We start from the raw sequence: 56512 nt of genomic DNA on the forward strand, positions 1-56512 counted from the left end.
CTGAGCGGCACCAACTATGCCAGCGTTGCGATGGCGTTCGGGTGCCATGGTGAACGCGTCACCGACTTTGCAGAGATCGCGCCTGCCATCGCCCGCGCCTACGCCTCGGGTAAGCCGTCCTGCATCGAGATCATGATCGATGCGGACGTGGTCCATCCGGTGACCGTGGCTGCCCTCGGCACCGTCAGCGACGAAAAGCGCGAGATCATGATCCCGTACTACGAGAATATCCCGATCCGGACCCCGGCCTGAGCCATGGGAAATCACACGATCATCCGATGGAACGTCTCATGAAGGCGGCAATATTCGAACGAACGGGTGAGCGGCTTTCGATTCACGAGGTCGAACGGCCGACGCTCGGCGACAACGAACTGCTGCTCAAGGTGGCGTTCACCGGCATCTGCGGCTCCGACCTGCACGCAGCCGAAACGCCGGGCGCCCTCCCACCCGGCACCATCATGGGCCATGAGTTCACCGGTGAAGTCGTTCAGTCTACCTCACCGGGCTGGCAGATCGGCACCCGTGTCGCCACCAATCCGCACTGGGTATGCGAGATATGTGAAAGCGGCGGCAAATGCCATGCGGGGCGCGATCAGGCCTGCGCCAATAGTTGTTTCATGGGCTTCACGTCGGAGGTGCCCGGCGCCTATGCCGAGTATGTCCGCATCCGTGCCTCCCAGGCGATCCGCCTGCCCGACAATGTGAGCCTCCGTGACGGCGCCCTGATGGAGCCCCTCGCCGTCGCGCGACATGCTGTCGACATCTGCGGCGCGCTGACGGGCGACAGCGTCCTTGTCATCGGCGGCGGCCCGATCGGGCTCGGCGTGCTGCTGATGGCCATCCATGCCGGGGCCCGAAAGGTCGTGGTCAGCGAGCCCGATGTGAACCGCCGGGCTTGCGCGCTGCAACTGGGCGCCGCCGCAGTTATCGATCCAACGGCTGAGGATCTGTCATCGGCGATGGTGCGCCTCGGCATCGGCCCGCCCGATGTCGTGTTCGAGTGCGTCGGAGCGCCCGGCTTCCTGCAGCAGACCATCGACGTCATGGCCGTTCGCGCGCGTGCCGTCATCGTTGGCGTCTGTATGACGGAGGACCGCCTGATGCCACGTGCCGCCATTCGCAAGGAAGCGACGCTGAGGTTCGCGCTCGGATATGCCCACAAGGATTTCGAACATGTCAGCCAATATTTGTCTCGTAATCCAGAGAAGGCCGCCGCCATGGTGTCGAAAGTCGTTCCGCTCAGGGAACTTCCTGACGTGTTCGACCAGTTACGAAGCCAGAAATCGCTGATCAAGGTTCTGATCACACCTACCTGACGACCACCTTAAAAAATAAACATGAGGGAGACACGACTATGACGCACATGGACCGCCGTCAGTTTCTGGCGGGCAGCACCGCTGCCGCTATCGCAATGGGCACCGTGGGGGCTCGGGCCGCCGACAGCACGGGCATAACCACGACCGAGATCAAGATCGGATGCACTTCGCCGCAGAGCGGTCCGGTCTCGGCCTATGGAGTCCAGGCTCGATGCCAGGCCGCGTTCTTCAAGATGATCAACGACCGTGGTGGCATCGCAGGCCGCAAGATCAACTTCATCTACTATGACGACGGCTTCAATCCGTCCAAGACGGTCGAGCAGACCCGCAAGCTCGTGGAGAGCGACGAAGTTGCGATGCTCTTCAACAATCTAGGAACCGCACCGAATTCCGCGATCGTCAAGTACCTGAACTCAAAGAAGATCCCGCACATTTTCATTTCCGTGAATGGCGACAAATGGAGTGACTACAAGACCCATCCGTGGACCATGGGCTTCGCCCCCAGTGCCCGCACCGAAGGGGCCATCTTCGTCAAGCACATGCTCGCGGAGAAGCCCGATGCAAAGTTCGCCGTGCTCTATCAGAACGACGACTTCGGCAAAGATTTCGTGCTCGGCGCGCAGGACGCTCTCGGAGACCGCCGCAACACCCAACTCACGATGGTCTCCCATGAGACTTCCGATCCGACGATCGACTCGCAGATCCTAAAGCTCCGGGCCACGGCACCGGACGCACTAATTTCGGGAACGACCGCAAAGTTCACAGCGCAGGCGATCCGGAAGATCGCCGAGACCGGCTGGAAGACGCGGCACTACATCACAGGAGGCTCCTCCTCTTATGCTGGCACGATCGGTCCTGCCGGTCCCGAGAACGCGGTTGACGTGATCTCCTCTGCTTACCTCAAGGACGTCGCGGACCCGGCTTGGAAGGACGACCAGGGAATGAAGGATTTCCTCGCATTCATGCAGAAATACTTCAACGAGGGAAACAAGGACGATTTCTACAACCTGTACGCTTACACGTCGGCGTCCGCGCTGATAAAGGTGCTCGAGCAGTGCGGAGACAACTGGACCCGCGAGAACATCATGGCCCAGGCGACCAACCTCAAGGACGTCGTCGTGCCGACGCTGCTGCCAGGAATTCTGGTCAATACCAGTCCGACGAACTACCGGCCGTTGACGCAGGTTCAGTTGCAGAAATGGGACGGGAAGGCTTGGGTACGTTTCGGAAAGATCTTGGGAGCCTGAGCCCTACGTTTCGGCGCTATAGGTTGGGCCTTCTCAAGGTCGCTCCGATGAGATTCATTCATTCGATAGCGTTCCGTAAGCGCAGGAATCCGCTGTCTTGTGAGGGAGCCATATCTGTGAGAACTGACTTTGGTACGTTGCCTGTAGCAGGTTTCGCGATCGAGATCGACGGCCGGATCAAATCTGAATTCGCCACTTTCGATGGTGCTACAAGCGGCGCGCGCGAACTCAAGGTCCGCTTTCCCCATCTCCAAATTCGGATCTATGACGCGGCCAACAAGAACCGCCTTGACGTTCCAGCGCCCTGATCAGGCACCGCGCATCACCGAACAGCGACACATAGAAATTCATCGCCGCTTCGGCATTGCCCTCGAACATCAGGAAGGTCTTGATCGACTGCACCATCCCGGCACTCCCTCGCTCAACGACAGCATCTCAACACGGAAACGCCCGCTGTGAAGCGGGCGCTTTGACGCATTCAATCGAGAATGAGGCCTATGCCTCGTTGCCGCCTTCCTGACGGGACGCTTCAAACAGGAACCAGGTGCGACGCTCGGTATCGTCGATGTAGTTTTCCAGCAGGCTGGCGCTGGCGACGTCCTTGGCATCGTCGCAAACCTCGTGGGCCTTGCGCATCGCCGCCGCCATCTTCTTGTTGTCGTTCATCAGTTCGCGCAGCATCTCCACCGGCGGCACATAGGCCTCGTCGTTGTCCTTGATGGTCTGCAGTTTGGCGACCTCGCCGATCGAGCGCAGCGTGCGACCGCCGATCTTGCGTACGCGTTCCGCCAACGGGTCCGTGGTCGCAAAAATCTGGTCGGACTGCTCATCGAGCATCAAATGGTAATCGCGGAAATGGCGCCCGCTGAGATGCCAGTGGAAATTCTTGGTCTTCAGGTAAAGCGCGAAGGCGTCGGCTAGCAACCCGTTCAACGCCTTGGCAACCTTGTCCACGGCATCGGCTGAGAGGTCGGTCGGGGTATTCATCTCGGCGGCGATTTTCGGTGTCTTGGTGCTCACGTTACTTACCTTCCTGTGTCGAATGGCTTCATGGCTGGAGGATTGTCTTCAGGGCGGAGGATTTCAGGAAAAAAGGGAGTGGTCTTGGCTGAAAGCACGGCAAATTCTCGAAAACTGCGGTTCTTGAGGGAAAGGCGGTTTCCCCCCCGCCTGAAAACGCTCTAGACCACTCCAACGCATCAAAAATATACGGGTTCCCGATACGGGAACAACAATCGGGCCGAGCCGACGATGGAAGACTGGATCGACTATTACGATTCCACGCATACGATTTACGCGAGCAAACTGCATCGGGACGTGCATTTCGAGGTCATCGCCCGGGACATCATCGGCTACATCGCCTCTAAAGATGCTGTCGTGCTCGACTATGCCTGCGGCGAGGCGCTCTCAGCCGCCAGGGTGGCCGATGCCTGCAGCAAGCTGATCCTGGCGGAGCCTGCCCCCGGCGTTCGTGGCCGGCTGGTCGCCCGCTTCGCACCCAACACCAAAATCCGGGTCCGATCGCTGGAAGAGCTGCGCAACATGACGGCGCAGTCGATCGATCTGGTCGTCATGAACTCGGTGGCCCAGTACATGACGAGCCCCGAACTCGACGAAGCCTTTGCGGTGGTCAAGCGGCTGATGGCGCCCGGCGGCAAGCTGGTGGTCGGCGACATCCTGCAGCCCGATGTCGGCATGGCGACCGATGTCATCGCGCTGCTGAAGCTCGCCCGGGAGCACGGCTTTCTCTGGGATGCGCTCATCGGTCTGGTGCGCACGGCCCTGTCCGATTACCGCCAGTTGCGCACCAAAGTTGGCCTGCAGCGCTACAGCGAGACGGAAATGCTGGCCAAACTGACGGCGGCCGGTTTCCAGGCGTCACGGGCACCGGTCAATATCGGCCACAACTCGTCGCGTATGACCTTCGTCGCCCACCACGCCTTTTGACGGTTTCCAGGCACCGTCGTCCGGAATGTTAGGGTTAACAAAAGGTTCGCGAAACTTCAGGTAGATGACCGGCCCGTGATCGGTAACACTGTGTTCGGCCCGGTGGCGGAAATGTCTACGCGGGGGCGATGCATCGCTCTTTATCCTGGTTCAAGTCCAGGCTGGGCCTCCAACACGCCGGATGGCGCATGAATGGCAAATCACTGAGCAATTGCCGGTTGATGGCACCTTCAAAAGCCTTCCCCGCCCCGTTATAGTGGTCTAAAGACAGCCGCGCGCGAGGATCAGCCTTTGGCTGGTCTGGCGCCCGGGCCCGAGGGACGCGCATATGCGCGCCCTTTTTTTGTGCCGATTTGTCACCACCGCGAGTTTCAATGCCAAAACGCACCGACATATCCACCATCCTGATCATCGGCGCCGGTCCTATTGTGATCGGCCAGGCCTGCGAGTTCGATTATTCGGGCACGCAGGCTGTCAAGACGCTCAAGGAAGAGGGCTACCGGATCGTTCTGGTCAATTCCAATCCGGCCACGATCATGACGGATCCGGAGCTTGCGGACGCGACCTATATCGAGCCGATCACGCCCGAGATCGTCGCCAAGATCATCGAAAAAGAGCGTGGTGATCGCTCCAAGGGCTTCGCGCTGCTGCCGACCATGGGCGGCCAGACCGCGCTGAACTGCGCGCTGTCGCTGCGCAAGCAGGGCACGCTGGAGAAATTCGACGTCGAGATGATCGGCGCCACCGCCGAAGCCATCGACAAGGCCGAAGACCGCCAGCTGTTCCGCGAGGCAATGACGAAAATCGGGCTGGAGACGCCGAAGTCGCGTCTCGCCAACGCCTCGGACCTCAAGAAGCAGTATCGCGACAAGCACAACGCCGAGAAGGAAAAGCTCAGCGGCGACGCGCTTGCCGAGCACGAGCGTCAATGGATCCTGCAGGAAGGCGACCGTCGCAAGCGCTATCAGGAGCACGCCCTCGGCCAGGCATTGATGGCGCTCTCCGAAATCGGCCTGCCCGCGATCATCCGCCCGTCCTTCACCATGGGCGGCACCGGCGGCGGCATCGCCTATAACCGCGAAGAATTCCTCGACATCATCGAGCGCGGCCTCGACGCGTCTCCGACCAACGAAGTGCTGATCGAAGAATCAGTGCTCGGCTGGAAAGAGTTCGAGATGGAAGTCGTCCGCGACAAGAAGGACAACTGCATCATCATCTGCTCGATCGAGAACCTCGATCCGATGGGTGTGCATACCGGCGACTCGATCACCGTCGCACCAGCGCTGACGCTGACCGACAAGGAATACCAGATCATGCGCGACGCCTCGCTGGCGGTGCTGCGCGAGATCGGCGTCGAGACCGGCGGCTCCAACGTGCAGTTCGGCGTCAATCCTGCCGACGGCCGCATGGTCGTGATCGAAATGAATCCGCGCGTGTCGCGTTCGTCGGCGCTGGCCTCGAAAGCCACGGGGTTCCCGATCGCCAAGGTCGCGGCGAAGCTTGCCGTCGGTTACACGCTGGATGAAATCGCCAACGACATCACCGGCGGCGCGACCCCGGCGTCGTTCGAGCCGACCATCGACTATGTCGTCACCAAGATTCCGCGTTTCGCCTTCGAAAAATTCCCGGGCGCCTCGCGCACCCTGACCACCTCGATGAAGTCGGTCGGCGAAGTGATGGCCATCGGCCGCACGTTCCAGGAGTCGCTGCAGAAGGCGCTACGTGGCCTGGAAACCGGCCTGACAGGTCTGGATGAAATCGAGATCGAGGACCTCGGCCGCGGCGACGACAAGAATGCGATCCGCGCTGCGCTGGGCACGCCGACACCGGACCGCCTGTTGCAGGTGGGCCAGGCCATGCGTCTGGGCTGGACCGACGAGGAGATCTTCAACTCCTGCAAGATCGATCCGTGGTTCCTCGCCGAGATGCGCGACATCATCGAGATGGAAGCCAAGGTGAAGGCCAACGGCCTGCCGGGCAACGCCTTCGGCATGCGTACGCTGAAAGCCATGGGCTTCTCCGACGGGCGCCTCGCGGTACTCGCCGGCAAGACCGAAGCCGACGTGAAGGCGCTGCGCCGTTCGCTCAACGTGCGCCCGGTGTTCAAGCGCATCGACACGTGCGCCGCCGAATTCGCCTCGCCGACCGCCTATATGTATTCGACCTATGAGTCGTCCTTCGCCGGTGCCTTCGCCGACGAAAGCCAGCCGTCGGACAAGAACAAGGTGATCATCCTCGGAGGCGGTCCGAACCGCATCGGTCAGGGCATCGAGTTCGACTATTGCTGCTGCCACGCCTGTTTCGCGCTCGCCGATGCCGGCTACGAGACCATCATGGTCAACTGTAATCCGGAGACCGTGTCGACCGACTACGACACCGCGGATCGCCTGTATTTCGAACCCCTGACTGCCGAAGACGTGCTCGAGATCATCGACACCGAACGTCAGAACGGCACGCTGCATGGCGTGATCGTGCAGTTCGGCGGCCAGACCCCGCTGAAGCTCGCGCGCGCGCTGGAAGCCGCCGACGTGCCGATCCTCGGTACCTCGCCGGATGCCATCGATCTCGCCGAAGATCGCGATCGCTTCAAGCGCATCCTCGACAAGCTCAAGCTCAAGCAACCCAAGAACGGCATCGCCTATTCGGTCGAACAGGCGCGCCTCGTCGCGGCCGATCTCGGCCTGCCGCTGGTGGTCCGTCCGTCCTATGTGCTCGGCGGCCGCGCGATGCAGATCATCCGCGAGGAGAGTCAGCTCGGCGACTACCTGCTCGGCACGTTGCCGGAGCTGGTGCCCGGCGACGTCAAGGCGCGCTATCCGAACGACAAGACCGGCCAGATCAACACCGTGCTCGGCACCAATCCGCTGCTGTTCGATCGCTATCTGTCGGACGCAATCGAGGTTGACGTGGACTGTCTGTGCGATGGCAAGGACACGTTCGTCGTCGGCATCATGGAGCACATCGAAGAAGCAGGCATCCATTCCGGTGACAGCGCCTGCTCGCTGCCGCCGCATTCGCTCGATGCCGCGATGATCGAACGGCTGGAGAAGCAGACCTGCGACATGGCGCTCGGCCTCGACGTGGTCGGACTGATGAACGTGCAGTTCGCCATCAAGGACGGCGAGATCTACGTGCTCGAAGTCAATCCGCGCGCGTCGCGCACAGTGCCGTTCGTCGCCAAGGTGGTGGGTATGCCGGTGGCCAAGATCGCCGCGCGCATCATGGCCGGCGAGAAGCTCGCCGACTTCAATCTGAAAAAGCGCAAGCTCAACCACGTCGGCGTCAAGGAATCGGTCTTCCCGTTCGCGCGCTTCCCGGGTGTCGATACGGTGCTCGGTCCCGAGATGCGCTCAACCGGCGAAGTCATGGGCATCGACTCATCGTTTGAAATCGCCTTCGCCAAGAGCCAGCTCGGCGGCGGCACCCGCGTGCCGCGCAAGGGCACCGTGTTCGTGTCCGTGCGTGAGAGCGACAAGACCCGCATTCTCGACGCGGTCAAATTGCTCTCGTCGAACGGCTTCAAGGTACTCGCGACCTCGGGCACCCAACGCTTCCTGGTCGACAACGGCGTGCCCGCCGAAAAGATCAACAAGGTGCTGGAAGGCCGGCCGCACATCGTCGATGCGATCACCAATGGCGAAATCCACCTGGTGCTGAACACAACCGACGGACCGCAGGCGCTTGCCGACAGCCGCTCGCTGCGGCGGGCTGCCCTCTTGCATAAAGTGCCGTATTACACCACTCTTTCGGGTGCCGTGGCGGCGGCACAAGGCGTCCGGGCCTATCTGGGCGGGGACCTTGAGGTCCGCACATTGCAGAGTTACTTTTCCGAAACCTGATTTCGGGCGGACTGCAGGTCCGACGGGATCGGGAATAAGCAGGGCTCGACCGGAACTCGCCGGTCGCGTCTTTGTTTTGTTTCGGCACGCGAAGCCGGCATCTAAAAACTGGCTGCAAGCGCAGCCAAGCCGACATCTTGCAGAACAAATGGTTTCATGCGCGCGCTGCCGCGTGCCGCATGACGTTAAAGGACGAAGAGAATGGTTGAGAAGGTCCCGATGACAGCCGGTGGATTTGCCGCGCTGGAGGTCGAACTGAAAGAACGTCAGTCGGTCCATCGCCCGCGTATCATCGAGCAGATTGCGGAAGCACGCGCTCACGGCGACCTTTCGGAAAACGCCGAATATCACGCCGCCAAGGAAGAGCAGTCGCATAACGAGGGTCGCATCAGCGAGATCGAGGACAAGCTCGCGCGTGCCGATATCATCGATATCTCGAAGCTGTCCGGCGACACCATCAAGTTCGGCGCCACCGTGACCCTGATCGACGAAGACACCGAGAAGAAGACTGTCTGGCAGATCGTCGGCGAACCCGAAGCGGACGCCAAGAAGGGCCGCATCTCGATCACCTCGCCGCTCGCCCGGGCGCTGATCGGCAAAAGCAAGGGCACGTCGGTCGAAGTGGTCGCGCCGGGCGGCGCCAAGGCCTATGAAATCGCGAAGGTCGAGTGGCGCTGATCGACAACGCCTAGCGTAGATGGAAAGCCGCGCCTCAAGCGCGGCTTTTTTATTGCAGTGCTTCCTCTATTGCAGTGCGCTGACGCCGCCCCGTCGTTGCTCGATCAAACAATAGCGAAAGAATTCGAAATAATTGTCACGCGGCTGTGTTTGTATAGGGGGAACTTCCGAATGCACTTGGCTTGAAAAGTGCTTTCATCCGTGGTCGGACCAAAGCGTTAAATACGCATCGTAGCGTCTGACGATTCCTTCACTATTTCTAACTGGGGGACTACCAATGAACTTCGATACCATCACCGCCAAGTACCAACCTGTCGTGCTGAGCCTGCTGCGCTTCGTGACCGGCTTGCTGTTCCTGCAATACGGCCTGGCAAAACTGTTCAAGTGGCCGCCGGTGCCGATGTTCGAGAAGGTCGAGCTGTTCTCGCTCTATGGCGCTGCCGGATCGCTCGAACTGATCGGCGGCAGTCTGCTCGTGCTGGGACTTTTCACTCGGCCAGTGGCCTTCATCGTGGCTGGTGAAATGGCGCTCGCCTATTTCATGGGTCACGCGCCGCGTGGCTTTTTCCCGATCCTGAACAATGGCGGCCTCGCCATCATGTTCTGCTTCACCTTCCTGTATCTTGCCTTCGCCGGCGGAGGCCCGATCAGCCTCGACGCGATGCTGCGCAAGAAGAGCTGAGCTCGACATCACGACAATAAAAAGGGCGCTCACCGCAAGGTGGGCGCCCTTTTCTTGTGGCAGCGGCTCTTAGTCCGCGGTCTTCAACTCAAGCGGCACGGCGGCGGCGTATTTCGAATTCTGCAGAACCAGCGACGTGCGGACGTTGCGGACATGCGGCGCGGCCGTGAGATGGCCGACAAAATCCTGGAAGGTCGCCATGTCAGGCGCCACGCATTTCAGGATGAAGTCGATCTCGCCCGACAGCATCCAGCATTCCCGCACCAGAGGCTCCTTGCGAACGAAGTCCTCGAACGCCTTGAGGTCCGCATCGGCCTGGCTCGACAGGTGAACCGAGGCGAACACGGTCACGTCGAAACCGAGCAATCGGGGGTCCAGCAACCCGCGATAGCCCTGGATATAGCCGGCTTCTTCCAGGGTCCGGACCCGCCGCAGGCAGGGCGGCGGCGAAATGCCGACGCGTTTGGCGAGTTCCACATTGGTGATTCGGCCATCGGCCTGGATTTCACTGAGAATCTTGAGATCGATGTCGTCTAGGCTTTTCGGCACGCGGCGCGGATCCTGGCTGGTATTCAAAGAAACCCTTTGAACTCTCTTAGCGCAGGAGCCGCAACTTGCGCAATTTTATTGCGCGTGCATCGCAGAAATTAAGTGTCTCCGGGGGAAAAATTGCCGGGATGAATTGCAATTCTTGCATGGCTCGCCAGATATTCTAGACTAGCAGACAAGACTTTCGACGCCGCAGCGGCCTGTTCGCCGGCACATTTCGCCTCAGCAATGACCAATTTCCCTTCAGAAAGGGACTCGACCATGGCCGCCCCCACCCATGCCAAAGTCGTCATCATCGGCTCAGGCCCGGCTGGCTACACTGCCGCTATTTACGCCGCACGCGCGATGCTCGAGCCCGTCCTGATCCAGGGGATTCAGCCTGGCGGCCAGCTCACCATCACCACGGATGTGGAGAACTATCCGGGCTTTGCGGACGTCGTCCAGGGTCCCTGGCTGATGGAGCAGATGGAGAAGCAGGCTCATCATGTCGGCACCAGGATCGTCACCGATCTGGTCACTGATATGGACCTCAGCCAGCGCCCGTTCCGCCTGACCTGCGACAGCGGCGACGTCTATCTCGCCGAGACCGTGATCCTGGCCACCGGCGCGCAGGCGCGCTGGCTCGGCATCCCGTCGGAAGAGAAGTTCCAGGGGGGCGGCGTATCGGCCTGCGCCACCTGCGACGGATTCTTCTATCGCAACAAGCAAGTGATCGTGGTCGGCGGCGGCAATACGGCGGTCGAGGAAGCTTTGTTCCTGACCAATTTCGCTTCCCAGGTCACCATCGTGCATCGCCGCGGCCACTTCCGTGCCGAGCGCATCCTGCAGGAACGATTGTTCAAGCACCCGAAGATCAAGGTGGTCTGGGACTCGGCGCTCGACGAGATCTGCGGCACCGAAGGTCCGGCCAAGGTCACGCATGTTCGATTGAAGAACGTCAAGACCGGCGCCATCACCGAGGTTCCAGCCGATGGCGTCTTCATTGCCATCGGGCATGCGCCCGCCACCGAACTCATCAAGGGCCAGATCAAGCTGAAGCCCTCCGGCTATGTCGAAGTGGCCCCGAATTCCACCGCAACATCAATGCCCGGCGTGTTCGCCGCAGGCGACGTGGCGGACGAAACCTATCGGCAGGCGGTCACCGCCGCCGGTATGGGCTGCATGGCCGCCCTGGAAGCTGAACGCTATCTGGCGGCGCATGCTCATGACCGCGCAGCGGCCGAATAATGATGAAACGAACCCGCGACGGATTTACAGATATGGACTGGGACAAGCTGAAGGTGTTTCACGCGGCGGCGGAAGCGGGGAGCTTCACGCATGCAGGCGAGCAACTGGGCCTGTCGCAATCGGCAGTCTCCCGACAGGTCAGCGCGCTGGAGCAGGAACTGGCGGTCTCGCTGTTCCACCGCCACGCCCGCGGCCTGATCCTCACCGAACAGGGCGATCTGCTGTTCCGCACCGCCCATGACGTGTTTATGCAGCTGCAGGCGGCACGCGCGAAGCTGACCGACAGCCGCGAGCGACCGAGCGGCGACCTCAAGGTCACCACCACTCCGGGCGTCGGCATCAACTGGCTGATCCCGCGCCTTGGTGAATTCACCGCGCTCTATCCGGAAATCCGCATCTCGCTGATCGTTACCGACGAGGAACTCGACCTTTCGATGCGCGAGGCCGATGTGGCCATCCGCACCCGCAAGCCGACCCAGCCGGACCTGATCCAGCGCAAGCTGTTCGCCATGGGATTCCACGCTTATTGCTCGCCGGAATATATCAAGCATTTCGGCACCCCGCGCACCCTCGACGAACTCGACGGGCACCGCATCATCATGCTGAGCGACGCGCAGGTGTCCCCGCACCTGCAAAACCGCAGCTGGCTGATCGATGCAGGGCGCAACGGCTCGGGGCCGCGCGAGCCCTACTTCAAGGTCAACAATATCCTGGGCCTGATGCGCGCCTGCCAGCAGGGCTTGGGCATTGCAGCATTGCCGGACTATCTGGTCGAAGAGAACGATCGCCTGGTTCAGCTCTTCAGCGAGTCGGACTCGATTCAACTCGATACTTATTTTGTCTATCCGGAAGAGTTGAAGACGGTCGCTCGTGTGCAGGTGTTCCGCGACTTCATCGTCAGCAAGGCGCAGCGCTGGCCGTCCTAACCCGCAATATTTCAGGGCAGATATGCCCACGCTTCCGACATGTCAGACATGCCAAGTGATGCGTTGCTGCATGCCACCTGCAGGGATCATACTTCTCAGACGCTGAGATTTTGCGCTGCGCATTTGTCCCCCTCCTCCAGTGGTGCGAAGTCTCAGTAATCCCTCTTGGAAGGTGATTGTGTCGGCCTCTCGAGGCCAATACCTCAAAGCCGGACTCGTTTGAGTCCGGCTTTTTTTTTGATTTTGCAGGATGGATAGAGCGCAGGCGCATTTCGCGCCGGAGCAAAACCCATCACGACAGTGCGTGTGATTGATGGGTTTCGCGAAGACGCTCTACCCATCCGACACTTTCATCTAGTCCAGCTTTACCTTCGCCAGGCGCAGCGCATTCCCGATCACACTCACCGACGACAGGGCCATAGCTGCCGCGCCGACCATTGGCGACAGCAGGATGCCGAAAATCGGATACAGCACACCGGCAGCAACCGGCACCCCAGCCGCATTGTAGATAAAGGCGAATGTCAGGTTCTGACGGATATTGCTCATCACAGCCTTTGATAGTGTGCGCGCGCGTACCAGCCCCATCAGATCACCGGTCAGCAACGTCACGCCAGCGCTCTCGATCGCCACATCGGTGCCCGTTCCCATGGCAATACCGACATCTGCAGCGGCGAGCGCCGGCGCATCGTTGACGCCATCGCCGACCATGGCGACGCTGCGGCCTTCGTTGCGCAAACGCATGACCACGTCACTCTTGCGCTCGGGCAATACACCCGCCTCGACCTCGTCGATCCCCAGCGTCCTGGCGACGGCCTTGGCTGTCGTCGCATTGTCGCCGGTAAGCATCACGATGCGCAGACCGTCGGCGCGCAGCTTCTTCAACGCGTCCAGCGCCGATGGCTTCACGGGGTCGGCAATTGCCATCACCCCGGCGACCTTCCCGTCGACGGCAACGAAGATGGCAGTCGCACCATTCTGCCGCGCCAGCTCGGCGACACCGTCAGAGCGGGTCGTATCCACCTTCAATTCGCTCATCAACATCGCATTGCCCAGCGCAACACGCTTGCCATTGACGACGCCTGACGCGCCTTTGCCCGATGGCGACGCGAAGTCACTGGTATCGCTCAGCGTCACATTGCGTTGCTTTGCTTCGTTGACGATGGCCTGCGCAAGTGGGTGTTCGCTCGAACGCTCGATGCTCGCGGCAATCTGCAGAAGGTCGCCCTCGTTGAACCCGTCCGCGGGCATGATGCTGACCAGCTTCGGCTTTCCCTCCGTCAGCGTATCTGTCTTGTCGATCACGATAGTGTCGATGCTTTCCAGCCGCTCCAGCGCCTGCGCATCACGCACGAGGATGCCGGCATGGGCACCGCGGCCGACGCCGACCATGATCGACATGGGTGTTGCGAGACCGAGCGCACAGGGGCACGCGATGATCAGGACGGTGACCGCAGCAACAAGCGCAAACGAGAGCCGCGGCTCCGGCCCGAATGTCGCCCAGGCGATGAATGCCATCACCGCCGCGGCCAGCACAGCCGGCACGAACCAGCCGGCGACACGATCGGCGAGGCGCTGGATCGGCGCACGCGAGCGCTGTGCCTTGGCGACCATGTCGACGATCCGCGACAGCATCGTATCGCGGCCGATCTTGTCAGCCCGCAGCACGAGGCCGCCGCTCTGGTTGACGGTGCCGCCGATGACGCGCCCGCCCTCAGCCTTGCTCACCGGCATGGACTCGCCGGTCACCATGGATTCATCCACCGACGAACGCCCCTCGGTAACGACGCCGTCGACCGGAATCTTTTCGCCCGGGCGTACGCGCAACAGATCGCCGATAGCGATCGCATCGAGGGCGACGTCCTCATCACCGTCCTTGCCAACGCGCCGCGCGGTCTTCGGCGCAAGACCGAGCAGCGCCCGGATCGCACCCGACGTTTGATTGCGCGCGCGCAATTCGAGCACCTGCCCAAGCAGGACGAGAACAGTGATGACCGCTGCCGCTTCGAAATACACGGCGACGGCGCCGTGATGATCGCGGAACGCGGCGGGAAATACGCCGGGTGCAAAGGTCGCGACCACGCTGTAGATCCAGGCAACGCCGGTACCCATGGCGATCAGCGTGAACATGTTGAGATTGCGCGTCACCACCGAGCGCCATCCGCGCTCGAAGAACGGCGCTCCGGCCCACAGCACCACCGGCGTCGCCAGCACGAACGAAATCCAGTTCGACGTTGTTGGCGACACCAGCTGCATCAGGCCGAGATGCGCGCCCATTTCCAGCACAAATACCGGCAGGGTCAGCGCCAGTGCAATCCAGAAGCGCCGGGTCATATCGATCAGTTCGGGATCAGGCTTGTCGTCGAGCGAGACCTGCTCCGGCTCCAGCGCCATGCCGCAGATCGGACAACTGCCGGGTCCTTCCTGGCGAATCTCCGGGTGCATCGGGCAGGTGTAGATGGTGCCGGCCGGCGCCGGCGGCGCGGCCTCCTTCGGCTTCAGAAAACTCTCGGGATCCGCATCGAACCGCTCGCGGCAGCGCGCGCTGCAGAAGAAATACTCATGGCCCTGATAGATCAGGCGGTTCTTGGCGGTCGCGGGATCGACGGTCATGCCGCAGACGGGATCGAGCACTTTGGCCGACGCAGCCTCGGCGTGATGGTGGTCGTGGGAACAGCATGCGCCATGCTTGTGACCGCCATGGGCAGCGTGCCCCGCATGCGTGTGAGTTGTCTCTGCCATCGCGACCTCGCCTCTTGAAACATATACCCTATGGGGGTATATGGACTTCATGCGCGACGAGATCAAGACATCCTGTTTAAAACGCCTCAAACGGATCGAGGGTCAGGTTCGCGGCCTTGCCGGCATGGTCGAGGCCGACCGCTATTGCATTGATGTGGTTACGCAGATCGCCGCAGCCCGCGCAGCGCTGCGGCGCGTCGAGGAGGAGATCCTGCGCGATCACGTCGCGCATTGCGTGGAGCACGCGATCTCGTCAGGCGACAAGGCCGACCAACGCCGCAAGATCGCCGAGTTGATGGACGTGGTCAGCCGCGTCGATCGATGACGCCGACGCCACGCCCTTCTGCGATGTCGCAAGACAGTTGATCAATCGTTACGGTTTTTGCGCGGTGAGGGTGTCGGTCGAATTCGACCACACGCTTAAGTCACCAGGAACTCGCGGATATTCGAATAATTTACGACGGGCTAAACATGCGCGGCGGGCGCATGAGAACACCAAGCATCGGTATTTACGTGTCTTTACGTACTTGTATCTAACGTCCCGCGCAATTGCGGTAGTCCCCGCGCGCGGTACCTGTACATGCTTACAATCTATAACTGCATCGCCAATGCCCACGATTTCCGGCTCGTCGGACTCGCGGCCATGATCTGCACCATCGCGTCCCTCGCTGCAATCAACCTGCTCCGTCATGCGCGAAGCGCCACAGGCCAGATGCGCCTCGTCTGGCTCGCGGTATCGGCGATCTCCACGGGCTTCGGCATCTGGGCCACGCATTTCGTGGCGATGCTGGCGTTCTCGCCGGGGATGCCGAGCGGCTACAATATCGTACTCACGGTCGTCTCGCTGATCGCCGCGCTGCTGCTGACCGGCGCCGGCCTTGCCCTGTCGCTGATCCCGAACTTCCGCGCCGGCGCATGGATCGGCGGCGCCATCGTCGGGGGCGGCATCGCGGCAATGCATTACATCGGCATGGCCGCCTTCGAACTTCAGGCCCGCATTCACTGGGACATAACGCTCGTCATCGTCTCGATCGTATTGGGGGGCGTGCTCGGTGCGATCGCGCTTCCGGTAGGGCTGCATGGAACCACCCTGCGCCGAAAGATCGGCGGCGCGTTGCTGCTGACGCTCGCAATCTGCAGCCACCATTTCACCGCCATGAGCGCGGTTACGATCATCCCTGATCCGGCCATCTCCGTCTCGCCGCTGACCATTCCTGCCGGATGGCTCGCGCTTGGCGTCTCATTGATCAGCTTCGCCATCATTGGCCTGGCGCTGGCCGGTATCGTGCTGGATATCCGTGATCGCCGCCGCTCCGATCTCGAAGCCGACCGCATGCTTGGTCTCGCCAATGCTGCCGTCGAAGGTCTACTGGTCTGCGACGGCGAGACCATCGTCACGGTCAATACGTCCTTCGCCGCGTTGGCGGGATCGCCTGCTGACTTCCTGATCGGAAAACGGCTCGAGCACTGCTTCCCCGATGGAGCGATGCGAACTCGTATCATGAGCCAGCCGGACAAATCGGTGGAAGCGAGCCTGCGGCAGCGCAACGGCAAGACGATCCCGGTTGAGTTGATCCTGCGTGGAATCGACTTTGCGGGGACGCCACATCAGGTCATCGCCGTACGTGACCTTCGCGAACGCAAACAGGCCGAGCAGCACATCCGCTATCTCGCCCATTACGATTCCCTGACCGGACTACCCAATCGCGGCACGTTCCATGATCGCATCGATCAGGAGATTGCGACACTATCCAAGGGCCGCTCGCTCGCCGTGCTCGCGCTGGATCTCGATCAGTTCAAACAAGTCAATGACCTGTTCGGCCACGCCGCTGGCGACAAGGTCCTCAAGAGCGTAACGGCGCGCATCACCGCACTGCTTGGCGAAGGCGAGATGATGGCGCGTCTTGGCGGCGACGAGTTTGCCATTCTCTTGCCGAACCTGACCTCGCCCGCAACTGCGAGTCAATTCGCCGACAGAATACTGGAAGCATTCCGGTGCAAGGATGCCACCCTCGAACTCGGCAGCGTCACCACCAGCGTCGGCATTGCGCTCTATCCCAACGACTCCAGCGACCGTAATACATTGCTCGCCTGTGCCGACACCGCGCTCTACCGCGCCAAATCCGAAGGCCGCGCGGCCTGGCGTTTCTTCGAACCTGCAATGGGGGAAGCCGTGCGCGATCGCCGGCTGCTCGAACACGACCTGCGCAACGCTATCGACGCCAATCAGTTGAAAGTGGTCTATCAGCCTCAGGGCACCATGGAGTCGGGTCGCGTGATCGGCTTCGAGGCGTTGCTGCGCTGGAACCATCCTGTTCGCGGCAATATTCGGCCCGACATTTTCATTCCGATCGCGGAAGACACCGGCGCCATTCTCGAGATCGGCGAATGGGTGCTTCGCGCTGCCTGCCGTGAAGCCGCGACCTGGAAGCAGCCGTTGACCATTGCGGTCAATGTCTCAGCGGTTCAGATCTATCACGATAGTTTTGTCACGACCGTTCATGAGATCTTGCTGGAAACCGGCCTGCTGGCGAGCCGCTTGGAACTGGAGATCACCGAGACCGCGCTGGTCCGCGACTTCGATCGCGCACTGCTGACGCTACGCCGTATCAAGGCGCTTGGCGTTCACATCGCCATGGATGATTTCGGCACCGGCTATTCGTCGCTGTCGAACCTGCGGGCATTCCCGTTCGACAAGATCAAGATCGATGGATCGTTCATCAAGTCGGTCAATACGAACAGCCAGGCAGCGGCCATCGTGCGCGCCGTCCTCGGCCTCGGCCGCGGGCTTGGACTGCCGGTCCTCGCCGAAGGCGTGGAAACCGAAGCGGAGTTCGCATTCCTGCGCGACGAGAAATGCGACGAGGTGCAGGGCTATCTGCTCGGCCGTCCGGCCGACATAGACAACTTCCTTGAAGTCACCCAAGGGATGACCTCGCCCGCCGGAGATATCGCTATTTCAGCATAGGCGTGAACACCCCACCGTCGCAATCACACCAACAACAAAAAACGCGCGAATGTCTCGCGCGTTTTTTCTGGGATCAACAGAGCAGAACGGCTATCAGGCCGCCTGCTTGTGCATCGCGCCGGTCGCCGATCCGTTGCCGCGAATAGCCTTGATCGAACGTTCGATCGCCGCCCACAGCTTCCCGATCTCGCCAGCTGCGCGACCTTCTGCCTGATATTCACGGGCACCCTCGCCCTCGCCGAGTGCGAGCAGGAGATCTGCGCGGTTGGTGATCTGACCCGACCACACCGGAGCCTTGAACTTGGCGAGTGCTTCGCGGGCGATTGCCACGATACGGCTTTCGGAATCGTCACGGCGTGCGGGTGCACCGTTGATGACAACCGCATAGGGCTTGCGGGCGGAGCGGCAACTCTGAATCGTAGCCTGCACCGCGTCGACGTCGAACACGCCGGGGCGCGCAGGGATGATCACCATGGTTGCGTTCTTGATGGCATCGTCGACTACAGCCGATGTATTCGGCGGCGTGTCGATGAACACCCATTCGAAACCGTCACGCTTCGCTGCGGCAACCATTTCGGTCACGCTGCGATTTGCGCTCTTCAGCGGTGGTTCATTTGTGCCCCGCAGCTTGTGCCACAGCGTCAGCGAACCTTGCGGATCTGCGTCGATGAGCAAGCAAGGCTTGGTGGATTTATGAACCTGAGCAGCAAGATGTGCAGCCAAGGTACTCTTCCCTGAACCGCCTTTACGCGATGCGAAAACTATGACGTTCATATGTTGGCCTCCAGATTGACCCCAGGAGGCGAAAATGAATCAGTCTGCTGATTCGTTAAAGTCATATTTAGGCGCATTTCAAGGATATGTGCCTGATTTGTTTGGAATGTTGGTTTTTGAGTCACACAGTGCGGCGCAACAGGCCCAAAATGAGTGAGGTGTAGTACGCTTGCCGCCACTTTGTCGCACTCTGGTATCAAATTGGACGGTCAAATCTTGCTATCAGCGTCTTTCGAACGTGTTGAGTCCGGGCCGCTGATAACAATGCCTTTCGCACGCTGACGTTCGATCCATTTACGCTCAAGCCAGCCGAGAAATTGCGCCACCGGTTTTTCCAGCGGCGGGATATCCTGCGCAATGAGGATGAGTCCGAGCGGCAACATCCAGAGGCCAAGCACTGGAAGAATGCTGAAAATCCCGCCGATAATGAGCAAAATACCAAGCGGAAATCGAACCAGCTTCGATGAGGGCTTGCGCAACCAACCTACAAATCGAGCCGGTCCGGGCGGAAGTTTGGTTTCGAACCAGGCAAGGTGCCGATTGAGCTCGGCCTTGTAGTCGATATTGGTTTCACCGCTCAAAATAACTCTCCTCATCGTCCAGAGATGTTGCGTCATGCCGTGATATCCAACGTGTCAATTTGTCCCGGGTTCACTTTTTTGCCACGATTGGCGGCGGTGCTGCGCCCCGACAGGCAAGATTACGCCGCTACATGCGCCGCGACTTGCTTACTGAACATCAGCAGAAGCAAAAGCGATGATTGGTCAACTCGCGCTGGCCGGCCTCTTCGCCTTTCGCGATTTGGCAGCGGGTCTGCGCGCGCTGACCGGCGTCGCCCGGGCTGCCGGCTCACGGAAAAATTGCGCGCAGCCTGGGCTCAATTGCGCGCGCTTCTGGACCATGCAGGCCGTCACGCGATCGACATCGGGAATGGCTGCGCTGCAGAGTCGAAAGGCATCGCCGCTGCAAAGCTGCTGTTGATCCTGGGTATAGGCTTGTGACGGCGTCGCGAAGAACGACGCGCCCATCATGACTGACATGGCAAACCACCCGCTCAAAATTCCTGGACGTACCTTCATAGGCCCCCCTGGTTGCACATTATCCCGGGAGTGTCGGAGACGATTGCCCGCTTGGCAAGGCGGACGCGGCAGCGATCGGGCTTGCCTTCGCGCCTGCCCTGTAGTTTCTCCCTGACATCGCGACACCTTTGCCCCGTCGCAGCCTCGCGTGAGAGACGGTCCAGCATGAACAGTGAGACAAAAGCAATGCTCCGAACCTGCGCAGGCGGTTCACGATCGTGAACTGGACCCGTGTTGGCATTGTAGGCTTCGTGGGATTGTGCGTCTGGGCGGCATGGCCAAAGGGCAACGACGCAACTCCGCCACGACCGTTGCTGATCAGGGCAGCTTTGAAACAGGTCGATGATCCCGTCATCATCCTCGGTGACAGCATCGTCCAGCGCGCAACCTTCCCCCGTGCAGTCTGCGGTCGGCCGATCGTCAATGCCGGAATCGACGGATCGACCACATCCAGCGGTCTCGACGCCATGCTGACAAAAGCACTTGGCGGGAAGCAGGCCGCCATGGTCGTTATCTCCCTCGGACTCAACGATGCTGCGGTCCCTGTGAGCGCCGAGTTGTACAGCACCAACTATCTCGCTTTGCTCGCGGCGCTGAAATCCACGGCCCCACGAATGGCCATCGCGACCGTGACGCCCGTTGAAGCCGGCAAATCCGAAAGCACTCGCATCAACGATCAAACGATCGACAGCTACAACGCGTTGCTGCCAACCATCGCCGGCGATGCTGGCGCGAGCCTTGTCACCATCCCGTCCATGCCAGCGAAATACACAACCGACGGCGTTCACCTGAACGATGCCGGCTATGCGATCTGGACCAAGGCAGTTCTTAGCGGGGTCAGCGAGGTCCTCTGCAAAGGCAAATAGTAGCGAAGGCGATCAACGCAGGAGGCCGCCTCAGGCCTCGTTGACGCCAACGCCGCGCTTGTCGAGCAACAGTTGCCCTTTCGACGTGATCGCGAATTTCGGCCCCGCTGCCGGCTTGGCTTGATCGATTACCTCGACAAGGCCCTGGGCGATCAGCCCGTCAAGCACCGCGCGTTTATCGGCATCGAGATTGAGCCCGGAGGCGCGCGCGATGTCGCACATCACCGCAATACCTGCATTGCTGATGTCAGTGTCGATCATGATTGCCTCCTGTCGTTCGGAAGCCAACGGGGCCACGGCAATCGAGTTCCACGATCCGCCCGAAGCGCGCGGCATTTGCGACGTCGCGTTGCCAGAGGGCGGGCCGTATGTGCGGAAATCCTGCAGCCCCGAGCAGATCGTGGCCACGCCGAATGATCTGAGCGCCGCTCCGACGTCACCAGCCTGACCCGAGCGGCCAGACATTGCGCAACCCAAAGCAGCGGCTCCGCTATCATCAGCTAAATGATTGATTTGTATGGTACAGTTGGCTGGCCTCGAACCAGCGACCTCCTGCTCCACAAACAGGCGCTCTAACCAACTGAGCTACAACTGCATCCTTGACCGGCCCCAAAACAGGGGGTCCCGAACAGGCGGGAAACTAGGTGCAACGCATCACTTTGGCAAGGCCGCGATGCGCGATTTTTGGCGCAAACAAAAGCCCGGGCTTGCGGCCCGGGCTTCGGTCATTTGACGGTGCAATCGGCTCAGGCGGCCGGCTGGAACAGCTTCGAGGCGCCGGTCTTGATCGGTTCGGCGGTCTCGGAGGCGATCTTCTGGCCGAGTTCAGCGAGCTGCTTGGTCTGACCGGCAAAGGTCTCGAGCTGGCTGCGCGCAAAACCGGCCCACAATTCCATCACCTGGGACGGCGACTTCACGCCGATCAGCGACTGGGCGAAGTCGAAGCCCGCATTGGTGTTGGTCTTGGCAATGTCGAGCAGCTTGGCCGAATACTCGGCAGCGCCCTTGGAGGCCGTGCCGAACACGGCTTCGACCGTGCTGTTATGGGTCTCGGCAGCGTCCTTGAGCTTGGCGTAGCCCTCGCGCGCCTGCGAAACGCCCTTTTCGGCGAAAGCGCGGACCTGCTCCGGCACCTGGAACGGAATAACGGAAGATGAGAACGGATCGGTCGATTCGGCCATAACGTGCATCCTTCGTGGTGGGGTGAAACCAATAAACCCGCGGAGGCTGCGGAAGGCATCGGTGCCTTTCATCAACTGGCGGGAAACAGAGCGGCATCGCCATCAGCGATGCGCCATTGTGCTTACAGCAATATCATGTCGGAATTGTGCGACGCAACAGAATATTGCACCGCAGAATCGCATGAGACCCTGGCCCGCATGCGCCTCCCATGTCATGGAACTTGCGATCGCTCGATCACGGCCAGCAAAACGGAGAGCGCATGGGTTCGATCAGGTCTTGGGCTTCGCAGCTTCCATCGCAGCGCGGCTCATGATCTGGCCCATTTCGCTGGCCTGCTCCGCCAGCGACTTCATCTGTGACTGCACATATTCGCTGTGGAGCCGCATGACGTCGCCAAGATCCTTGGCGTGCAGCAACTGCTGGGCATAATCCAGCGACGCTGCGACATTCTTTTCGGCATAGGCGATCGCCTTGGTGCTGACATCCTTGGCGCCGGCGCGCACGGTCTCACCGCGATTTTCGATCGACGAAGCCGTGCTCTGTGCACTGGCAAGAAACTTCTCGAATGCCTGCTTGGCCTGGTCAAAGCTGGCTTCGGCCATTGCGCGCATTTCCTTCGGAATCTCGAATTGGTCGGTCATGTCCCGCTCCATTGTGCATTGACGGAGCCGTCCACAGCCCCGTCTCCCGTGTCACCACTGCAATCTAGCCGAGCTTGGCATCGCCGGTGTGACGCGGCGGTCCCGTCCTCGTCCAATCCCATCGTGGACCTTTGTTTTTGTTTTGCAACTGCCAACGCATGGCGCTGCCCTTCGGTTCGGTAGGATAGCGAACCCTCGGAGCGGGTTAACGTTATTGCTGCTTTAGCCTGCTGGAATGGCTGGCGGACGTGGACCTGCGTGCCGCCGCGGGCGATACTAACGAAATATTAACGATGTCATCGTTTGGCCCGTAATCTGTGACGCGGATACCGGACGGACGCCCAACGAGTCAGTCATGAAGTGCCGATGAACAATGCGGATTTTCAGTTGCGGGGCGTCGGCGATGCACGGCTGGCAGTGCACGCCACCAGCAACCAGCCGGTCTGGCTGTGGTCGCTCGACGGCACCCGCGTGCTGTGGGCCAATCCGGTCGGCGCGCGGCTGTTCGGTGCCCGTAATGCAGCGGACCTGTTTGCCAGGACTTTCGGGCCCGCCGATACCCATCGCCGCCAGATAGCCCTGCTGGGCTCGCGGCTGCCGGCCAATGGCACGATGCGACTGGAGCGCTTGCGCGGCTTCGGCGCGGCGCTGGGCAGCTTGATGACCTGCGCCTGCTCGCAGCTTGAATTTCCCGATGGCGGCAATGGCATTCTCGTGATCGCAGTGGAGCCGCTCGGTGGCCGCGGCATGCCGCTGGTGGAACGACTGCAAAACCTCGTCGAGGGGATCGACACGCCGATCGCCGCCTTTGCACGCGACGGCCTGTTCGTCGGCGCCAACGAAATGGCTCGGGCGCTGCTTGGTTTTCGCAATCTCTCCGATGCCGGCCTCGATCACGCACGCGACGGCGCGCTGAAGGACGGCCGCATCGAAACCCCGATCGGCTTCGGCCGCATGGTGCTGCAACGCGTGGGCAGCGGCGCCGACGTCGGGCTGGTCGCGCTGATCGCGCCGGGCGCTGTCCATCCGGCGCCTCGCGAAGAAGAACTCGAGGCTCCGGCAGAACCGGAAGCCAGCGGTGAACCACAGCGCGCTCCTGCAGAGCCAAGCGAGTTGTTCGTCGAATTCGATCAGGCCCCCGAGGCGGCGCACCTGAACGAACATACCATCGACATCGACGCTCCGATCGAATCTGGCAACACCGATGCCGATCGCGCCGCGCATTTCGAAGACGTGATCGCCGAAACCATCGCACATACCGACGCACCGACTGATGCGCAGTCGCCGGCCGTCGAAGCGGTTGCCGACCAGCCTGCGTCCGTTGCGCTGCCGGGAATCGAACCGCGCACGACACCACTCCGTTTCGTATGGCAAATCGATGCGGAGAAGCGTTTCACCCTGAACTCTGACGAGTTCATCCACCTGATCGGCCCGCACACAGCGGCAAGTCTGGGTCGCAAGTGGAACGATCTCACAGCCGAGTTCAATCTCGATCCCGATGGCCACGTCGTCAAGGCGATGGCCACGCAGCAGACATGGAGTGGTATCACGCTGCTCTGGCCGGTAGATGGCGGTGGCCGCCTGCCTGTCGAACTCTCTGGCCTGCCGCTGTTCGATCGCGAGCGCAATTTCACCGGCTACCGCGGTTTCGGTGTTTGCCGCGACCTCGATGGAATGACACGGCTCGCCGAGCAACGTCGGCATGATCACGTCAGCGCCCCACCGCCCCGACCATTATCCGCCGATGTCGCGCAGGCCGGCCCTGTCGGCGACAATCTCGATGAACCGATTGCCCTCACCACCAACCCGATACCAGAACAGACACCACCGCCAACCACACCGGACAGCACCGTGCAACCACCCGAGAACGTCGTGCCATTTCGACCAGGCGATCCCAGATCGCCGGCACTGACGCCTGTCGAGAACAGCGCCTTCAACGAGCTTGCGCGGCAATTGTCGGCGCGGCTCGAGTCGGAGACGGGATTGATCACGAACACAAACACGTCCGAACCGGAGAGCACAGAAGACGATGGGCATGATCATGCGGCGACGGCGCAGGATTCATTCTCGTCGGCCGGTGCAACTTCGCAGGCCGCGTGGCTGACAACACCACCGGCGCCGCCGCGCGGCGAGATGATGCGCGACAAGATCCTGCTCGACCTGATGCCGGTCGGCGTTCTGATCTATCGGCTCGATCGCCTGCTGTTTGCCAATCCCGCATTCCTCGCCCGCATGAACTATCCGACCCTGAACGCGCTGGAGGAAGCGGGTGGCCTCGACGCGCTGTATGTCGGAGCTGACGTCTCTTCTACGGCCAGCACCTCCGATGATGGCACCGCCGTGACAATCTCGGCCGGCGACAAATCCGGCGGCATGGCGCCCGCCGAAGCGCGCCTGTACACCATTTCATGGGACAACGAACCAGCGCACGCGCTGATTTTCTCTCCGCCTAGGGCGGAGCCTGCCGAAATAGCTGCACCTGTCGCGGATGTGCCATTGCCCGGCGGTCATATCGACGCCGAAGAACTCGCCACGATCCTCGATACGATGGCCGAAGGCGTCATCATGTTCGACGCCGAAGGCAACATCAATTCCTGCAATCGCAGCGCCGAGGCGCTGTTCGGCTATAGCGGCGAATTGCTGACGCAACGCAATGTGACGGACCTGTTCGCAGCAGAAAGCCGCCGGGTGGTGCTGGACTATCTCGAGAGCGTCAAGGAAGCCGGCGTGGCTAGCCTGATGGATCATGGTCGCGAGGCCCTGGGCCAGGTCCGCGCCGGCGGCCTCGTGCCGCTGTCGATGACCATGGGCCGCACACGCTCCGATGGGTCGAACTTTTTTGCCGTGTTCCGCGACCTCACACAGACGAAGAAGACCGAAACCGAACTGTTGAATGCACGCCGCCAGGCCGATCGTGCGGCAACCGCCAAGGCGGATGTGCTGGCGCGGATCAGCCATGAAGTCCGCACGCCGCTGAACGCCATCATCGGCTTCGCGGAAGTGATGGTCGACCAGCGTTTCGGCCCGCTCGGCAACGAGCGCTATATCGAATACATGAAAGACATTCGCGCCTCGGGCGAGCGCGTCATTGCCATCGTCAACGACCTGCTCGATCTGTCACGCATCGAGACCGGCAAGATCGACCTCGCTTTCACCACGCAGAACCTCAACGAGATGGTGGAACAATGCGTTGCGGTCATGCAACCGCAGGCCAATCGCGGCCGCATCATCATCCGCACCTCGCTGGCGCATCTGCTCCCGACGGTCGTTGCCGATGCCCGCGCGCTGCGGCAGATCACGCTGAACCTGATCGGCACTTCGATCCATCTCGCCAATGCCGGCGGCCAGGTGATCGTCTCCACCGCATTGTCGGATCTCGGTGAAATCGTACTACGCGTCCGCGACACCGGTCACGGCCTCAACGACAACGAGCTCGCCGCCGCGATGGAGCCGTTCCGGAGTACGACCCCGTCCGATCAATCATCGGAGAGTTCGGGTGTCAGCCTGTCGCTGACCAAGGCGCTCGTCGAAGCCAACAATGCGCGCTTCCAGATCAAGACCGCGCCGAGTTCAGGCACGCTGATCGAGGTAGCCTTTTCGAATGCCGCGGTGAAGGCCTGATTGGCCGTCACCGGTTTCAGCGGCTGAGCGCCATCGCCGCGTCGGAACGGCGTGGCTTGCGATAGCCGATCAGCAGCGGGCCGAATGAGACGGCAAAGCCGATAAAGTCCGCGCCCCACGTCAATGCCGCAACATGGAGCAGCAACGTGGTGCGTGAGGCATGCACTGCCTGGCGATGGCGACGGCGATGCGTAACCCGCCTACGCGGCTTCGGGCCGCCTGACGTCGTTCAAAACATTGCCGAGCGGAATCGAAACAGCCGCTCTCACGCCCTGTGCGTTGCTACGATTTCCGATATCGAGACGGAAACCGTTACGATCCGCCGCCGTCCGGGCAATCGCCAGTCCAAGCCCTGTGCCATCGATATCCATCGGCGCCGCACGGAAGAAGCGGTCGTAGAGATACGGCACGGCGGATTCCGGTATTCCACATCCGCTGTCGATCACTTCGATGACGAGATCCGTTCCCCGGCGCGCAGCCTTGATGCTGACCGTGCCGCCGGAGCGCGTATAACGCACCGCATTGTCGAGCAGGTTCGAGACGATCAGCCGGAGATCGGCGGCACGAACATTCAGATCATCACGCGTCCCCGGCACGATCTCGAGCGAGACGCCCTTGGCCTCGGCGATGGAAACAAAACCTGACACCACCAGTCGCACGAAGGCCTCCGCGTCGACGACTTCGGCTTCGCGTTCGATGTCGGCATCGGCGCGAACCATGGTCATCAACTGGTTGACCGAATAGGAGGCCCTTCTAATTCCGTCGAGCAGATCCTGCGCGATCTCACGTTCAGGCGCATCGAGTTCACGCGATCGCAGGTTATCAATCTGGATCTGGAGGGCGGCGAGCGGTGTCCGCAATTCATGTGCCGCGTCGGACACGAAACGGCGCTGCGTCTCCAGCGCCGTTTGGTGTCGTTCGATCAGGGAATTCATGGCTGTCACCAGCGGCGCGACTTCGACCGGCACGTCTTTCAGGCCAAGTGCATCCTTCGCATCGGCACTTCGCTGCCCGATATCCGCCGACAGCGTTCCAAGGCCGGACAATACGCGCTTCACCACCCACCAGATCATCAGCCATGCGATCGGAATGGCGGCGATCAGCGGCACCGCAGCGCCGGCGGCCGCATAGGCGGCAACTTCCTCGCGAGCACTCCAGCGCTGCGAGACCTGGATCGCATGCGTCGCATCGCGCGACCGGAACACGCGCCAGCGTTCCCCACCCGCGGTCACGTCGGCATAGCCGAGTTCCGACTGAAACGGGATATCGACCGAAGGGCCCGAACGATGAATGGGCTGTTTCGACTGATCCCAGATCTGGATCACCAGTTGATCTTCCAGCTCGGCATCGATCCGCGGCTCGATATCATGCCTGAACACCTGGCCTGCCGTGAGCGCGACCTCGTGAAGAGCGTTGTCCTGAAAGCTGTTCACCTCATACTTGACGAAATAATAGGACGTGACCGATGCGGCTGCGCCGACGACCATCAGCAGACCCGTGACATACGTCATCACGGTCTTCCGCAACGACGTCATGCCCCCTCCTTCGTGACCATCCAGCCCGCTCCGCGGACATTGCGGACAATATCCTTACCGTACTTCTTGCGCAGTCCGTGGATCAGCACGTCGACCGCATTGCTCTGGACTTCCTCGCCCCAGCCGTAAATCCGACTCTCGATCTGGCTGCGCGACAATATTTGCCCGGGCCGTTCCATCAAGGCATGAAGAACTGCAAATTCACGCACAGACAGCAGATGCTCGATGTCGCGGAATGTCGCCACCTGGGTCGATGGATCCAGCGTGATCTCCGCGGACGTCATAAGCGATATCACGCGACCATTCGCGCGACGCGTGACTGCGCGTATGCGCGCGAGCAGTACCGGAAGTTCAAACGGCTTGACGATGTAATCGTCTGCGCCGAGATCGAGACCCGCCACCATATCGGACACTCCATCCCGCGCGGTGATGATGAGCGCCGGCGTCGTCATACCGGACTGCCGCTGCGCCTTGAGCACGTCCAGGCCGGACATCCTGGGAAGACCGATATCGATCAGGGCGACCGCATATTCCGACCGGTCCATTGCTGCCAGACCATCGCGACCGTTGCGCGCCCAGTCGACGCTCATGCCGTTCTCGCTCAGGCCGCGCACCAGAGCCTTGCCGAACATGGCGTCGTCTTCGATCAGTAGAACGCGCATCATTCAATCTCGTGCTCGTGCCTACGGCAAATTTGGAAAGCCAGCTCTCGGCGTCTCAGACAGTATCGGAGGCATCCCGATATTCCCCTGCTCCAAGCATCGGTAATACCAGCGCTTGTCCAGCGACTATTAGTTTGGCGCAGGCTGGACGCCACACCTCGTTTAGAACGATTACAAATTAGCTCGACGCCTGTTGGTGCAAAGATCACACACCCCTGGGCATATCCCTCGAAGTTCGATGGATTCTAAACGCCATCTAATTCGCGCCTAATACTCCGGATTGCAGATGTGTCCAAGTGTTTCCGGAGAAGCACAAGGACCGCCGGCATCTGCATGAGCGGAGAATATTTCAGGGGCGTAGTAATGACTTCCAGGACTTCGATCGGGGGACGCAGCACGGCGGCGCGCAAGGCTTTTCTGATTTCGACGAGCGCGGCGGCGATGATCGCGACGGGATTTTGCATCGCAGAGCCGGCGATTGCGCAGAATGCGAATTCCGGCGCATCGACATTGCCGCCGGTGCAGGTCGACGCTCCCAGCGCGCCGCGCGTGCGCCGCGCCCAGCCGCAGCGCACCGCCTCCGGCCGCGTCGCCCGTACGCGCCCCGTTGCGCCGCAGCCGGTTCGCCAGCCGCCCGTGGTCAGCAATCAGGACGCCCGTACCGGACAGTCCGGCTATATCACCCAGAACATTTCGAGCGGCACCAAGACCAACACGCCGTTGATCAACGTGCCGCAATCGGTATCGGTGCTGACCAAGGATTTCATCAAGGATCAGGCCTTCACTTCGATCGGTGAAGCCGTCCGCTATGTGCCCGGCGTGATCTACCATCAGGGTGAGTCGCATCGCGACGACCTCGTTATCCGTGGCCAGCGCAGCAATGCCGATTTCTACACCAACGGCATCCGCGACGACGTGCAGTATTTCCGCGACTTCTACAATCTGCAGCGTCTTGAGGTACTGAAAGGGCCGAATGCGATGATCTTCGGCCGCGGCGGCGGTGGCGGCGTCGTTAACCGCGTGCTCAAGGAAGCCGACGGCACGACGATTCGCGAAGTGACGGTCGGAGGCAGCTCGTATCCGGGCGGCCGGACCTCGGTCGATATCGGCCAGGCCGTCACCCAGGACCTCGCAGTGCGCTTCAACGCCTTTTACGAGAACACCGATAGCTATCGCGACTTCGTCAATCTCGAACGTTACGGCTTCAATCCAACAGTCACCTTTGCGCCGAACGACACCACAAAGGTCAAGCTGAGCTACGAATATCTGCACGACAACCGCACGGTCGATCGCGGCATCCCCTCGCAGGTCCGTCCGGGCGGGGCACTGCCGCAATTCGCCTACAACACCGCCTCCTCGACCTATTTCGGTAATCCGAATGCAAGCTATGCGCTTTCCGACGTCAACATCGCCAATGCCGTGATCGAGCATGATTTCGAGAACGGACTGACCGTGAAAAACTCGTCGCAATTCGCGGACTACCGGAAGTTCTATCAGAACGTCTATCCGGGCGGCGCGGTGAACCTTCCCGGCACCTCGGTCAATCTCAGCGCCTATAACAACGAGACCGACCGCCAGAATCTATTCAACCAGACGGACTTCACCTATCGCGTGAGTACTGGCCCGATCCGCCACACCGTGATGTTCGGCGGCGAGGTCGGCAATCAGAGCGGGCTTGCCTTCCGGCAGAGCGGCTATTTCAACGGCGACACGGCGCAGACCAGCCTCCCCGTTGATCCGCTGAACCCGACGCGGGTTGACCCGGTCGCCTTCCGGAATACCGCGACAGACGCCAACAACACCTACAATCTGAATCTCGGCGCTCTTTATGTTCAGGACCAGATCGAGATTACCCGCTATCTGCAACTGATCGGCGGCCTGCGCTTCGACCACTTCGACCTGTCGTCGCGGGATCGCCGCACCGGCGTAGTCCAGACCCGTACCGACGACCTCGTATCACCGCGCGCCGGTGTGATCGTGAAGCCGGTCGATAACGTCTCGGTCTATTACAGCTATGCGGTGTCCTACTTGCCGAGCTCGGGCGACCAGTTCAGCACGCTCTCACCAGGCCTCGTAATCGCCGAGCCTGAGAAATTCGTGAACAACGAAGTCGGATTGAAGTGGGATATCCATCCACGCCTGCAATTCGCCACCGCCGTCTACGATCTGAACCGGACCAACCAGCGTCTGGCGGACCCGAACAATGCCGGCTTTTTCATTACCAGCGGCGCGACCAAGACCCGCGGTTTCGAAGCCTCATTGGCCGGCTACATCACCGATGCGTGGCAGGTGACGGGCGGCTACGCCTATACGGACGCCCAGATCACCGGCGCGAACTCGACAACGGTGCTTCCTGGCAACCGCGTCGGCCTGGTGCCGCTCAATACGTTCTCGCTCTGGAACAAGTACCAGTTCACGCCACAGTGGGCCGCCGCGGTTGGCGTCATCCACTATACCAATTTCTATGCGTCGTCAGACAACACCGTGCTGCTCCCCGAATGGACCCGGGTCGACATAGCCGTATTCTTCAAATTGAACGAGATGTGGCGCGCGCAGCTCAACATCGAGAATCTGCTCGACCACCGCTACTTCGCGACTGCGGACGGCAATAATAACATCACGCCTGGCTCGCCGCGAGTATTCCGGTTGTCGGCAACTGCCAGCTTCTAGAACCGTGCATGACCGCGGACCGCAGGTAAGTCGTTGCCTGCCTGCGGTCCGTCCCATCAATCTGGAATAGGTCTAATATGTGGGCCGCGCGACGTTACGTCGCTGACGTCCGAAAGACCTCTGCGTTATTCCAGTTGCCATCGCATATCGCCCCTTGCCGGAGCCATTTCATGATCAAGCATCACGCCCTTGCTACCGCCGTCGTTTTCGCTGCCCTCGGTGCATCCGCGCTGCAGGCTGCCGAAGAGGTCAATGTCTATACCTATCGCGAAACCAAGCTGGTGCAGCCGATCTTCGAGGCCTTCACCAAGGACACCGGCGTGAAGGTCAATGTGATCTCCGCCAGCTCCGGCCTTGAGCAGCGCATGAAGGCCGAGGGCGCCAACAGCCCGGCTGACGTGCTGCTCACTGTGGATATCGGCCGCATCGACGAAGCCGTGCAGGCTGGCGTGACGCAGCCGATGAAATCCGACGTGATCGAGAAGATCGTGCCGGCGCAATATCGCGATCCCGACGGCCACTGGGCGGGCATTTCGATGCGCGCCCGCGTGATCTATGCCTCGAAGGATCGGGTCAAGCAGGACGCCATCACCTACGAAGAACTCGCCGATCCGAAGTGGAAGGGCAAGATCTGCATCCGCTCCGGCCAGCACATCTACAATAACGGCCTGTTCGCCGCCTACGTCGCCAAGCACGGCGAGGCCAAGGCCGAAGAATGGCTGCGCGGCGTGAAGGCCAATCTCGCACAGAAGCCGTCCGGCGGCGACCGCGAGACCGCCCGCGACGTCGCGGCCGGAAAATGCGACCTCGGCATCGGCAACACCTATTACTGGGCACTGATGATGAATGCCGATCCCGACAAGAAGCCATGGGCCGAAGCCACCAAGGTGATCCTGCCGACCTTCGAAGGCGGCGGCACCCATGTAAACCTGTCCGGCGTTTTGCTGGCCAAACATGCGCCGAACAAGGCCAATGCCATGAAGCTGATCGAATGGCTGGTTGGGGAACATGCCCAGCAGGTCTATGCCGACGCAAACTACGAATATCCGGTACGCGCCGGCATCACTGTGAATCCGACCATCGCGGGCTATGGCAAGCTCAATGCCGATCCGATGCCCATCGCCAGGATTGCCGCGAACCGCAAGGCCGCATCGACGCTGGTGGACAAGGTCGGGTTCGATAATTGAAAGTGATTAGCGCGGAGCGCGGACGGGGGAGGAATAGCCGCAAACTCCGAATCCAGCCGCCCCCCTCATCCGTCGCGGACTACGTCCGCGCCACCTTCTCCCACCTAGCGAAGCTCTGCTTCGCGCCGGGGAGAAGGGAGGAAGAAGTGTGACCCTCTCCCGCACCGAACTCGCCGCGACCATCATCGCCGCTGCCACCGCACTTCTCGTGGCAGTGCCCGTGATCAGCATCGCGCTACTCGCGCTGCAGCCGGAGCCAGAGCTTTGGCAGCATTTGATCGCCTATGTTTTGCCACAGGCGCTGCGCGACACGGCAGCCCTCCTGCTCGGCGTCGGTATCGTCACGCTGGCAGTCGGTGCCGGCACCGCATGGCTGATCTCGGCGCACGATTTCCCCGGTCGCGCGCTCATGCTCTGGCTCTTGCCGCTGCCACTCGCGATTCCGACCTATCTCGCCGCTTACGTCTATGTGGACCTGTTCGAGCCACTGGGCCTCGTCCATCGCACGCTGGCAACGACAATGTCGTTGCCAGACGCGATCAGGTGGCTCCCGGGCCTGCGTTCGCTGCATGGCGCCATCTTCGTGATCGGCATCGTGCTGTACCCTTACGTCTATCTCTCTGCCCGCGCGATGTTCCAGCATCGCAGCGCCGATTTTGCTGAAGCCGCGAAGATACTCGGTGCGGATCGCTGGACGACGTTCCGCCGTGTCTCGCTACCGATGGCGCGGCCCGCCCTCGCCGTCGGTCTCGCGCTGGTATCGCTGGAAACGCTGAACGATATCGGCGCCAGCGAATATCTGGGCATTCGTACGCTCACCGTCTCGGTTTTCACGACCTGGCTCAATCGCGGCAGTCTTGCCGGTGCTGCGCAGCTGTCATTGTTCATGCTCGCCATCGTCGCGGTGCTGATCGCCATCGAGCGTTTCGGGCGCCGCGAAGGTAACGTCGAATTTTCATCGGAGAATCCGAGACTGGCACCGCGCACACCGCTGACTGGCTTGCGAGGCTGGCTGGCCTTCACCGCCTGCTTGATCCCCGCCCTACTGGGCTTCACCGTGCCTTTGCTCTATCTGCTGCGCGAAAGCCTGCGCCGCGGCCTGCTGTCGATCGAAACGACGGTTTGGCGCGATGCCGGCCACACCATTGCACTGGCCGCAATTGCCACGGGAGCCGCGTTGCTTCTCGGGCTTGTGGTGATCGTCGCCCAGCGCTGGCGTGTTTCGCGGCTGACCAACCTGTCGATCGCTGTCGCCCAGACCGGCTATGCGCTGCCCGGAACGGTGCTGGCGCTGGGTCTGCTGACGCCGGTACTGTTCATCGATAATGGATTCAGCATGCTCGCCGGATGGCTCGGTCTGGCATCACCCGGGCTGGTCATGGTCGGCTCCGGTGCCGCCGTGGTGATCGCCTATGTGATCCGGTTCCTGGCGGTGCCGACCGGTTTCATCAAGGCCGGCTTCGAGCACATCCCCGTCGATTACGACGACAGCGCCCGCGCCGCCGGCGCGCCGGCAATCACCACGCTGCGCGTGATCCAACTGCCGCTACTGCGCCCTGCACTGCTTGGCGCTGCCATCGTGATCTTTGTCGATTGCCTGAAGGAGCTGCCGGCGACGCTGCTGCTGCGGCCCTTGAACGTCGAGACGCTCGCGACATCGATCTACCAATATGCCAGTCGCGGCAGTTTCGAAGAGGGCGCACTCGCCGCACTGCTGATCGTCGCTGCGAGCATTGGTCCGGTGGTCTGGCTGACGCGCTTTGCAGATGTGCCGCAGGGGCCGGTGTAACGCGCTTACGCGGTCGGGATCTGAACGCTTTTGCGTGACTCCGCAAAGATCGCCCAGGCCGCCACGAACATCGCCGCAATCACGGGACCGACAACGAAACCGTTCAGACCGAGGGCATCGATGCCGCCAAGTGTGGCGATCAGCACCAGGTAATCCGGCAGCTTCGTGTCCTTGCCCACCAGCATCGGGCGCAGGATGTTGTCGACCAGGCCGATGACAAGGAAGCCATAGGCGATCAGGATCACGCCCTGAACGATGGAGCCTGTGGCCAGCAGATAGAGTGCGACCGGCATCCAGACCAGTCCGGCGCCGACCGCCGGCAGCAGCGACAGGAACGCCATCAGCACCGCCCACAGGAGCGCGGCATTGATGCCAAGGATCCAGAAGATCAGACCACCCAGCGCGCCCTGCGCCAGCGCAACCAGAATGCCGCCCTTCACGGTGGCGCGGATCACCACCGTAAACTTCTGCATCAGATCGTCACGCAGGTCCGGCCGCAGCGGAATGGCGTCCTTCACACGCTGCGCCAGCGCCTCACCGTCCTTGAACAGGAAGAACAGCAGATAGAGCATGATGCCGAGATTGATGATGAAGTCGAAAGTGCTCTGACCGATATTCAGCGCCTGCGTGGCGATATACTGGCTACCTTGCATCAGCCCGTTGGAGATCTTCTCCTGCAGGCCTCCGAGATTGGCGATCCCGAAGCGATCGAGCAGACTCCTGGCCCATTGCGGCGCGGCATCGAGAATTTGCTGAAGGAAGCGCGCGAGATTGAATTCGCCGGATTTCATCTTGCCGACGACGACGGCCGCTTCCTGTGCCAGCGATGCACCAACCAGTGTCAGCGGCAGGATCACGATCAGCACGATCAGGCCGACGGTGAGCAGGGCTGCCGAATTCGGATGCGTCGGCATCCGGCGCTCCAGACGCCGGTGCATCGGCGCGAACATGATCGCGATCACGACGCCCCACAGGATCGCGCTGTAGAACGAGCTCATGATCCAGCCGAAGGCCAGCGTGACCACGACGATCAGCAGCAGGAAGAAACGGTCTTCGAGACTCGCGCGCATGCGAATGTAGCTCCTATGCGCAAATGCCCGGCAGTCGCCGGGCATCCAAAGCTCCGAATTCGTAGGATGGGTAGAGCAAAGCGAAACCCATCCAACTGTCACCCGGTGCGCCGGGATGATGGGTTTCGCTTCGGCGCGATCGCGCCTGCGCTCTACCCATCCTGCGGCATCACGTATTGGTCAGCGCGACCCGGTATTCAGCTTCGGTATTGGCCTTCACCTCATCGAGCGTCACGCCGTCGGCAAGCTCGATCAGGGCCATGCCGTCATTGCCGTGCTTGTCGATGGTGAACACCGCCAGATCGGTCACGACCATGTCGACAACACGCTCGCCGGTCAGCGGCAGGTTGCAGCTCTTCAGCAGCTTGGCGCCGTCCTTGGCGGAATGCTCCATCACCACGACAACGCGCTTGACGCCGGCGACGAGGTCCATCGCACCGCCCATGCCCTTCACCATCTTGCCGGGGATCATCCAGTTGGCGAGGTCGCCATTCTGAGCGACCTGCATGGCGCCGAGGATCGACAAGTCGATATGGCCGCCGCGGACCATGCCGAAGGAGTCTGCCGACGAGAAATAGCTGGTGGTCGGCAGTTCGGTGACGGTCTGCTTGCCGGCATTGATGAGGTCCGGATCTTCCTCGCCCTCATAGGGGAACGGACCCATGCCGAGCATGCCGTTCTCGCTCTGCAGCTGAACGTCGACGCCTTCGGGAATGTAGTTCGACACCAGCGTCGGAATACCGATGCCGAGATTGACGTAATATCCGTCGCGCAATTCCTTAGCCGCGCGCGCTGCCATTTGATCACGGGTCCAAGCCATCGTTCTCTCCTGTTTTTGCTTTTGGCGGTTACGCGGGACGCTGACGCGAGGTCACTTTTTCGATCCGCTTCTTGCCGGTACCCACCTCGACAATGCGCTTCACGAAAATGCCGGGAGTGTGGATGTGATCCGGGTCGATCTCGCCGGCCGGCACCAGATGCTCGACTTCGGCAATGGTGATCTTCGCGGCGGTCGCCATCATCGGGTTAAAGTTGCGGGCGGTCTTGCGGTAGACGAGATTGCCTGCGGTATCGCCCTTCCAGGCGTGCACGATCGCGATGTCGGCGAACAGACCACGCTCCAGCATATAGGTCTCGCCGTTGAATTCCATCGTCGGCTTGCCTTCCGAGATCAGCGTGCCGACGCCCGTCTTGGTGTAAAAGCCCGGAATGCCGGCGCCGCCGGCGCGAATGCGCTCGGCCAGCGTGCCCTGCGGGGAGAATTCGAGTTCCAGCTCGCCCGCCAGATACTGCTGGGCGAACAGCTTGTTCTCGCCCACATAGGACGAAATCATCTTCTTGATCTGGCGGGTTTCGAGCAGGCGGGACAGGCCGATGCCGTCAACACCGGCGTTATTGGACACCACGGTGAGGTCCTTGACCCCGGAGTCGCGCAATGCGTCCGACAGGTCCTCGGCAATGCCGCAGAGGCCGAAGCCGCCGGACATGATCATCATGCCGTCCTTGAGAATGCCATCGAGTGCCGATTTGGCGTCGGGGTAGACCTTGTTCATGGGAATCGACCTGATGCAGGAATGCGCTGAGAACCCAGCGGGCGCGGGCGGCTATGTGGTGGATTATTAGGCGGAAACTCCGCGGTAGGTCAATCGCGGGGGACTGCGACCCCATCACCCCTGCTATGGCCTTGAAAGCGTCAAGAAAACCCTTCAAATTGAGGACCTTGGACGTGGGCGCACATGGATGCCGCCCCGCTATGTGTGACCACCAACCAACCCGGATAGTTCATTGACGAGTGCCCAAGGAATAAGACGCCTGGGGATGCCGATTGCGGCGCTCCTGGGTGTTGCGGTGATCGGGCTGTTCGCCATGTCGTGGTTGCTCAACCGCGATACGCTGCGCCATGCCGTGGAATCACAGATTCGCGCCGTGACGGGGCTCGACTTCGTCGTCAACGGCGCGGTGGATGTGTCGGTCTTTCCGGGCAGCTATGTCTCGTTTCACGACGTCGGCCTGAAGGGCGGCGGGTCGATCGATCCTGCTTTGACGGTCGATGTGCTGACGGCCAATCTGCGGCTGCTTCCGCTACTTCTGCAGCGCTTCGAAATCGCCGACATGATGATGCTACGGCCGCGCATCCGCGTGATCCGCGAAACCTCCGGCGACAGCAACTGGACCCCGTTCATCGAATCCATCGCCCGCACCATGAAGCCGGGCGCCGAACAACCGCTGTCCTTCTCCGAAATCCGCATCCAGGACGGCGTGCTGCACTATCAGGACTCGCACAATAGCGAGCGTCTCAGCGACATCGACCTGTCGCTGGCCTGGCCGTCCATCTCGCGCTCATTCGCGGCAACCGGCCAGTTCGACTGGCGCGGCGAGCGGATCGACGGCAGCCTCAGCGTGAGCGACTTCATTGCCGCACTGTCGGGCGAGCGCTCCGGCGTAAAGGCACGCATCGCCGGCGCGCCGATCAAGCTCGCCTTTGACGGCACTGTTGCTAACCGCGCCAGCCTCGTCATGGAGGGCACGCTGACCGCTGACAGCATGTCGCTCCGCAATGCACTGCGCTGGGTCGGCCAGGCGCCGCCCGGCTCGGGCGGTTTCGGCCGCTTTGCCCTCAAGGCGCGTGCCAGCCTCGTGGGCCCGTCGATTGCCCTCACCAACGTCAATGTCGAGCTCGACGGCAACAGCGCCGAAGGCGTCATGACGTACAGCAACACCGGCCGTCAGACGCTGCAGGCGACCTTGGCTGCCGGCGCGCTCGACTTCACGCCCTATGTATCCACCGTGCGACTACTCGCCTCCGGCGCGCGTGACTGGAACCGGCAGTTGTTCGATCTGAACGCGCTGTCCACTACCGATCTCGACATGCGCCTATCGGCCGCCAAGGTCACCGTCGGCTCGTCCGTGCTCGGCCGTACCGCGCTCGGCGCCAACCTGCGCGGCGGCACGCTGGCGCTCTCGGTGGGTGAAGCGCAGATATATGGTGGCATCGTCCGAGGGTCGTTCAACGTTGCGCATTCCGACGCCGTGGCTGACGTGAAAGCCCAGTTCCAGTTCAGCGATGTGGACCTGCAGGCCTGTGCCAGCGATCTGTTCGGCGTCAACAAGCTCACCGGCCGCGGCAATCTCAGCATGATGCTGGAGGCCTCGGGTTCATCGCCGTTCGGCCTCGCGCAATCGCTCGACGGAACCGCGACGCTGACCGGTCATGACGGCGCCATCAGCGGCTTCAACGTCGAACAGTTGCTGAAGCGGCTGGAGCGACGTCCCCTGTCCGGCGCCGGCAATTTCCGCTCGGGTTCGACGCCGTTCAACACGCTCAACATGTCCGTGAAATTCAATGACGGCATCGCCACCGCGCAGGATATCCGGATCGATGGGCCAGCGGCAAAACTGACGCTGACCGGCACCGCGTCGGTGCCGTCGCGCGAATATGACTTCAAGGGCACCGCCAGCCTCAACCCGGCGGCCAACGGCACCGGCGGCTTCGAACTGCCTTTCGTGATCCAGGGCCCATGGGACGATCCGCTGATCTTCCCGGATCCGGAAAGCCTGATCCGGCGTTCGCCCGGCGCAGCTCCCCTGCTTGACGCCGTCAAGGATCGCAAGACCCGCGATGCGGTACGCTCGGTGATCGAACGTTTTACGGGTGTGCCCAAACAGACGCCGGCAACAGAGCCGGAAAAACCCGCCAATACGCCTGCCGCAGCAGCACCTGCGGATGCAGCACCCAAGGCGAACTGACTTTTGCCTTATAACGGCGCGGCGCTTTCGCCACGGGCGCTCGACAATTTCGATGCCAGCGATGCCAGTACGATGACCACGGCGATGAAGCCGACGATCAGCGTGCAGATCGCGTTGATCTCCGGCTTCACGCCAAGACGCACTTCCGAATAGATCCGTATCGGCAGCGTCGCCGAACCAGGTCCTGTCGTAAAGCTCGCTATCACCAGATCATCGAGCGAAAGCGTGAAGGCCAGCATCCAGCCGGCAGCAATGGCCGGCCAGATCAGTGGCAGGGTCACGGCCAGGAAGGCGCGGAACGGGTCGCGGCCAAGATCCATCGCCGCTTCCTCGAGGCTGCGATCGATACCCGCGAGCCGCGACTGCACCACGACCGTGACAAAGCACATGGTGAGTGTGGTGTGCGCGATGGTGACCGTGACGAAGCCACGCCCCGCATCAAGCGCCACGAACAACAGCAACAGCGACAGGCCGGTGATCACCTCGGGCATCACCAGCGGCGCGTAGAGCATCCCGGACATCAGCGCGCGACCGCGAAATCCCGCGCCACGCGTCAACGCAATCGCCGCCAATGTACCGAGCAGCGTCGCCAGCGTTGCCGACACGACACCCACGCGAAGACTCATCCAGGCAGCATCGAGCATCGCACGGTCGTTGAAGAACTCGGTGTACCAGCGCGTGGACCAGCCACCCCACACCGTCACCAGCCGCGAGGCATTGAACGAATAGATGACGAGAATGACGATCGGCAGGTAGAGAAATGCAACACCAAGCACCAGGGATGTGACGTTGAAGCGCGACAGACGAAGCGGATGCACGGCCATCAGCGCGCCTCCAGCTGGCGGCGCTGCAACCGGTCATAAATCAGCAAGGGGATCAGCAGCAGCCCGAGCAACACAATCGCGGTAGCCGACGCCACCGGCCAATCCTTGTTCGTGAAGAATTCGAGCCACAGCGTCTGGCCTATCATCAACGAATTCGATCCGGCGAGCAGATCGGGAATGACGAATTCGCCCATGATCGGGATGAAGCACAGCAACGCGCCGGCACCGACGCCGCGAAAGGACAAGGGAACTGTTACCAGCCAGAATGCGTCAATGCGCGAGACGCCGAGATCGGCCGCGGCTTCGATCAGCGACGGGTCCTGTTTCGCCAGCGTGGCATAGAGCGGCAGGATCATGAAAGGCAGATAGGAATAGACGATGCCGAGATACATCGCACTGTCGGTGGACAGCCACACGACTGGCGTCGATACAATGTGCAACGCAAGAAGTATCTTATTGAGCAAGCCGTCATGCTGCAGGATGTTGATCCAGGCATAGATGCGGATCAGGAACGAGGTCCAGAACGGCACGATCACCAGCATCATCGCGATGCCCTGCCAGCGCCGGGGTAGACGCGCCATGCCATAGGCGATGGGATAACCGACCGCGAGCAAGATCAGGGTCGATACCACCGCGACGAGAACACTGCGCAGATAGGACGCAAGATAGAGATTGTCCGAAACGAGCAGCCGGAAATTATCCAGCGACAGCGCGGCAAACGAGGCCTTCAGGCCACTGATTCCCTCGGACAGTCCGAACACCGGCATATAAGGCGGCTGCGCAATCGCTGTCTGCGACAGGCTGATCTTCAGCACGAAGCCGAACGGCACCAGAAAGAACAGCACCATCCAGACGTAAGGCGGGATCGCAGCGAGGCGCGCCGGCGCCGTGAAGATGCGACGCGCGCTCATTGAAGCAGCACCACGCAATCATCGGGAGCAAACCATGCCGCGACGCGCTCCCCCATCGAATAGGAATCGACATCGAGCCGTGCGGTGTTGGCGAGAGCCACCCGCAATGTCGCACCGCGGTCGAGTTTCACTTTATAGAGCGAACGACCGCCGAGATAGCCGACATCGGTGATGACACCCTCGAGGCTGTTCATCGCACCGCTATTGACAAGGTCTGTCGCCGGTCCACGCCGTGACAGCCTGATCTTTTCCGGGCGGATGGCGACGCAGATGACTGCATCGCCGACAGGATGTCGCGGCTCGATCGCGAACAGCGTTCCGACATCGCGGCCGGCAATGGTCAGACGATGGCTGTCGCGGTGCGTGATGCCGCCTTCGATGATGTTGATGTCGCCGACGAACTCCGCGACCCAGCGCGATACCGGCGCCTCATAAAGTTGCCGCGGCGTCGCCACCTGCTGCAGGCGGCCGCCATTCATGACGCCGATGCGGTCGGCCATGGTCATCGCCTCCTCCTGATCGTGGGTGACGATCACGAAGGTGGTGCCAAGCTGGCGCTGCAGCGTCATCAACTCGACCTGGGTCTCGTCGCGCAGTTTCTTGTCGAGGGCGGCGAGCGGCTCATCAAGCAGCAACAACTGCGGATGTCGCGCCAGCGCCCGCGCGAGCGCCACGCGTTGTTTCTGACCGCCCGACAATTGATCCGGTCGGCGTTTCTCCAGTCCCTGGAGTTTGACCAGCGCCACCATCTCGGCCACCCGCGTATCGATGCCGAGACGCGTCAAGCCAGCGTTCTTGAGACCGAAACCGATATTGTCGCGCACGTTGAGGTGCGGAAACAGTGCGTAGTTCTGGAACATCATGTTGACGGGCCGCTGATGCGGCAATACCGCAGCGATGTCCTCGCCGTTCAGCTCGATCTTCCCGGTGTCCGGCGCTTCGAAACCGGCCAGCATGCGCAGTAACGTGGTCTTGCCACAGCCGCTCGGGCCGAGCAGCGCGAAGAATTCACCGGCCTTGATGTCCAGAGAAAGATTGTCCACTGCGCTATGCGCGCCGAATGCCTTGGTGACGCCGTCGATCCGCAGCAAGGGCGTGGGATAGGCGATAACCGGCGCATCATTGGCGACCGGGTCCGCGATTGTCGCAGTGAGATTCGTCATAACCGCAAGCTAACCGCGGAACGCCGCGGGCTCAACAGCATCAGCGCTTCTCAACGGTCTGTCGCTCAACCAGCTTTGCGAGCGACAGAGGTCGCGGCAATCCGCCCAACCAACCCAGCATACTGCGCAATGGGGGCAGGACGCCCGATAAAGTAGCCTTGTACGCCATCGCAGCCTTCGCTGGCGAGGAAGCAGAGTTGCTCGTGTGTTTCAACACCCTCCGCAACGATCGCGACGTCGAGGCCATGGCCAAGCCCGATGACCGCGCGCACGATGGCGGCGGACTGCGGATTGAGCCCCAGATTGATCACGAAAGCACGGTCGATCTTGATCTTGTCGAACGGGAATGCCTGCAGATAGGTCAGCGAGGAATAGCCGGAGCCGAAGTCGTCCATCGAGATGCGCACACCGAGCGCCTTCAACCGCCGTAGCAACGCGACGCCACGATCGAAATCCTCGATCAGCACGCCCTCGGTGATTTCGAGCTCAAGTCGCCCGGGCTGCAGGCCGGTTTCGAGCAGGATCGAATGCACGAGGCTGACGAGATCGCCGTGCATGAACTGCGCGGGCGACAGGTTGACCGCGATCTGGAGCGGTACCGGCCACGAGGCAGCCTCAAGGCAGGCCTGGCGCAGGATCCACTCGCCCATCTCGACGATGAGGCCACTTTCTTCGGCCAGCGGAATGAAGTCTCCGGGCGGCACGAAACCGCGCGTCGGATGAATCCACCGCGCCAGCGCCTCGAAGCCCGTAATGTCGGCATCGACGATGGTCTGGCCGGCGCGCGCCTGGGGCTGATAGTGCAGCGACAATTCGCCATTGCGGATCGCGGCCGAGAGATCCTGATGCAATACGCGACGGTCGCGCAGTTGCTGGTCCATTTGCGGTTCGAAGATGCTTATCGAACCACGCGACTGCGACTTGGCGCGGAACAGCGCCGCGCCGGAATTCGCCAGCAACGCGGCCGGGTCATGGCCGTCGCGCGGGAACAGCGAGATGCCCGTGGTAACGCCTGTACGCACCGACTTGCCGTCGATGGGGAATTCCTCCGCGAGGGCCGCGGCGATCCTCTCTGCGATCAACAGCCCGGCCGCCGGCTGCACGCCGTCGATGATCACGCCGAACTCGTCGCCGCCGAGCCGCGCCAAGACTCCGCCGCCGACGGCTGCATCGATACGACGCGACACCTCGACCAGCAGCTTGTCACCGATACCATGGCCGAAGACATCGTTGACCTCCTTCAGGCCATCAAGATCGATCGACAGCACCGCGAATTCCTCGGACGTCTCGCTGCAAGCATCGATCATCTGCGACAGGGCCTGCAAGAAGGCCGGGCGGTTCGGCAGATCGGTCAGGCCATCGTGATAGGCCATATGCGCCATCCGCGCCTCGGTCTGGCGGCGGTCGGTGACATCCTCATGGGTCTTGATCAGATATTGCGGCTCGCCTGCTTCGTCGAGCACGGTGACCCGCCGGGTCAGAAACAGCCGCAATCCGTCGCGCGTGCTGATCGGATGCTCTTCCGCAATCGGTGTCCGACTTCTGATCGCGGCCTGGTCGCGGCTGACGATCAGCTTCGCTTCTTCCGGGCGAAGCATTTCGGGAACGGTCAGACCGATAGCGTCTTCGCGCTTGCGCCCCAAAATAACCTCTGCGCCACGGTTGGCGAACAGATAGCGGCCGGTGTTGATTTCCTGCACCATCAGCGAAACGGGAATATTGTCGAGCACTGTTTCGAGGAACTTCTTGGTGCTTTCCAGTTCCTTGGACAGCGACTTCCGCTCGGTCACGTCCTCGAACAACGCAATCAGGAATGCCGGCTCGTTGCGTTCGTTGAGGGCAATCACGCGATTGCTATCCAGCGTGCGGATCTCCGTACCGCGCTCGACGTTGAATTCGCTGCGGCACTGGCTGTGTGTTTCCACCGCCAGGGCATCGGCTTCGGCGATTGCCTTGGCGGATCTTGCCGAAAATATCTGGTCTGCTCGCTTGCCGACGATCTGATCGCGCGAGAGACGAGAGAAGGTCTCGAAAGCGCGATTGGCGAAGATGTAGCGGCCATCATCAATGGTCTTGGCGGCAACGCAGATCGGAACGTGGTCGAGTACGGATTCGAGGAATTGCTTGGTGGTCGCAAGCTCGCGTTGCAGGAAACGCTGCTCGGTGCAATCCTCGTGGATACCGATCGCGCCGCCATTGGGAAGCCGGCTGAACTTGACGTGAATGGATTGGCCACCGGGCATCTCGGCGATGTATTCGCCAGAGGGAACGCTCTGCTCGTAAAAGCTCTGGGTGGCCAGATCGAGCTTACCGCGCTGACGGCGTAATTCACGCAGTCTCGGGCCGGTGATATCCTTGGTGATGTCGGCGCGCGTCAGGTCGTAGATTTCAAGATAGCGATCGTTGCAAAACACGACCCGCTTCTGGGCATCGAGCATCACGATGCCCTGGCCGAGATGATTGAGAGCGGACCCGACAAACGCATTGCGACGCTGCTGCTCGTGACGCACATTGCGCAGCGCCGAAGCGACCCACAGCACAATGGCAACAAGAAATGCCAGCACGACAAACCCGCCGATGAGGATCTGCCAGATCATTTGCGGGTCGAGTTCACTGATATAACTGACCGCCGGGGATTGCGCGTGGACTCCAGCAACGCCGCCGAGAAGGCACGCGACCGCGATGACGGACACTGCCGCCTTGCTGTCTGATCGCCCGATCTTGCCAGTCATTACACACCCGCGTATTCGCAGCGTGAGTGTTTGGTTACAGGTATGTGGATCAGGTAAATGCGTGGCGTCGCAACTGCAGAATGCGGCGAAAATTGGTGGTAATTGGCTGTGATGCTTAATGTTTTACTAATGCGCCACATCCGCAAGGTTGGACAGCGGATGACCAGCGCAGCAAACTATCGGACGCGACATGGACAAGGTTGAATGCGTGGTGGTTGGCGCCGGCGTCGTGGGCCTCGCGATCGCCCGGCGAATGGCGGAAGCGGGACGCGAGGTCATCGTGCTGGAGGCCGCGGACGCGATTGGTACCGTGACCTCGTCGCGCAACAGTGAGGTCATTCATGCCGGCATCTATTATCCGGCCGGCAGTTTGATGGCGCGGCTCTGCGTCGCCGGAAAACAGGCCCTCTATGATTATTGCCGGGATCGCGGCATTCCACATCGCAACTCCGGCAAACTGATCGTCGCTACGCGCCCCGAAGAGATAGCCAAACTGGCATCAATCAAGGCGCACGCCGAAGCCAATGGCGTCGCTGACCTCGAGGAAATATCCGGGGCCGAGGCGCGCGCGCTGGAGCCGGCACTGGCGTGCGAAGCCGCGTTGTTGTCGCCCTCCACCGGCATCGTCGACAGCCACAGCTATATGTTATCGCTGCGCGGGGAAGCAGAAGCGGCGGGTGCAGCCTTCGCGTTCCTGGCACCACTGGAACGCGGCCGGGTCACTGCCGGCGGTTTCGAACTGAATGTCGGCGGTGAGGCGCCGATGACGCTGGCCTGCGACATGCTGATCAATTCAGCCGGCCTGTCCGCAACAGCGATCGCACGCATGCTCGACGGCATGCCGCTTGACCTGATACCGCCCGCCTATCTGGCCAAGGGCTGCTACTTCAGCTGCAATGCGAAAGCACCCTTCTCGCGGCTGATCTATCCCGTGCCGGAACCGGGCGGCCTCGGTGTGCATCTCACGCTCGATCTGGCTGGCCAGGCGCGTTTCGGCCCTGACGTCGAGTGGGTGGATCACATCGACTACACGGTCGATCCGGCACGCGGAGAGCGGTTCTATCCGGCCATCAGGCGCTACTGGCCGAGTCTGCCGGACGGCGCATTGATGCCGAGCTATTCCGGAATGCGGCCGAAGATCGTGCCGCCCGCAGTCGCGGTGCAGGACTTCATGATCCAGGGTGCCCAGACCCACGGCGTACCGGGCCTGATCAACCTGTTCGGCATCGAGTCACCCGGGCTGACATCATCTCTGGCCATCGCGGACTACGTGGCCGAAATGGCGGGACACTGAGTGGGAAAGGTTGCAGGCGAAGCGATCCAGGCCAACCGAATAACTGGATGCTTCGTCGCAAACCTATCGCGGGATCAGGGCAAGACGTCACCGCACCTACGTGAAAGCAGTGACGTAAACGGCGATGTTGATGCTGTGATTTATCGTTCGCTGTTAATGCAGCCGTTAATCAGTGCAGCGTTTCGCTGGCGCCGTTTTTGAGACGCTGGATTTCGTCTCTGACCATCAGTTTTCGACGCTTGAGTTCGACGATGCGGAGATCGTCGGTAGACAGGTGCACGAGTGCGTCGTGCAATTCGCTTTCGAGAACCTTGTGTTTGCGTTCCAGTTCGACGAGATGCGCCTGTAGTGCCATTCGAAAACTCCTCGGTAGGATTGAACCTCAGGACTCGTTCGGTTGGACCGTGAATTCTACATGACAGTGGACATCTGTCGATGGGTCTTGAAAAGTGTATTTTGGATTTCGTGTATCGTTCGAAACGAATCGTGACCTGATCACGCCGCAAAACCCGGAACCGGACGGCTTGCGCGGTGCGCCTGCACCGGCGATAGTCATGTGAGAAATCCCTCGCAAATGATTTGCGAATCCAGTCAGCTAGAAACATGAATGACGACGAAGATCGCGAACTTCCGTTAGAACTCGCCAGATTACAGCAGGAACATCGCGACCTCGACGCCGCCATCGATGCTTTGCAGCATTCACCGGCACCGGATCTTTTGCGGCTGCAACGGTTGAAGAAGAGAAAGCTTCAGCTGAAAGACCGAATCTCTTTCATCGAAGATCAGATCACCCCGGATATTATTGCCTGAGACAACGCGTCGCACCGTGGCTGTGGGTTGAAGAACGGCCATGAACTGGCCAATCCTGAAGCTTCTGCTGCGCGACTGGCCGCCATTGTTCTCGCGCGGTATCGCCCGCACCGCCGTCGGACTGATACTGGCCGGCATCGCAGTGTGGCGCGATGGGCTGCGCCACCGTCGCACTGAAGACACTGACCATCGGTGAAGGCGCGCTGATCGTCTACACGATGCCGATCTGGGCGACATTGTTTGCATGACCGATCCTCGGCATACGGCCGACGCTGCGTGATGCTGCGGCCCTTCTGCTTGGTCTCGCAGGACTTGTGGTTTTGCTCGGCCAGTACGGCTTTGCGCTGTCGCCGGATAAAATCGCCGGCATCCTGCTCGCGCTCGGATCTGCCACCCTGTTTGCACTCGGGGAAGTCCTGAGCCGAACACCGCTGCCAATGCCACCGATGTCTTTGGTCGCCTGGCAGGTCGGGCTGGGATGTCTTCCGATGATCATCCTCGGCCTGATGTTCGAGCACCCGGACATCGGTGCGCTGACGACAGTTGGGTGGTGCTCGCTGATCTATATGACTCTGGGCCGATGGGCGTTTGCTACCTGACCTGGTTTGCAACGCTGCGCCGGCTGCCGCCCGCGACGGCGGCCATGGGTACCCTGGTCGTACCGGTCATGGGTGTGATCGGAGCCGCGGCACTGCTCGGCGAACCACTGGGGCTGCGCGAACTGATCGCCATGACGCTCACGCTGCGCGGCGTGACGCTTGCACTGCGCAAGCCAGCCGTGGCGGCCTGAGAGGAGCGGAACGGGGCGCGACCACAAAACGAGGCGCTGCCCGAACTTGACAAAAAGAACAAAATAAGAACAAGCTTGCGTCGAGATCAATCGACTCGTGAGGGCACCATGGCGGACATCACCTATTACGTCGCACTGCCCTTCCTGCAGGACGACTCCGGTTCGCCGGCCGCTGGTGCCGCCGAGGAATGTCAGAGCGCGTCCGGCGCCATCCGTCGCGCCGAACTATTGTCCCGTGCACCGGGCTCGATCGGCGCACTGGCCTTCAGCCGTACCGGCGATCCAATGATCGGCGAGTTCGGCGACGCCCAGGTGATCCGCGCCTTTGGGGAAGTGCCCAGCGACCTCAGCGCATTGTAAAGGCGCCAACTCCGACGATTTACCGGCTATATTTTCGCACGTCGCGCGGTCTTGCGCAGAGCAAAGCCACGGCGTTTAGGAATGTCGAGCAGGAACTCGGTTTCGGCCGAAGCGCGCAATTCGGCAATCTTCGCCAGTGCTTCAGCCAGTTTGCGCCTCCAGCTTCCGGATCGTCAGCACAGCCGCAGGCGCACGGCTTTTCGGAAGCGATACCAAGGCGTTGGGCTCGCGCAAGGCAGGCTTCATGGAGAGCTTGACCGACTTTGTGGCCGGCGCTCGGGTTTTCTTTTGCATGAGATTTGTTACAAGGCTAGCCAGTCTTCACCAAGACGAGATCATGTTTGCCACGCTCCTTGCCATGCAAGGAGACGACCTTGTATTTCCAGTCTATCTTTCTGGATTCGCGAAAGAAAACACGGAATGCCCGCGCCCGTCGCCATCATCATGGGAAGCCAGTCGGACTGGGAAACCATGCGCCACGCCGCCGAAACGCTGACCGCGCTCGGCGTCGCCCATGAGGCGCGCATCGTCTCGGCCCACCGGACCCCCGATCGGCTGGTCGCGTTCGCCAAGGGCGCCAAGGCCGCAGGCTTCCAGATCATCATCGCCGGTGCGGGCGGCGCCGCGCATCTGCCCGGTATGGCCGCAGCGCTGACCGAACTGCCGGTGTTCGGCGTCCCCGTGGAATCCAAGGCGCTTTCAGGTCTCGATTCGCTATATTCGATCGTACAGATGCCGGGCGGCATTCCCGTCGGCACGCTGGCCATCGGCAAGCCCGGCGCGATCAATGCCGCGCTGCTTGCGGCGTCCGTATTGGCTCTGCATGACCATACGCTGGCGACGAAACTCGCCGCCTGGCGGAAAGCGCAGACCGATGCAGTAGCTGAAAAGCCAGAAGGTGCGGCGTGAGTGCTGTGATGACGAAGGTCCTCAAGCCCGGCGATACGATCGGCATTCTCGGCGGCGGCCAGCTCGGTCGTATGTTGGCGATGTCTGCAGCACGCCTCGGCCTCCGCTGTCAGGTTTTCTCACCGGATCCGGATTCACCGGCCTTCGATGTGGTGCAGAACGCGACATGCGCTGAATATGCTGATGTCGAGGCGCTCGAACTGTTCGCCAATGATTGCGACGTCATCACCTACGAATTCGAGAACGTGCCGGCTGCTACCGCGATGATACTCGACGCGCGGCGCCCGGTTCTGCCCGCGCAGACAATCCTGGAGACCACCCAGGATCGTCTGGCCGAGAAGGATTTTGTGACGTCGCTGGGTATCGGCACGGCCGCTTACGCAGGCGTTGCAAATGCTGGCGAGCTTCATGCAGCGGTCAAGAAGATCGGTCTGCCCGCCGTCATCAAGACGCGGCGCTTCGGCTATGACGGCAAGGGCCAGGCGATCATCCGTGAGGGCGACGATCTCGATCAGGTCTGGAACGATCTCGGCACCAACTCCGCGATCCTCGAAGCCTTCGTGCCGTTCGAACGCGAGGTCTCGGTCATCGCTGCACGCGGCGCCGACGGCCATGTCGAATGTTTCGACGTCACCGAAAACGAGCATCGCGATCACATCCTGAAATTCTCCTATGCGCCCGCGCGCATCTCCGACGCGCTTGCCGCGAAGGCACGCGAGATCGCCGAGAAGATCGGCACCGCGCTGGGCTATATCGGCGTCTTCGCGGTAGAACTGTTCGTGGTGCCTGGTAAGGACGGAGCGACGCTTGTCGTGAACGAAATTGCACCGCGCGTACACAATTCCGGCCACTGGACGCTCGATGGCGCTTCGGTGTCGCAATTCGAACAACACATCCGCGCCATCGCCGGCTGGCCGCTCGCCAAACCGGTTCGCCATGGTCAGGTCACCATGATCAACCTGATCGGCGACGACATTCTCGACTATGGCAAGTGGCTCACCGTCCCCGGCGCCACCGTGCATCTCTATGGCAAGGGTGCGCCGAAGCCCGGCCGCAAGATGGGCCATGTGGTTGAGGTGAAGCCGGCGACATAACGAGCCGGCTTCACCGCCTCATTCGTCACGTGGTCGCCTTGCCTTGCACCACGCCAGTGGGCTCGTCACTCAGCCAGCGATAGATCGCGCCGCCGAGAACACCGCCAACCAGCGGCGCCACCCAGAACAGCCACAACTGCTGTAGTGCCCAGCCGCCGACAAACAATGCCGGCCCAGTGCTACGCGCCGGATTCACCGACGTGTTGGTGACCGGAATGCTGACAAGGTGGATCATCACCAGCGCAAGCCCGATCGCCAGCGGCGCGAAGCCCGCAGGCGCCTTGCCGTGTGTGGAACCCATGATGATGAACAGGAACATCATGGTCATCACCACTTCCATGATGAAGCCCGCCACCAAGCTGTATTTGCCGGGCGAATGATCGCCGTAGCCGTTCGAGGCAAAGCCCTTGGCAAGGTCGAAACCGGCGGCGCCGCTGGCAATGACATACAACACGGCCGCACCCGCAACCGCACCGACGACCTGTGCAATCACATAGGGGAGAATCTGGCCTGCCGGGAAACGTCCGCCCGCCGCAAGGCCCACGGTGACCGCAGGATTGAGATGACAGCCCGAAACGTGGCCGATGGCATAGGCCATGGTCACGACGCTGAGGCCGAAGGCCAGCGAGACGCCGACGAGACCGATACCGACCTGCGGAAACGCGGCCGCGATCACTGCACTACCGCAGCCTGCAAATGTGAGCCAAAAGGTGCCGATTAACTCGGCCGCGTATTTTTTCCCATTCATCATGCTCTCCCGGTCAGAATCGGCGTCCCGGCTGAGTCGCCACGGGGATTATGCGTCCGTGCTCCAATACCTGTCGAGACAGGGAACCTGCCCTATCCCCCACCAGAGAAACCTCGGAAACACACGTCGCTTTCCCCGCCCAAGAGGTTAAAATGACCACGCCGCAAGGTGGACATTCGCTATTTCATCTGGTACATCGGCGCCCTTGAGGTTAAGGGCATGGCCTTTGTCGGCCCTTCGCTTTACCGAAATTCAAATCCGATCAATTGAGAAGAGGATGCCGCGTGCAGGTTCTCGTTCGCGATAATAACGTCGACCAGGCTCTCAAGGCGCTGAAGAAGAAGATGCAGCGCGAGGGTATTTTCCGCGAGATGAAGCTCCGCGGCCACTACGAGAAGCCCTCTGAGAAGAAGGCTCGCGAGAAGGCTGAGGCTGTGCGTCGCGCACGCAAGCTGGCTCGCAAGAAGCTGCAGCGCGAAGGCTTGCTGCCGATGAAGCCCAAGCCGGTGTTCGGCGCGGGTCCTGGCGCCGATCGTGGCGGCCGTCCCGGCGCCGGCGCTGCTCCGCGCGCACCGCGCTAAGCTCGCTTCATCATTTGAGTTCGATAACGCGGGCGCAAGCCCGCGTTATTTTTTGCGCAGTCGCTTTTTGCGCGGGCTAACCCCTTGGGCGCGTGGATCTTGATCGGGTGCATTTTGCCCGATGTCGCGCTACCAATAGGTCATTGGTGGCTGCGTGAGATTTGCCCTGCATGGAATGTCCCGTCCGCAAGTCCTCGTCCCGTTTCGGCGCCCGCGGCCTTACCGCGATAGCGCTTGCCGTTGCGGGTCTGTGCAGCACAGGCTGCTCATTCAACCTGTCGTCCCTCACGCCGGGGTCCGACAGGGACGAACCGAAGACAGCCGCCGTGGTGCCTCCGTCGCCCGCGAATTCCGGCAAGACCAATCCACAGGATGCACAGATCCACGCTGCACGCGCGCAGGCGCTCGCACAGTCCGGCAAACCTGACGACGCGCTGCTGGCCTTCAATCAAGCACTCGACCTCGATCCGCACAGCGCGCAGACCTTCTACCAACGCGGGCTGCTCTATCAGTCCGAGAAGAAGTACGAATTCGCCATCGCAGATTTTACGTCAGCCAACGGCCTGACGCCGCAGCAGGCCGATCCCTTGCTCGGCCGCGCGCAATGCTATCTCGCACTCGGCAAGAACCAGGAAGCCGCAGCGGATCTCGACGAGGCTTCGCAGGTGGCACCGGGTAATGCGCAGGTCTGGCTGACCCGCGGCGCGACCTATGAGAAGCTTGGCGACAAGGCCAAGGCTGCGGACTCCTACAGCCGCGCTGTCGCCCTGCGCCCGAAGGACGATGCAGCGCGCAACGGCCTCACCCGCATGGGTGGACGCGCGGGCTAGCTAAGGCTGGAGGGGTCAGGCTGGCGGCAAGACGGCGTCGCCCTGCAAGCGTGAAGGCGACGCGCGGACAATCCACCGCTTCCCTTACCGCTCGAACGGGTGCGGGATGACCGAATTGAACACCGACTTCGCTGCAGACAGCACGTCTTCGGCCACGTTGGTGCGCTCAGGTCGCGGCGTCGCAGCGGCATTCGCCTGCAGATCCATCGGCTGCGCTGCGGGGATTTCACCGGGCGGACGTATGCGCCGCACCTCGGAAGGCTCGGACTGCGGCGAAGGCATCGGATCGAACTTCTCGACGCTTGGCGTCGCCACCATGATCGGCGGAGGCAGCTGCTGCATCGACGGAGGGGAAACAGTCCGTGCGGCTTCCTGCACGCGCGGCGCCTCCGGCGCACGCGGGGGCTCCGGCGTACGGGCAGCTTCCAGGGGGCGCGGCTCGCTGCGGTTCAGGCGCTCGATGGCGGCACGGGCGAGATCGTTGGCGTCGCGGCGTTCATCGGCGCTGGCATTGGCCGCCGGTGCAGTCCCCACGGTGGCAGGCACGGGCCCGGGTGTAGCCGGAGCTGGCGCGGCTTTGACCGCAGCTTTCTCGCGCAAGACCGGCTGATGACGGCGCGACTCAGGAACACTGACCGTTTCGGGCTTTTCGATGCTGGCCTTCTCGACCACCGGCTTGTCGCCGGCCTTGGCCGGGGCCGATTCAGGCAGATTGGCGAGGTCGGCAGAATTCTCGGCGGGCTTGGCCGTCGCTGCCTTGGTGTCAGGCTTCGGCTCCGCAGGCGTCGATGCAACAGCCGCAGCGGGCCGATCCGGGTTCGCCTTCGGGATGATGTAGTGATTGACGATATAGGCACCCACGATCGTTGCCAGAATTGATGGCAGGATATCGATGGTGAACTTCGAGAGATATTTCTGCAGCATGGACCGGCCTCTTCCCCGACCTGCTTCATGCTGGGAATTTGAGGCTGATTCAGGGATCAATCGCGACAGATCGAAGGCAAAGTTCCAATCCGTCGCATTGAATTGTTTCAGGCGGTCCTCAGCCGGCGACACAATGAACCGGCAATCGCTGGAGGCCGATAAGGTTAAGCTTTCTTGACCTCGACCTCGAGGAACACGATTTCCTTGTCGGTCTCGTTCAGCACGTCATGCTCGACGCCGGCCTTGCGGAAATAGGACTTGCCGGTGGTGATCGGTGCCTGCGAACGGGTGCCGTCCGGAGCAACGATGGTCATCACACTCGTGGTGATCGGCACGATCACATAATCCATTCCGTGGGTATGGCGGCCAGTCGCCGCGCCAGGCGCGAGCCGCCATTCGGTGACGCGAACTTCGGGTGTGTCCTGCTGAACGTCGGACTGGGCAGCGAGCATCGTCTTATTCTCCAAAGTGGTCACGGCACAAACACCATGAAGATGAATACCGCAAACACCACCAAATGAACCAGCCCAAACAGGATGTTGGTGCGCCCGGTGCCAAAGGTCAGCATGCTCAGCACGAAGGTCATCACCAGCAAAACCATCTTCTGCGTGCTGAGACCGAGTACCAGTTCCTTGTTCAACGCATAGGCCGCCACTGCAACCGCCGGTATCGTCAGTCCGATGGTGGCGAGCGATGAACCGAGTGCGAGGTTGATGCTCTTCTGCAGATCGTTGCCGCGTGCCGCCGAAATGGCGGCGACGCTTTCCGGCAGCAGGATCAGCAGCGCCACGAGGATGCCGGCAAAGGCTTCCGGCGCGCCGACCCGTTCGATGCCGGCATCTACCACGAGCGAGAATTTCTTCGACAGCAGCACCACCGCCACCAACGAGACCAGCAGCAAAATGGCGCTGAAGGCCAGAAGACTGTTGGAAACATGCCCGCCTGCATCGCCCTCGTCATTCCCGTCAGCGACGAAGTAATCCTGATGCCGGATGGTCTGTGTGTAGAGAAACACCGCATAGAGCATGATGGTGGCGACGCTGACAAAAGCGAGCTGCGCGTTCGAGTAGAAAGGCCCCGGGGTGGTCAAGGTATAATTCGGCAGGATCAGCGTGGTCGTCGCCATCACAATCAGCACACTGAGATAGATATTCGACCCCGTGACCTGGAAATCCTGCTCACGGTAACGCAAGCCCCCGACCAGGATACAGATGCCGACCAAGCCGTTGCAGACGATCATCACCACAGCGAAGACAGTATCGCGCGCCAGCGTGGGGACGGCCTTGTCGCCCAGCATGATGGTGGCGATCAGCGCCACCTCGATGATGGTGACGGCCAGTGTCAGCAACAGCGTGCCGAACGGTTCGCCGATCCGGTGCGCGATAACTTCAGCATGATGCACAGCTGCGAACACGGTGCCAAACAGGACAACCAGCAGCAGCACAGCGAATGCGATGCCGGCGAGCGACTGCGTGAAACCGATCCCTAGCGAGGGAATGGACGTCGCAAGAAAAAGCAAAACGGCCAGCGCGGGGAATATCCAGGACGACCTGGGTATGGGATGTGCCGACATTGAGCAAATATCCTCGTTGCGACCATATCGACGACAAGCGAAACGCAGCCATGCCACTTCCGCGATCGGTTATGCGGCTGCGTGATGCCGCCTCGCCAAGCGGCTGATGATGCGTATAATTGCGTATCACCCGAAGGTGAGATTGCAAGAAAGTGGGAGAGGAAGCGAGATGTTTTCACATGTCATGATCGGCACCAATGACTTGGATGCCGCGAAAAATTTCTATGACAAGCTGCTTGGCACGCTGAGCGTCCCGCCTGCCGTGGTCGACCGTCACCGGATTTTCTATCGCACCAAGACCGGCACCTTTTCGGTGTCCAAGCCGATCGACGGCAATTTCGCCACGCCGGCCAATGGCGGCACGATCGGCTTCAATGCCAAATCCACCGAAGAGGTCGATGCCTGGCATGCAATGGGCCTCGCCAATGGCGCCACCACCTGTGAGGATCCCCCGGGCGTGCGCGACATGGGCGGCGTGAAGCTCTATCTCGCTTATCTGCGCGACCCGGTCGGCAACAAACTCTGCGCGCTTCACCGCATAGCCTCGTGATGCGCAGGCGCTGAACGAACGGCCATAAAAAACGCCCGGCCTTTCAGCCGGGCGTTTTCATGAGGACCGTCAGTGCGAGTTACATTGCCTTGACAATATTTTCAGTCACCTTCTTCGCGTCACCCAGCAACATCATGGTATTGTCGCGATAAAACAGCGGGTTGTCGATGCCGGCATAGCCGGAAGCCAGCGAGCGCTTGATGAACATCACGGTGCCGGCCTTCCAGACCTGCAGCACCGGCATGCCGTAGATCGGCGAGGTCTTGTCGTCTTCGGCCGCCGGATTGGTGACGTCATTGGCGCCGATCACGAAGGCGATGTCGGCCTGTGCGAATTCCGAATTGATGTCCTCGAGTTCGAACACCTCGTCGTAAGGCACGTTCGCTTCGGCGAGCAGCACGTTCATATGTCCGGGCATGCGGCCAGCAACCGGGTGAATGGCGTATTTCACCTCGACGCCTTCCTTCTTCAGCGTATCGGCCATTTCGCGCAGCGCGTGCTGGGCCTGGGCCACCGCCATGCCGTAGCCGGGCACGATGATGACTTTCTGCGCGTTCTTCATGATGAAGGCCGCATCGTCAGCCGAGCCGAGCTTGGCCGGCTTCTGCTCACCCGAACCACCACCGGCCGCCGCGGTCTCGCCGCCGAAGCCGCCGAGGATGACCGAGATGAAGGAGCGGTTCATCGCGTGACACATGATGTAGGACAGGATCGCGCCCGACGAGCCGACCAGCGCGCCGGTGATGATCAGCGCCGAGTTGCCGAGCGTGAAGCCGATGCCTGCGGCGGCCCAGCCCGAATAGGAGTTCAGCATCGAGATCACGACCGGCATGTCGGCGCCGCCGATCGGGATGATCAGCAGCGCGCCGAGCACCAGCGCGAGAACGGTGATGAGCCAGAAGTCGACGGCACTGCCCGAACGCACCAGACCGAAGATGAAGAACACCAGCGCCAGGCCGAGTGCGATATTGATGATGTGACGCGCCGGCAGGATGATCGGCGCGCCGCTCATGCGGCCGGACAGTTTGGCGAATGCAATGACCGAACCGGTGAAAGTCAGCGCGCCGATGGCGACGCCGAGCGACATTTCCACGAGGCTCGCGCCGACGATCTTCTTGGTCGCCGGATCGAGAATGCCGAAGGCTTCCGGCGCGTAGAATGCGCCGGCGGCAACCAGCACCGCGGCCATGCCGACCAGCGAGTGAAAGGCGGCGACCAGTTCCGGCATCGAGGTCATCGGCACGCGCTTGGCGATGACCGCACCGATGCTGCCACCAATGGCAATGCCGAGGATCACCAGAATCCAGCCGAGCGCGTCGGCCGGCGGATGCGCGGCCAGTGTGGTGCCCACGGCGATGACCATGCCGGCCATGCCGAGGAAATTGCCCTGTCGGCTGGATGCCGGGCTGGACAGCCCCCGCAGCGACAGAATGAAGAGAATGCCCGCGACGAGATAGAGCAGTGCGGCGAGATTGGCG

The 56512-nt window shown here is 61.4% G+C and carries 54 protein-coding genes and 1 tRNA gene (2 of these 55 cut by a window edge); 29 read left to right on the plus strand and 26 right to left on the minus strand.

Features of this window, described 5'->3' with window-relative positions; genetic code table 11:
- The 3 genes in view from AC1RLZ_RS18310 to AC1RLZ_RS18320 are tightly spaced (at most 38 nt apart) and all read left to right on the plus strand, a layout consistent with a single transcriptional unit that may run on beyond the window.
- Nucleotides 1–252: the final stretch of a thiamine pyrophosphate-binding protein gene (locus tag AC1RLZ_RS18310; protein ID WP_493189781.1), read on the plus strand. It extends 1497 nt beyond the left edge of the window; 252 of the gene's 1749 nt are visible here — the last part of the coding sequence; the start codon falls outside the window, past its left edge; it ends in the stop codon at nucleotides 250–252.
- 26 nt (nucleotides 253–278) lie between these two features.
- The gene (locus tag AC1RLZ_RS18315; RefSeq protein WP_493189782.1) at nucleotides 279–1316 is read left to right on the plus strand and encodes a zinc-binding dehydrogenase; all 1038 of its coding nucleotides are present in this window, start codon (nucleotides 279–281) and stop codon (nucleotides 1314–1316) included.
- A gap of 38 nt (nucleotides 1317–1354) precedes the next feature.
- Complete coding sequence (locus AC1RLZ_RS18320) at nucleotides 1355–2563, plus strand: ABC transporter substrate-binding protein (RefSeq protein ID WP_493189783.1); 1209 nt, start codon at nucleotides 1355–1357, stop codon at nucleotides 2561–2563.
- A 228-nt stretch (nucleotides 2564–2791) separates the two neighbouring features.
- Here AC1RLZ_RS18320 and AC1RLZ_RS18325 read toward each other — a convergent pair whose 3' ends face one another.
- Together AC1RLZ_RS18325 and AC1RLZ_RS18330 are read right to left on the minus strand one after the other, a co-directional pair.
- Complete coding sequence (locus AC1RLZ_RS18325) at nucleotides 2792–2968, minus strand: VOC family protein (RefSeq protein WP_493189784.1); 177 nt, start codon at nucleotides 2966–2968, stop codon at nucleotides 2792–2794.
- A 90-nt stretch (nucleotides 2969–3058) separates the two neighbouring features.
- A complete protein-coding gene (locus tag AC1RLZ_RS18330; protein WP_371421109.1) occupies nucleotides 3059–3550 on the minus strand; it encodes a Dps family protein in 492 nt (163 codons plus the stop codon).
- A gap of 264 nt (nucleotides 3551–3814) precedes the next feature.
- On the opposite strand from AC1RLZ_RS18330, the gene AC1RLZ_RS18335 reads away from it, so the two are divergent.
- The 4 genes from AC1RLZ_RS18335 to AC1RLZ_RS18350 all read left to right on the plus strand — a co-directional run bounded on the left by AC1RLZ_RS18335 (nucleotide 3815) and on the right by AC1RLZ_RS18350 (nucleotide 9709).
- Entirely contained in the window at nucleotides 3815–4510 is a 696-nt protein-coding gene (locus tag AC1RLZ_RS18335; RefSeq protein ID WP_493189785.1) for a class I SAM-dependent methyltransferase, read from the plus strand.
- Between the two features lie 374 nt (nucleotides 4511–4884).
- Nucleotides 4885–8349 (plus strand): carbamoyl-phosphate synthase large subunit, encoded by a 3465-nt coding sequence (gene carB / locus AC1RLZ_RS18340; RefSeq protein WP_493189786.1) that lies wholly within the window; start codon nucleotides 4885–4887, stop codon nucleotides 8347–8349.
- A 201-nt stretch (nucleotides 8350–8550) separates the two neighbouring features.
- Nucleotides 8551–9027: a transcription elongation factor GreA gene (gene greA, locus AC1RLZ_RS18345; protein WP_371421050.1), complete on the plus strand. Its 477-nt coding sequence runs from the start codon at nucleotides 8551–8553 to the stop codon at nucleotides 9025–9027.
- Nucleotides 9028–9304: 277 nt separating this feature from the next.
- Complete coding sequence (locus tag AC1RLZ_RS18350) at nucleotides 9305–9709, plus strand: DoxX family protein (RefSeq protein WP_493189787.1); 405 nt, start codon at nucleotides 9305–9307, stop codon at nucleotides 9707–9709.
- A 69-nt stretch (nucleotides 9710–9778) separates the two neighbouring features.
- Here the strand turns inward: AC1RLZ_RS18350 and AC1RLZ_RS18355 are convergent, their stop codons facing one another.
- The gene (locus AC1RLZ_RS18355) at nucleotides 9779–10258 is read right to left on the minus strand and encodes an Lrp/AsnC family transcriptional regulator (RefSeq protein WP_315843818.1); all 480 of its coding nucleotides are present in this window, start codon (nucleotides 10256–10258) and stop codon (nucleotides 9779–9781) included.
- A gap of 261 nt (nucleotides 10259–10519) precedes the next feature.
- Between AC1RLZ_RS18355 and trxB the strand changes: the two genes are divergently transcribed.
- On the plus strand, nucleotides 10520–11485 hold the full coding sequence (gene trxB, locus AC1RLZ_RS18360; protein ID WP_493189788.1) for a thioredoxin-disulfide reductase: 966 nt from the start codon (nucleotides 10520–10522) through the stop codon (nucleotides 11483–11485).
- A 2-nt stretch (nucleotides 11486–11487) separates the two neighbouring features.
- Entirely contained in the window at nucleotides 11488–12411 is a 924-nt protein-coding gene (locus tag AC1RLZ_RS18365) for a LysR family transcriptional regulator (protein WP_371421110.1), read from the plus strand.
- A 354-nt stretch (nucleotides 12412–12765) separates the two neighbouring features.
- On the opposite strand, the gene AC1RLZ_RS18370 is transcribed toward AC1RLZ_RS18365, so the two are convergent.
- Nucleotides 12766–15150, minus strand: coding sequence for a heavy metal translocating P-type ATPase (locus tag AC1RLZ_RS18370; protein WP_493189789.1), 2385 nt, complete (start codon nucleotides 15148–15150; stop codon nucleotides 12766–12768).
- A gap of 49 nt (nucleotides 15151–15199) precedes the next feature.
- Between AC1RLZ_RS18370 and AC1RLZ_RS18375 the strand changes: the two genes are divergently transcribed.
- Together AC1RLZ_RS18375 and AC1RLZ_RS18380 are read left to right on the plus strand one after the other, a co-directional pair.
- Nucleotides 15200–15475, plus strand: a complete 276-nt coding sequence (locus tag AC1RLZ_RS18375; protein WP_371421111.1) for a metal-sensitive transcriptional regulator — start codon at nucleotides 15200–15202, stop codon at nucleotides 15473–15475.
- Between the two features lie 255 nt (nucleotides 15476–15730).
- On the plus strand, nucleotides 15731–18118 hold the full coding sequence (locus tag AC1RLZ_RS18380) for a bifunctional diguanylate cyclase/phosphodiesterase (protein WP_493189790.1): 2388 nt from the start codon (nucleotides 15731–15733) through the stop codon (nucleotides 18116–18118).
- 93 nt (nucleotides 18119–18211) lie between these two features.
- Here AC1RLZ_RS18380 and AC1RLZ_RS18385 read toward each other — a convergent pair whose 3' ends face one another.
- Nucleotides 18212–18892: an AAA family ATPase gene (locus AC1RLZ_RS18385; RefSeq protein WP_371421055.1), complete on the minus strand. Its 681-nt coding sequence runs from the start codon at nucleotides 18890–18892 to the stop codon at nucleotides 18212–18214.
- A gap of 34 nt (nucleotides 18893–18926) precedes the next feature.
- Here AC1RLZ_RS18385 and AC1RLZ_RS18390 point away from each other — a divergent pair, with 34 nt between their 5' ends.
- Nucleotides 18927–19049: a hypothetical protein gene (locus tag AC1RLZ_RS18390; RefSeq protein ID WP_371421056.1), complete on the plus strand. Its 123-nt coding sequence runs from the start codon at nucleotides 18927–18929 to the stop codon at nucleotides 19047–19049.
- A 52-nt stretch (nucleotides 19050–19101) separates the two neighbouring features.
- On the opposite strand, the gene AC1RLZ_RS18395 is transcribed toward AC1RLZ_RS18390, so the two are convergent.
- Nucleotides 19102–19509: a hypothetical protein gene (locus tag AC1RLZ_RS18395; RefSeq protein ID WP_493189791.1), complete on the minus strand. Its 408-nt coding sequence runs from the start codon at nucleotides 19507–19509 to the stop codon at nucleotides 19102–19104.
- Between the two features lie 680 nt (nucleotides 19510–20189).
- Between AC1RLZ_RS18395 and AC1RLZ_RS18400 the strand changes: the two genes are divergently transcribed.
- Nucleotides 20190–20837: an SGNH/GDSL hydrolase family protein gene (locus AC1RLZ_RS18400; RefSeq protein ID WP_493189792.1), complete on the plus strand. Its 648-nt coding sequence runs from the start codon at nucleotides 20190–20192 to the stop codon at nucleotides 20835–20837.
- Between the two features lie 30 nt (nucleotides 20838–20867).
- Here the strand turns inward: AC1RLZ_RS18400 and AC1RLZ_RS18405 are convergent, their stop codons facing one another.
- The 4 genes from AC1RLZ_RS18405 to AC1RLZ_RS18420 form a co-directional block, all read right to left on the minus strand.
- Complete coding sequence (locus AC1RLZ_RS18405) at nucleotides 20868–21098, minus strand: hypothetical protein (RefSeq protein ID WP_493189793.1); 231 nt, start codon at nucleotides 21096–21098, stop codon at nucleotides 20868–20870.
- A 257-nt stretch (nucleotides 21099–21355) separates the two neighbouring features.
- A tRNA-His gene (locus tag AC1RLZ_RS18410) sits at nucleotides 21356–21432 on the minus strand.
- Nucleotides 21433–21583: 151 nt separating this feature from the next.
- Nucleotides 21584–22018, minus strand: coding sequence for a phasin (locus AC1RLZ_RS18415; RefSeq protein ID WP_493189794.1), 435 nt, complete (start codon nucleotides 22016–22018; stop codon nucleotides 21584–21586).
- A gap of 270 nt (nucleotides 22019–22288) precedes the next feature.
- Nucleotides 22289–22660 (minus strand): phasin, encoded by a 372-nt coding sequence (locus AC1RLZ_RS18420; RefSeq protein ID WP_493189795.1) that lies wholly within the window; start codon nucleotides 22658–22660, stop codon nucleotides 22289–22291.
- A 366-nt stretch (nucleotides 22661–23026) separates the two neighbouring features.
- Between AC1RLZ_RS18420 and AC1RLZ_RS18425 the strand changes: the two genes are divergently transcribed.
- Complete coding sequence (locus tag AC1RLZ_RS18425) at nucleotides 23027–26281, plus strand: PAS domain-containing protein (protein ID WP_493189796.1); 3255 nt, start codon at nucleotides 23027–23029, stop codon at nucleotides 26279–26281.
- Between the two features lie 16 nt (nucleotides 26282–26297).
- On the opposite strand, the gene AC1RLZ_RS18430 is transcribed toward AC1RLZ_RS18425, so the two are convergent.
- Genes AC1RLZ_RS18430 through AC1RLZ_RS18440 form a run of 3 tightly spaced genes read right to left on the minus strand, consistent with a single transcriptional unit; the run spans nucleotide 26298 to nucleotide 28478 of the window.
- On the minus strand, nucleotides 26298–26447 hold the full coding sequence (locus AC1RLZ_RS18430; protein ID WP_493189797.1) for a hypothetical protein: 150 nt from the start codon (nucleotides 26445–26447) through the stop codon (nucleotides 26298–26300).
- A gap of 34 nt (nucleotides 26448–26481) precedes the next feature.
- Nucleotides 26482–27816 carry an ATP-binding protein gene (locus AC1RLZ_RS18435; protein WP_493189798.1) on the minus strand — a complete coding sequence of 445 codons (1335 nt, stop codon included), beginning with the start codon at nucleotides 27814–27816 and terminating at the stop codon, nucleotides 26482–26484.
- The gene (locus tag AC1RLZ_RS18440) at nucleotides 27813–28478 is read right to left on the minus strand and encodes a response regulator transcription factor (protein WP_493189860.1); all 666 of its coding nucleotides are present in this window, start codon (nucleotides 28476–28478) and stop codon (nucleotides 27813–27815) included. The genes AC1RLZ_RS18435 and AC1RLZ_RS18440 overlap by 4 nt, the downstream gene beginning before the upstream one ends.
- 363 nt (nucleotides 28479–28841) lie before the next feature.
- Here AC1RLZ_RS18440 and AC1RLZ_RS18445 point away from each other — a divergent pair, with 363 nt between their 5' ends.
- The 3 genes from AC1RLZ_RS18445 to AC1RLZ_RS18455 all read left to right on the plus strand — a co-directional run bounded on the left by AC1RLZ_RS18445 (nucleotide 28842) and on the right by AC1RLZ_RS18455 (nucleotide 34124).
- Nucleotides 28842–31148 carry a TonB-dependent receptor gene (locus AC1RLZ_RS18445; RefSeq protein WP_493189799.1) on the plus strand — a complete coding sequence of 769 codons (2307 nt, stop codon included), beginning with the start codon at nucleotides 28842–28844 and terminating at the stop codon, nucleotides 31146–31148.
- A 170-nt stretch (nucleotides 31149–31318) separates the two neighbouring features.
- The gene (locus AC1RLZ_RS18450; RefSeq protein WP_493189800.1) at nucleotides 31319–32335 is read left to right on the plus strand and encodes a Fe(3+) ABC transporter substrate-binding protein; all 1017 of its coding nucleotides are present in this window, start codon (nucleotides 31319–31321) and stop codon (nucleotides 32333–32335) included.
- Nucleotides 32336–32483: 148 nt separating this feature from the next.
- Nucleotides 32484–34124 carry an ABC transporter permease gene (locus AC1RLZ_RS18455; protein ID WP_493189801.1) on the plus strand — a complete coding sequence of 547 codons (1641 nt, stop codon included), beginning with the start codon at nucleotides 32484–32486 and terminating at the stop codon, nucleotides 34122–34124.
- A 5-nt stretch (nucleotides 34125–34129) separates the two neighbouring features.
- Here AC1RLZ_RS18455 and AC1RLZ_RS18460 read toward each other — a convergent pair whose 3' ends face one another.
- From AC1RLZ_RS18460 to AC1RLZ_RS18470, 3 genes are all read right to left on the minus strand, one after another.
- Nucleotides 34130–35194, minus strand: coding sequence for an AI-2E family transporter (locus AC1RLZ_RS18460; protein ID WP_493189802.1), 1065 nt, complete (start codon nucleotides 35192–35194; stop codon nucleotides 34130–34132).
- A 169-nt stretch (nucleotides 35195–35363) separates the two neighbouring features.
- Nucleotides 35364–36014: a 3-oxoacid CoA-transferase subunit B gene (locus AC1RLZ_RS18465; protein WP_493189803.1), complete on the minus strand. Its 651-nt coding sequence runs from the start codon at nucleotides 36012–36014 to the stop codon at nucleotides 35364–35366.
- A gap of 28 nt (nucleotides 36015–36042) precedes the next feature.
- Nucleotides 36043–36747, minus strand: a complete 705-nt coding sequence (locus AC1RLZ_RS18470) for a CoA transferase subunit A (RefSeq protein WP_068728766.1) — start codon at nucleotides 36745–36747, stop codon at nucleotides 36043–36045.
- 265 nt (nucleotides 36748–37012) lie between these two features.
- Between AC1RLZ_RS18470 and AC1RLZ_RS18475 the strand changes: the two genes are divergently transcribed.
- Nucleotides 37013–38941 carry an AsmA family protein gene (locus AC1RLZ_RS18475; RefSeq protein WP_493189804.1) on the plus strand — a complete coding sequence of 643 codons (1929 nt, stop codon included), beginning with the start codon at nucleotides 37013–37015 and terminating at the stop codon, nucleotides 38939–38941.
- Between the two features lie 8 nt (nucleotides 38942–38949).
- On the opposite strand, the gene AC1RLZ_RS18480 is transcribed toward AC1RLZ_RS18475, so the two are convergent.
- From AC1RLZ_RS18480 to AC1RLZ_RS18495, 4 genes are all read right to left on the minus strand, one after another.
- Nucleotides 38950–39765 carry an ABC transporter permease gene (locus AC1RLZ_RS18480; protein WP_493189805.1) on the minus strand — a complete coding sequence of 272 codons (816 nt, stop codon included), beginning with the start codon at nucleotides 39763–39765 and terminating at the stop codon, nucleotides 38950–38952.
- Entirely contained in the window at nucleotides 39765–40676 is a 912-nt protein-coding gene (locus AC1RLZ_RS18485; protein WP_493189806.1) for an ABC transporter permease, read from the minus strand. Before AC1RLZ_RS18485 ends, AC1RLZ_RS18480 begins: the two co-directional genes overlap by 1 nt.
- On the minus strand, nucleotides 40673–41839 hold the full coding sequence (locus AC1RLZ_RS18490; protein ID WP_493189807.1) for an ABC transporter ATP-binding protein: 1167 nt from the start codon (nucleotides 41837–41839) through the stop codon (nucleotides 40673–40675). The genes AC1RLZ_RS18485 and AC1RLZ_RS18490 overlap by 4 nt, the downstream gene beginning before the upstream one ends.
- Before the next feature lie 65 nt (nucleotides 41840–41904).
- A complete protein-coding gene (locus AC1RLZ_RS18495; protein WP_493189808.1) occupies nucleotides 41905–44571 on the minus strand; it encodes a sensor domain-containing protein in 2667 nt (888 codons plus the stop codon).
- A 190-nt stretch (nucleotides 44572–44761) separates the two neighbouring features.
- On the opposite strand from AC1RLZ_RS18495, the gene AC1RLZ_RS18500 reads away from it, so the two are divergent.
- On the plus strand, nucleotides 44762–45865 hold the full coding sequence (locus tag AC1RLZ_RS18500) for an NAD(P)/FAD-dependent oxidoreductase (RefSeq protein ID WP_493189809.1): 1104 nt from the start codon (nucleotides 44762–44764) through the stop codon (nucleotides 45863–45865).
- Between the two features lie 169 nt (nucleotides 45866–46034).
- Here AC1RLZ_RS18500 and AC1RLZ_RS18505 read toward each other — a convergent pair whose 3' ends face one another.
- The gene (locus AC1RLZ_RS18505; RefSeq protein WP_371421078.1) at nucleotides 46035–46220 is read right to left on the minus strand and encodes a YdcH family protein; all 186 of its coding nucleotides are present in this window, start codon (nucleotides 46218–46220) and stop codon (nucleotides 46035–46037) included.
- A 248-nt stretch (nucleotides 46221–46468) separates the two neighbouring features.
- On the opposite strand from AC1RLZ_RS18505, the gene AC1RLZ_RS18510 reads away from it, so the two are divergent.
- The 7 genes from AC1RLZ_RS18510 (at nucleotide 46469) to AC1RLZ_RS18540 (ending at nucleotide 49828) form a co-directional block, all read left to right on the plus strand.
- Complete coding sequence (locus tag AC1RLZ_RS18510; RefSeq protein ID WP_068728782.1) at nucleotides 46469–46675, plus strand: YdcH family protein; 207 nt, start codon at nucleotides 46469–46471, stop codon at nucleotides 46673–46675.
- A gap of 40 nt (nucleotides 46676–46715) precedes the next feature.
- Entirely contained in the window at nucleotides 46716–46871 is a 156-nt protein-coding gene (locus AC1RLZ_RS18515) for a hypothetical protein (protein WP_493189810.1), read from the plus strand.
- Nucleotides 46872–46995: 124 nt separating this feature from the next.
- Nucleotides 46996–47274, plus strand: coding sequence for a hypothetical protein (locus tag AC1RLZ_RS18520; RefSeq protein WP_493189811.1), 279 nt, complete (start codon nucleotides 46996–46998; stop codon nucleotides 47272–47274).
- Nucleotides 47256–47465 (plus strand): EamA family transporter, encoded by a 210-nt coding sequence (locus AC1RLZ_RS18525; RefSeq protein WP_493189812.1) that lies wholly within the window; start codon nucleotides 47256–47258, stop codon nucleotides 47463–47465. The genes AC1RLZ_RS18520 and AC1RLZ_RS18525 overlap by 19 nt, the downstream gene beginning before the upstream one ends.
- A gap of 108 nt (nucleotides 47466–47573) precedes the next feature.
- A complete protein-coding gene (locus tag AC1RLZ_RS18530; protein ID WP_439059854.1) occupies nucleotides 47574–47825 on the plus strand; it encodes a hypothetical protein in 252 nt (83 codons plus the stop codon).
- A gap of 420 nt (nucleotides 47826–48245) precedes the next feature.
- On the plus strand, nucleotides 48246–48734 hold the full coding sequence (gene purE, locus AC1RLZ_RS18535) for a 5-(carboxyamino)imidazole ribonucleotide mutase (protein ID WP_493189813.1): 489 nt from the start codon (nucleotides 48246–48248) through the stop codon (nucleotides 48732–48734).
- A gap of 8 nt (nucleotides 48735–48742) precedes the next feature.
- The gene (locus AC1RLZ_RS18540) at nucleotides 48743–49828 is read left to right on the plus strand and encodes a 5-(carboxyamino)imidazole ribonucleotide synthase (protein WP_493189814.1); all 1086 of its coding nucleotides are present in this window, start codon (nucleotides 48743–48745) and stop codon (nucleotides 49826–49828) included.
- Nucleotides 49829–49853: 25 nt separating this feature from the next.
- On the opposite strand, the gene aqpZ is transcribed toward AC1RLZ_RS18540, so the two are convergent.
- Entirely contained in the window at nucleotides 49854–50576 is a 723-nt protein-coding gene (gene aqpZ / locus AC1RLZ_RS18545) for an aquaporin Z (protein WP_371421083.1), read from the minus strand.
- A gap of 284 nt (nucleotides 50577–50860) precedes the next feature.
- Between aqpZ and rpsU the strand changes: the two genes are divergently transcribed.
- Nucleotides 50861–51157 (plus strand): 30S ribosomal protein S21, encoded by a 297-nt coding sequence (gene rpsU / locus AC1RLZ_RS18550; protein ID WP_371421084.1) that lies wholly within the window; start codon nucleotides 50861–50863, stop codon nucleotides 51155–51157.
- Between the two features lie 170 nt (nucleotides 51158–51327).
- Nucleotides 51328–51987, plus strand: a complete 660-nt coding sequence (locus AC1RLZ_RS18555; RefSeq protein WP_493189815.1) for a tetratricopeptide repeat protein — start codon at nucleotides 51328–51330, stop codon at nucleotides 51985–51987.
- Between the two features lie 84 nt (nucleotides 51988–52071).
- On the opposite strand, the gene AC1RLZ_RS18560 is transcribed toward AC1RLZ_RS18555, so the two are convergent.
- The 3 genes from AC1RLZ_RS18560 to AC1RLZ_RS18570 form a co-directional block, all read right to left on the minus strand.
- Nucleotides 52072–52911 (minus strand): hypothetical protein, encoded by an 840-nt coding sequence (locus AC1RLZ_RS18560; protein WP_493189816.1) that lies wholly within the window; start codon nucleotides 52909–52911, stop codon nucleotides 52072–52074.
- A gap of 164 nt (nucleotides 52912–53075) precedes the next feature.
- The gene (locus AC1RLZ_RS18565; RefSeq protein ID WP_092146189.1) at nucleotides 53076–53363 is read right to left on the minus strand and encodes a cupin domain-containing protein; all 288 of its coding nucleotides are present in this window, start codon (nucleotides 53361–53363) and stop codon (nucleotides 53076–53078) included.
- A gap of 20 nt (nucleotides 53364–53383) precedes the next feature.
- Nucleotides 53384–54484 (minus strand): calcium:cation antiporter, encoded by a 1101-nt coding sequence (locus tag AC1RLZ_RS18570; RefSeq protein WP_493189817.1) that lies wholly within the window; start codon nucleotides 54482–54484, stop codon nucleotides 53384–53386.
- 169 nt (nucleotides 54485–54653) lie between these two features.
- Here AC1RLZ_RS18570 and AC1RLZ_RS18575 point away from each other — a divergent pair, with 169 nt between their 5' ends.
- The gene (locus AC1RLZ_RS18575) at nucleotides 54654–55034 is read left to right on the plus strand and encodes a VOC family protein (RefSeq protein WP_493189818.1); all 381 of its coding nucleotides are present in this window, start codon (nucleotides 54654–54656) and stop codon (nucleotides 55032–55034) included.
- Nucleotides 55035–55113: 79 nt separating this feature from the next.
- On the opposite strand, the gene AC1RLZ_RS18580 is transcribed toward AC1RLZ_RS18575, so the two are convergent.
- On the minus strand, nucleotides 55114–56512 hold the 3' portion of the coding sequence (locus tag AC1RLZ_RS18580; protein WP_493189819.1) for an NAD(P)(+) transhydrogenase (Re/Si-specific) subunit beta. It continues 5 nt past the right edge of the window; 1399 of the gene's 1404 nt are visible here — the last part of the coding sequence; its start codon lies beyond the right edge, outside the window; its stop codon occupies nucleotides 55114–55116.

The sequence above is a fragment of the Tardiphaga sp. GW822-FHT04G09 genome, assembly GCF_058800725.1.

Coding starts and splice junctions, on each gene's coding strand:
- AC1RLZ_RS18315 (WP_493189782.1), top strand. CDS start 279: ATGGAACGTCTCATGAAGGCGGCAATATTCGAACGAACGGGTGAGCGG.
- AC1RLZ_RS18320 (WP_493189783.1), top strand. CDS start 1,355: ATGACGCACATGGACCGCCGTCAGTTTCTGGCGGGCAGCACCGCTGCC.
- AC1RLZ_RS18325 (WP_493189784.1), bottom strand. CDS start 2,968: ATGGTGCAGTCGATCAAGACCTTCCTGATGTTCGAGGGCAATGCCGAA.
- AC1RLZ_RS18330 (WP_371421109.1), bottom strand. CDS start 3,550: ATGAATACCCCGACCGACCTCTCAGCCGATGCCGTGGACAAGGTTGCC.
- AC1RLZ_RS18335 (WP_493189785.1), top strand. CDS start 3,815: ATGGAAGACTGGATCGACTATTACGATTCCACGCATACGATTTACGCG.
- carB (WP_493189786.1), top strand. CDS start 4,885: ATGCCAAAACGCACCGACATATCCACCATCCTGATCATCGGCGCCGGT.
- greA (WP_371421050.1), top strand. CDS start 8,551: ATGGTTGAGAAGGTCCCGATGACAGCCGGTGGATTTGCCGCGCTGGAG.
- AC1RLZ_RS18350 (WP_493189787.1), top strand. CDS start 9,305: ATGAACTTCGATACCATCACCGCCAAGTACCAACCTGTCGTGCTGAGC.
- trxB (WP_493189788.1), top strand. CDS start 10,520: ATGGCCGCCCCCACCCATGCCAAAGTCGTCATCATCGGCTCAGGCCCG.
- AC1RLZ_RS18365 (WP_371421110.1), top strand. CDS start 11,488: ATGAAACGAACCCGCGACGGATTTACAGATATGGACTGGGACAAGCTG.
- AC1RLZ_RS18370 (WP_493189789.1), bottom strand. CDS start 15,150: ATGGCAGAGACAACTCACACGCATGCGGGGCACGCTGCCCATGGCGGT.
- AC1RLZ_RS18375 (WP_371421111.1), top strand. CDS start 15,200: ATGCGCGACGAGATCAAGACATCCTGTTTAAAACGCCTCAAACGGATC.
- AC1RLZ_RS18380 (WP_493189790.1), top strand. CDS start 15,731: ATGCTTACAATCTATAACTGCATCGCCAATGCCCACGATTTCCGGCTC.
- AC1RLZ_RS18385 (WP_371421055.1), bottom strand. CDS start 18,892: ATGAACGTCATAGTTTTCGCATCGCGTAAAGGCGGTTCAGGGAAGAGT.
- AC1RLZ_RS18390 (WP_371421056.1), top strand. CDS start 18,927: ATGAATCAGTCTGCTGATTCGTTAAAGTCATATTTAGGCGCATTTCAA.
- AC1RLZ_RS18395 (WP_493189791.1), bottom strand. CDS start 19,509: ATGACGCAACATCTCTGGACGATGAGGAGAGTTATTTTGAGCGGTGAA.
- AC1RLZ_RS18405 (WP_493189793.1), bottom strand. CDS start 21,098: ATGATCGACACTGACATCAGCAATGCAGGTATTGCGGTGATGTGCGAC.
- AC1RLZ_RS18415 (WP_493189794.1), bottom strand. CDS start 22,018: ATGGCCGAATCGACCGATCCGTTCTCATCTTCCGTTATTCCGTTCCAG.
- AC1RLZ_RS18420 (WP_493189795.1), bottom strand. CDS start 22,660: ATGACCGACCAATTCGAGATTCCGAAGGAAATGCGCGCAATGGCCGAA.
- AC1RLZ_RS18425 (WP_493189796.1), top strand. CDS start 23,027: ATGAACAATGCGGATTTTCAGTTGCGGGGCGTCGGCGATGCACGGCTG.
- AC1RLZ_RS18435 (WP_493189798.1), bottom strand. CDS start 27,816: ATGACGTCGTTGCGGAAGACCGTGATGACGTATGTCACGGGTCTGCTG.
- AC1RLZ_RS18440 (WP_493189860.1), bottom strand. CDS start 28,478: ATGCGCGTTCTACTGATCGAAGACGACGCCATGTTCGGCAAGGCTCTG.
- AC1RLZ_RS18445 (WP_493189799.1), top strand. CDS start 28,842: ATGACTTCCAGGACTTCGATCGGGGGACGCAGCACGGCGGCGCGCAAG.
- AC1RLZ_RS18450 (WP_493189800.1), top strand. CDS start 31,319: ATGATCAAGCATCACGCCCTTGCTACCGCCGTCGTTTTCGCTGCCCTC.
- AC1RLZ_RS18460 (WP_493189802.1), bottom strand. CDS start 35,194: ATGCGCGCGAGTCTCGAAGACCGTTTCTTCCTGCTGCTGATCGTCGTG.
- AC1RLZ_RS18465 (WP_493189803.1), bottom strand. CDS start 36,014: ATGGCTTGGACCCGTGATCAAATGGCAGCGCGCGCGGCTAAGGAATTG.
- AC1RLZ_RS18470 (WP_068728766.1), bottom strand. CDS start 36,747: ATGAACAAGGTCTACCCCGACGCCAAATCGGCACTCGATGGCATTCTC.
- AC1RLZ_RS18475 (WP_493189804.1), top strand. CDS start 37,013: ATGCCGATTGCGGCGCTCCTGGGTGTTGCGGTGATCGGGCTGTTCGCC.
- AC1RLZ_RS18480 (WP_493189805.1), bottom strand. CDS start 39,765: ATGGCCGTGCATCCGCTTCGTCTGTCGCGCTTCAACGTCACATCCCTG.
- AC1RLZ_RS18485 (WP_493189806.1), bottom strand. CDS start 40,676: ATGAGCGCGCGTCGCATCTTCACGGCGCCGGCGCGCCTCGCTGCGATC.
- AC1RLZ_RS18490 (WP_493189807.1), bottom strand. CDS start 41,839: ATGACGAATCTCACTGCGACAATCGCGGACCCGGTCGCCAATGATGCG.
- AC1RLZ_RS18495 (WP_493189808.1), bottom strand. CDS start 44,571: ATGACTGGCAAGATCGGGCGATCAGACAGCAAGGCGGCAGTGTCCGTC.
- AC1RLZ_RS18500 (WP_493189809.1), top strand. CDS start 44,762: ATGGACAAGGTTGAATGCGTGGTGGTTGGCGCCGGCGTCGTGGGCCTC.
- AC1RLZ_RS18505 (WP_371421078.1), bottom strand. CDS start 46,220: ATGGCACTACAGGCGCATCTCGTCGAACTGGAACGCAAACACAAGGTT.
- AC1RLZ_RS18510 (WP_068728782.1), top strand. CDS start 46,469: ATGAATGACGACGAAGATCGCGAACTTCCGTTAGAACTCGCCAGATTA.
- AC1RLZ_RS18515 (WP_493189810.1), top strand. CDS start 46,716: ATGAACTGGCCAATCCTGAAGCTTCTGCTGCGCGACTGGCCGCCATTG.
- AC1RLZ_RS18525 (WP_493189812.1), top strand. CDS start 47,256: ATGGGCGTTTGCTACCTGACCTGGTTTGCAACGCTGCGCCGGCTGCCG.
- AC1RLZ_RS18530 (WP_439059854.1), top strand. CDS start 47,574: ATGGCGGACATCACCTATTACGTCGCACTGCCCTTCCTGCAGGACGAC.
- purE (WP_493189813.1), top strand. CDS start 48,246: ATGCCCGCGCCCGTCGCCATCATCATGGGAAGCCAGTCGGACTGGGAA.
- AC1RLZ_RS18540 (WP_493189814.1), top strand. CDS start 48,743: ATGACGAAGGTCCTCAAGCCCGGCGATACGATCGGCATTCTCGGCGGC.
- aqpZ (WP_371421083.1), bottom strand. CDS start 50,576: ATGAATGGGAAAAAATACGCGGCCGAGTTAATCGGCACCTTTTGGCTC.
- AC1RLZ_RS18555 (WP_493189815.1), top strand. CDS start 51,328: ATGGAATGTCCCGTCCGCAAGTCCTCGTCCCGTTTCGGCGCCCGCGGC.
- AC1RLZ_RS18560 (WP_493189816.1), bottom strand. CDS start 52,911: ATGCTGCAGAAATATCTCTCGAAGTTCACCATCGATATCCTGCCATCA.
- AC1RLZ_RS18565 (WP_092146189.1), bottom strand. CDS start 53,363: ATGCTCGCTGCCCAGTCCGACGTTCAGCAGGACACACCCGAAGTTCGC.
- AC1RLZ_RS18570 (WP_493189817.1), bottom strand. CDS start 54,484: ATGTCGGCACATCCCATACCCAGGTCGTCCTGGATATTCCCCGCGCTG.
- AC1RLZ_RS18575 (WP_493189818.1), top strand. CDS start 54,654: ATGTTTTCACATGTCATGATCGGCACCAATGACTTGGATGCCGCGAAA.